Raw genomic sequence first — 56,013 nt, forward strand, 5'->3', positions numbered from 1 at the left:
CACCGGCCCGGGGTCCACCGGGGGCAGAATGCGCTCGCGGCAGGCCAGTCGCGGGCGTTCTTCGCGGAAATACGTCACGTTGGTAACCGGGGCACCTTCGACCAGACGGATGTGATCCAGTTCCAGGGTTTCCCCTTGAATGGTTTCCGCAAAATCGCGCTCCTGCTCAGTCAACTCACGACCGCAGGCGGCCAGCAACAAAAGTGAAGCAATGAATACACGCAGAACCATAAGTTGAATCTTATTCCGCTGCGGGTATTCCGCAAACCGTTTTCACAGACTCATGGCCAGAACCCGGCTGATTTCCGTAAGTGATCGCCCGGACTGACCCATCCATGTATTAAAGGCGTTCTGAACCGCCTCCATCGCTTTCTTCGAGGTGGCAGGCTTGTCGATCACACCTTCAGCAATCAGCCGGGCGGTGACATCCTGAGACAGAATGAAACTGTCCCGCCCGGCAAACCGCATTGCGTACTGCGCCGAAGCGCCGCCCAGTCGGGCCCCGCGTTTTGCCAGCATTGCCAGAAGGTTGACGTAGTCATCAGATGGCCAGCCGCCTAACACTTTACCCGCGCCGCCTTCCTCACGCAGTTCAAGCAAGAATGCAGCGTTATCCCGTACAGCCGCGATCTTGGTTCCATTCCTTACGATGCGCGTATCCTGCAAAAGGGTGTCAAACTTCTCATCATCCATGAACGCGCATCGCCCCACGTCGAACCCGTTAAAGGCTGTTTCGAACCCGTCCCATTTGTTTTCGATGACTTTCCAGTTGAAGCCAGCCTGAAAGATGCATTTCGTGATGACCGACAGCCAGCGATCCTCGGGCATCGCTGCCAGTTCCGCGGGGGTTTTCGGTTTGCTCAGTTTTGCGTCCAGTGCTTCTGGACCGCCGTGGCGCGCGGCTGCGATTTCAAAGATTTCGTCAAACGTTCGCATCTGTCTAACCTTGATGTTGCCCGACTATAAATGTTTATCTTTTGTTCTTGTTTGGCAATGAAAAATCTGACCGTGTCCAGATTTGAGGCAGCCCAACGAATAACTGGATTCGCAGAAAAATGCGGATTTTCGAAAGAAGTTCTCGACAAAAGGTGGCAAAATGTTTTCTGATTGACTCGTCAGTCAATGTCCCGTCTTAGCGAAATGAAACAAGGGCTAGCCGGGTTGGATGCGTAAAGGGAGCCGGGAGGGGGGAACAATCTGGCAGAAAGATCTTTTCCACAATTTGGAAACGGATCACTGTTCTTTTCCAGCCAAATTTGTGCATGCTGCGGCATGGCATTGTCATCAGACAGAAAGACCGGCGGGAAAATCCTTGCCGGGATGGGCAAAACAAATATGACAGGGAGTTAAGTCCATGAAAAAACTAAGTGTAAGCCTAATGGCTCTGAGCGTTGCAGGCGCAGCGCAGGCGGCGGATATGGGTGCCGTGGATGAACCGATCAAATTGGCGATCAACGAATGGACCGGCCAGCATGTCACCACGCATGTGGCGGGTGAGATGCTCAAGGCTGCCGGGTACAACGTCGAATATGTGACCGCGGGCATGATGAACCAGTTCCAGGCGCTGGCCGATGGCGACATCGACGCGACACTGGAAATCTGGTCTTCCAACGTTTCCGATGAATACGCCAAGAAAATCGGTGAAGGTACTGTGGTCGAAATCGGTGATCTGGGTCTGGATGCCAAGGAAGGCATCGCATACCCGGCGCATGTGGCCGATCTGTGCCCGGGCCTGCCCGCATGGGAAGCGCTGAAAGATTGTGCACAGGTCTTTGCGACGGCGGAAACTCTGCCCGGTGGTCGTCTTGTCGATTACCCGGCCGATTGGGGTACTCCGGGCGCGGATCGCATGACCGGTCTGGAATTGCCGTTCAAAGCCGTACCAGCAGGGTCCGAAGGGGCGCTGATCGCGGAATTGCGCGCTTCGACCGAACGCAAATCGCCACTGCTGATCACCTTCTGGCAGCCGCATTGGGCGATGTCGGCCTATGACGTTCAGTTCGTCGAACTGCCCGCCGGTGAAGAGGCGTGCTTCAGTGATCCGGCCTGGGGCCCGAACCCGAATGCTGTCAATGACTGCGACTTCTCGCCCTCGCGCATCTTCAAGGCCGGCTGGAGCGGTATGGAGGAGAAATGGCCAGCAGCCTTTGAAATCCTGACCAACTATCAGCTGGCGGTTGAAGACCAGCAGCCGATGATGGGCGCGATCGACGTTGACGGTGGAAAGGTCGAAGAAGTTGTCGCCGCATGGATGGCTGAAAACGAAGGCAAATGGCGTCCGGTTGTAGACGCGGCAACCCAGTGAGCCCGCGTAAGTGACGGACACGACCATGCCAGCCATCGCCTGCCGGAATCTCTGGCAGGTGTTTGGCCCCGGCGCTGACAAAGCCCTGACCGACGCGCTGTCTCGGTCAGGGAATGACGCAGACAAGGCTGCCGCCGCCCTTCGGGAACAGGGGCTGATTCCCGCAGTTCAGGATGCCAACTTCGAAGTTCAGGAGGGCGAGCTTTTCGTCATCATGGGCCTGTCAGGCTCGGGCAAATCCACGCTGATCCGCTGCATTTCGCAGCTGCTGCCCGGCACGGGCGGTGAGATTCGGGTGGACGGCGAAAACGTCATCGGAGCCTCGAAGAAGGCCCTGACCGAGTTGCGCCGCAAAAAACTGGGCATGGTGTTCCAGCATTTCGGCCTGTTCCCGCATATGACCGTTTCCGAAAACGTGGCCTATCCGCTGCGCGTGCAGGGTGTGGGCAAGAAGGAACGGCTGGCGCGCGCACAGGAGGTGATCTCACTGGTCGGTCTGGAAGGGCGCGAAAACAGCTTTCCGCGCCAGCTTTCAGGTGGCCAACGTCAGCGTGTGGGCATTGCCCGCAGCCTCGCCGTAAATCCCGATATCTGGTTTCTGGATGAACCGTTCTCGGCCCTCGACCCATTGATCCGCCGCCAGTTGCAGGATGAATTCCTGCGCATTCAGGCGACGCTGAAGAAATCCATCGTCTTTATCACCCATGACATTCAAGAGGCGCTGAAGCTGGCCGACCGCATTGCAATCATGCGCGACGGCAAGATTGTTCAGATCGGAACGCCCACAGATATCGTGTTGCGCCCGGTGGATGATTACGTGCGCGAATTCTCGAAGGATGTCGCCAAAGGTCAGCACGCCAAAGTCGCCTCGGTCATGCGGAGCGAGGCGGAATGTGGCCCGGATGATCCCGGCCTCACCACCTCGATGACGCTGGACGCAGCCCTTGCGCATTGCATGGAGCTGTATGAACCCGTGCCCGTGCGGGATGAGGCGGGCAATGTCGTCGGCACGGTGCATCCGTCCGATCTGGCCGCAGCTCTTCAGGTGGACGAGACATGACCGCCATAACCGACCTCCCGACACGGCCCAGTGCGCAGTTGACGGCAGGTGCGAAGGCCGCCCTGATAACTGTTATCGTCGGTGCAGTTTGCCTTGCGCTCGAGGGTATCGCCCCGTGGCTGGTCAAGTGGCCCGCCGCGTGGGAACTGCCTGCAACCCAATGGGTTGGCGCGTCTCTGGACTGGTTTCTGAACCTGATCAAACCGGCAATGCGGCTGTTTTCGGACCTGATGACCCACCCAATGAACTGGGCGAATTTCGTGCTGGGCAATACGCCATGGCCCATCCTGATCGGGATCGTGACCGCGCTGGGCTGGTATCTGGGCGGCTTGTCCATGGCCGCACTTGGCTTTCTGGGCCTCAGCTTTGTTTTGGCCTCGGGCTATTGGGCCGAAAGCATGAATACGCTGGCGCTTGTCGCCGTGTCTGTCCCTGTGGCGCTGGTCATTGGGGGCGGCATCGGCATCCTCGCCAACGAAGTGCCAAAGGTGAAATCCTTTGTGCAGGCCGTGCTGGACATCATGCAGACGGTGCCGACCTTTGCCTATCTGACACCGCTGCTGCTGCTGTTTGGATTTGGTCCTGTTGTTGGTCTGATTGCTTCGGCCATCTATGCCGCACCGCCCATGGCGCGCAATGTGATGCTGGGATTGGAACGGGTGGAGCCCGAGATCAAAGAGGCGGCCATCATGTCCGGCGGCACTCGGTTCCAGCAACTGTTCCAGGTCGAAATCCCTGCCGCCACCACTCAGATCATGGTCGGTGTGAACCAATGCCTGATGGCTGCTCTGTCGATGGTTATCATCGCCGCCGTCATCGGCGGGTTCAACGATATCGGCTGGGAGGTTCTGCTGACCATGCGTAAGGCGCAGTTCGGCGAGTCGCTGATGGCGGGTCTGGTTATCGTGGTCTTTGCCGTGGTGATCGACCGGATGAGCGGCACTTTGGCGACCGAGCGTAAACGCTATGACAGCCGTGTTGTCTGGGCGATGCTGGGTTTTGCTGTTGTCTTCACGGCGGCCTTCTGGGCGTGGTTGCCAAACCCTGCGGAGCTGACCCTGCTGGACCCGATGGCCGAAGCCGTGGACAGCGGCCTGACCGCATTCACGCAGGCCAATGGCCAGTGGCTGGACGCCCTCAAAAACAACTCGCTGTTCTATGTACTGCTGCCGCTGCGGATCGGGTTGGATCAGGCGGTGCTGCCCTTCACATGGGGTTTCCAGTGGACGTCGAGCATGAGCTTTGGCCTGTTTGCGGCCGGTGCCGGGATTGCGCTTTTGATGGCGTGGCGCGGACGGCTGACTGGTGGGCTGGTCGTTCTGATTCTGATTGGAATGCTGGAAACCGGTATCGCGAACCTGCCGTGGCCCTTTGTCCTGACTGGCGCTGCCGCGCTGGGCTGGGTTGCCGGGGGCTGGCGTCTGGCCGCGCTCTGCGTGGGGCTGCTCTGCACCATCCTCGTCTCGGGCCTGTGGGAAAGGGCGCTGCTGTCGCTTTATCTCAGCGGTGCAGCGGTGTTTACCTGCGCTTTGGCGGGTGGGCTGATCGGCCTTGCCAGCGCGGTATGGCAGCCTGTGTGGAACGTGGTTCGTCCGATCTGTGACATGTTGCAGACGATCCCCCTTTTCGTGTTCCTGATCCCGGTGCTGATGGTGTTCCAGATTGGCGAGTTCTCGGCCTTTCTGGCCATCTGTGCCTATGCGATTGTCCCGATGATCCGCTACACGCGGCACGGGCTGGTCAATACACCGGATGAGATGATGGAGGCCGCAATTTCAAGCGGTGCGACCGAGTGGCAGATCATGCGCGATGTGAGGGCGCCTTATGCGGCCCCGACCATCCTGCTTGGGCTGAACCAGACCATCCTTTATGCCTTTGCCATGCTGGTCATCGCGGCACTGATCGGGACCACCGGTCTGGGCCAGTCGATCTATCTGGCGCTGGGTCAGGCGGATGTGGGGCTTGGTATTTCGGCCGGAGCTGCGATGGCGATTCTGGCACTGATCGCAGACCGCATCGTGCAGGGCTTTGCCGAAGAACGCCGCGCGGCGCTTGGGCTGTAATACAGGGCAGGGGCGGTGCGTCCGCCCCTGCGGCCCAACTTGATTTCGGGCAAGGACGTCGCTGTCCTCCCAGTCTAGACCGACCCCAACACGTTTGGAGAATATCATGACCGGTTGGGGCCTGTTCCTTGCAGCACTCATCGTTTTCCTGCTCAGCCATGCAATTCCTGTACGGCCCACCGTGCGGGGTTGGCTGATCGGCACGCTCGGCCGCCGGGGGTATTTCGCGGCCTATTCACTTCTGTCTTTGGCCGTGCTGGCATGGCTGATTGTTGCCGCTGCAAACGCCCCCTATGTCGAGGTCATTCCGCCGTTCGCAGTCTTGCGCTGGGTGCCGATACTGATCATGCCCGTGGTGTGCTGGCTGGCTGTGACCGGGCTTGCGATCCAGAACCCGATTTCTTTCGGAGGGATGGGCAACAGGTCCTTTGACCCCGAACACCCCGGTATTCTGCGCACCACCCGCCACCCGATCCTTGCCGCGCTGCTGTTGTGGTCCTTGGCGCATCTTCTGGCCAATGGAAGCCTGTCACATGTGATTCTGTTCGGCCTGTTTGCCGGATTTTCTGTTATGGGCATGGACCTGATCGACAGGCGTAAATCGCGTGAGATGGGCTTTGAATGGGTCCGGTTGTCGCGAAATACGGCGCGGTTCTCACTGCGCTTACCGCGTCCATGGCCACGCCCTTGGATCTGGCTAACCGCACTGGCCGCTTACGCGGTTCTTCTTCACCTGCACGCACCTGTGATCGGTCTGTCGCCGCTGCCTTGACTGGGGGAGTGGTCGGGCAGCACCTTGCGTGCTATTTGAAACGTCACAATCGATTTACAAGAGGTCCAAGATGCATCTGGCCTATGTCACCACCACCGACCGCGGCGCGACGGATCGCCTGCTCAGCGCTGTTGCTGAACGTCTGCTGGCGTCTGGCGCGAAACTGGCCGGTGTCGTGCAAACGAACACGGAATGTACCGACAGCAGCAAGTGCGACATGGATGTCCGCGTGTTGCCGGATGGTGAAACCATCCGAATCTCACAATCACTGGGCACCCAGTCGCGCGGCTGCCGTCTGGACCCGGCAGCGCTGGAACAGGCGGTGGGATATGTGACCGCCTCTCTTGCGAACGCACCGGACCTGCTGATTATCAACAAATTCGGCAAACATGAATCCGATGGGCGCGGTTTTCGCCCCGTAATCGGCGAAGCACTGGCGCTGGATATTCCGGTGCTGGTCGGCGTGAACGGGCTGAACGCCGAAAAGTTCAACACCTTCGCCGAAGGTGCGGCCGAAGAGCTGCCTGCGGATTTGGACGACATCGTAGGCTGGTTCAACCGCATAGCGCAGATGCGCCCGGCTGCGGAATAGGCGCGCACTCGACCGACGCGTTGATCTGAACGTCATGACATGCGGTGGCGAAGGCCACGCGGCACCTTTCGTTCACAATCCGGTCGCGTTAGCGCCGGGTTAAGATGTGTAAAACGGATCAGATCTGTCGCATCTGAGAATGGCGGCAGACCAACAGCAATAACATAGCTGCCAGACAATAACGCAGTGCAGGACACGCGTCCTGACCATCTTCGAAATATGTTGGAAAGATGGTGGGCGACCCTGGAATCGAACCAGGCGTGCGTCTCCGCGAGGGAGTTACAGTCCCCTGCCACACCTTGCGGCCTGTCGCCCACTGTCAGGCGTTGCACCTGACGTGGAGGCGTGATTACTAGCGCACCAAAGGAGCGTCAACAGGAAAATTTCCCTTTGGCGCAGGAAACCGAATTCCCGGCCCGGAGGCCCTTGAAATGAAGAAACCCAAATGGGTCGTCGAAAAGGAACAGGCGCGCAAAGCTGCTGCTGCGGAAACAGTCTGGCTGTTTGGCCTGCACGCGGTTCGCGATGCGCTGATGAACCCAAAACGGCAAAAACTACGCCTGATGGTGACGCGGAATGCGTGTGACAAACTGGCGGAAGCTATTGAATTTGCGGGGATCGAGGCCGAGATGGTCGACCCGCGCAAGTTTTCTGCGCCCATCGATTCTGGATCCGTGCACCAGGGCGCGGCGCTGGAGGTCAAGCCGTTGGAATGGGGCAGTCTGGCAGATAACTGCATCGGTCGCGAAAACCCTCGCGTCATTCTGCTGGACCGGGTCACCGACCCGCACAATGTCGGGGCGATTCTGCGCTCGGCCGAAGTTCTGGGGGCCAGTGCTGTGATCGGCACACGCCACCATTCCGCGCCCGAGACCGGGGCACTGGCAAAAACCGCCAGCGGTGCGCTTGAGCGGCAGCCTTATCTGCGGGTGCGCAACCTTGCGGACGCGATTGTCGAGCTTCAGGGCATGGGCTTTCTGGTCCTTGGGCTGGACGGAGAAGCCGACATGACAATCGAAGGTGCGCTAAGCGATGGCCGTGACCGCCCTGTCGCGCTTGTGCTGGGCGCGGAAGGTCCGGGCTTGCGGCAGAAGACAAAGGAAACCGTGGATCAGTTGGTTAAAATTGACGCAGCCGGGGGATTTGGTTCGCTGAACGTCTCAAATGCTGCGGCAATCGCCTTATATGCGTCGCGACCCTGAGCAAAGGAGAGCGTCATTCCCGGTCCTGCCAAAATCGCGACCTGCTGCTATTGCGGCACCCGGGCTGCCTTGATCCTGAAAGGCAAGGAACGGCACGAGCTTAGCTGCTCCAGCTGTGGAGCGCCGCTGCACAACCTGAAGATGCTGCCCGCGCGGAAAGTACACAAACCCGAACCGCTGCGCGTAGCTGTGTCTCATGCTGCCGCTCGGAAAGCAAAGCGCAAAAAGAGGAAGAAGACCATGCTTGCGCGCGTGTTCGACGAAGCATGGGACGTGATCGAAGACATCTTTGACTAAGTTTCAACTGGCGAACACTCGTTCACATCCGCGTCAACAGGGGTTCCGAAAAACGCGAAAAGTTGCATGTTGATAGTCTTGAATATGCAGATTCCCAAATGACGATGCTGAACCGACGTACTCTTCTTTGCTCGCTGAGCACTGTATTGCTGGCTCCTGCCGTGTTTGCGCAGGACAACCCCGTGTACTACGCCACTGACGGTGTGGCGTTGGCGGGGTATGATCCCGTGTCCTATTTTGACAGCGACGCGCCTTCAAAAGGGGCACCCGAAAACGCGGTCATGTGGAAGGGCGCCCGGTGGCATTTCAAATCGCAGGCAAATCGCGAGCTCTTTGAAGGCAACCCGCGCGCCTTTGCGCCGCAGTTCGGTGGTTATTGCTCGTACGGGATGGCGATGGGTGTGTTGAAAAGCACGGATCCGAATACGTGGCAGGTGGTCGATGGGCGTCTTTATCTGACGCATTCACCCGCGGTCGAGGAAATCTGGCAGCAGAATCAAACAGGATACATTGCGATGGCAGAAGAAAACTGGCCCGCAATTCTCTATGGGGAGTAGGCAGGGTTCAGCTAATTGTGAAAAGTCATCACAAAAATGCGCCACCCCTCTTTTTTTTAACGGATCCATGCTTAAATGTCACAGTGACCGCGGAACGGAACTGCCGCGGGTCATTTCACTGTCCCTCGTTCCAACAACTGGCGCCCAAGCTTTCTTGGGCGCTTTTTTCTTTTTGGAACCCTGTTAAGGATAGGGCATGCCAGACTATTCCGATCAGTACCTTAAGGCTATTTTGCAACGCACCAAGACGGTGGCCGTTGTCGGCGTTTCCATGAACCCTGTGCGACCCAGCTATTACGTGGCGCGCTATTTGTCGCTGAAAGGGTTCAAGGTGATTCCCGTCAATCCGGGCCACGCGGGCAAAGACCTGTTTGGTCAGACGGTTCGCGGCAGCCTGTCAGAGATCTCCGAGCCTGTAGACATGGTGGACATTTTCCGGCGGTCCGAGGCCGTGCCACCCATTGTAGATGAGGCGCTGGAGGCTTTCCCGTCGCTCGGTACGATCTGGATGCAGATTGGCGTGGAACACCCTGAAGCGGCGGTAAAGGCTCAGGCCCGTGGCGTGGATGTGGTGATGAACCGTTGCCCAAAGATCGAATATCAGCGCCTGTTTGGCGAATTGCGCATGGGCGGATTTTCGACGGGGATCATCTCGTCCAAGCTTTAGGGTTTGGCGGGGACGTAAGGTTTCAGACGGGCGACCTGTTCCTTCCGCCGCTTTTCCAGCACCACGTCGCGCGGAACCCAGTCATACCGGGTATCCTCGACCAGCGGAGACCAGAACAACACGCCGCCATAACGCCACGGGTCCAATACGACACCGTCATACAGCGTCGCACCTTTACCGCTGATGATTGCGGTGCTGTGGTCGATCCGCGTCGGGTTGTCCGCGTTTGCAATGGCACGGTGCAGCTCCAGTGTCCGGAAGTTTTCCTGTTTCAGCCGCCGCTCGATATCCTCGGCCCAATGCCAGCACAGCCCACGCGGGCGCAGCCCCTTGTTGACCTTCATGTTATGGATCAGGGGCGGGTCTGTGATCTGGTATTCCTCGACCAGCTGAGCGGTATAGGCGTAAGCAATTCCCGCTGCGCGTCGGGCCTCCTCAGGGTCGATATCCGGGCCAAGGCCCTGAATCTCCGTGGCGAGCCGCTGCACCTCATCCCCGGTCGAGCGCGGCGGCGCGGCGCAGCCAGCGACGATGGCAAGGGTTGCCACAAGCATCAAAATTCGGATCATAACGCGCCTTCGCCCTGACAGTCTGGCATCCGAGTATAACGGCCCAGGAGCCAGTGCGGAACCCGGACGTTACCCTTTGGGGCGGGCAGCTTTTTCGGCGATACCGCTGGTGCCCTGACGGCGGTCCAGCTCGGCCAGAACATCATCCAGCGCCACGTCCCGCGCGGCCAGCATGACCAGAAGGTGATACAACACGTCCGCCGCTTCCGAGGTCAGCTTAACCTGATCCCCTTTTACGGCTTCGATGATGGCCTCTATGGCCTCTTCACCGAATTTCTCGGCGCATTTCTCAGGGCCTTTCGCAAGCAGCTTGGCCGTCCAGCTGCTTTCGGGATCAGCCCCCTTGCGTGCCTCGATCGTGGCGGCCAGATCGTGCAAGATGCTCATGTTAGCCTCATGGGGATGCCAGCTGCGGCCATATGTTCCTTGGCCTCGCGGATGGTGTATTCGCCGAAATGGAAAATCGATGCCGCCAACACGGCGCTTGCACCGCCCTTGGTGACGCCCTCGACCAGATGGTCCAAAGTACCAACACCGCCCGAGGCGATCACGGGCACATCCACCGCGTCGGAAATGGCGCGGGTCAGCGGCAGGTTGAACCCGGATTTGGTGCCGTCGCGGTCCATCGAGGTCAGCAGGATTTCACCGGCCCCCTTGGAGACCACGGTTCTTGCAAAGGCAACCGCGTCAATGCCGGTGGGTTTGCGCCCACCATGGGTAAAGATCTCCCACTTGCCGGGGCTGACGGTCTTGGCGTCGATGGCGCAGACAATGCACTGACTGCCGAACTGATCTGCCGCTTCGGCAATCACATCCGGATTGGCAACCGCGGCCGAGTTGAAGCTGACCTTGTCCGCCCCCGCCAGCAGCAAGGCGCGCACATCGTCTTTTGTTCGCACCCCACCGCCCACGGTCAGTGGCACGAAACACTGTTCCGCCGTACGCTGCACCACATCGAACATGGTGCCGCGATTCTCATGGGTCGCGTGAATGTCGAGAAAGCAGATCTCGTCCGCTCCGGCAGCATCATAGGCCTTGGCCGATTCCACCGGGTCGCCCGCATCGCGCAGGCCCACGAAATTTACGCCTTTGACCACTCGGCCATCGGCAACATCAAGGCAGGGAATGATCCGGGTTTTCAGCATAGGATATCCTTTATGGGCGCACCTCTAGCGGCAAAGCCCTGCCGATGCCAGACTTGTGATTGTGAGAGGTCTCAATTCTGTGAAAACTGGGGTGAATTTCACAGAAGGAATATCGATATGCGTAGACTGATACTGGCTTGTGTTTTTTCAATCGGAGGCGCGCTGACCGCAATGGCAGATGATCTGATCAAGGTTCAAACCGACAAATCCGTGGCCGAGGCGCTGGACGCGCTGGAAGCCGTCGTCGGAAATGCAGGCGCAACCGTGTTTGCCCGCATCGACCACGCGGCCGGGGCGGAAAAGATCGGTACGTCCATTCCTGCCAATCAGGTGCTGATCTTCGGCAACCCGGCGCTGGGTACGCCAGCCATGCAGATCGACCCGCGCGCCGGGCTGTTTCTGCCTCTCAAGGTGCAGGCGTACGAAGACTCCAATGGCCAGGTCTGGCTGATCTATGAAGACCCGAAAGAGACATTGGACGACCTGAACGATGTCGACAAATCACCGGTCATCGAAAAGATGCGCGGTGCACTGGCCAAGCTGACCGCCGCAGCCGCGCAATAACCGATCACGACAGGGCGCGGATGGCCTCGGCCAGGTCAATTGCGCCATCATAAAGCGCCCGGCCTGAAATCGCGCCGTTCAGCGCAACGCCGCAATCGCGAAGGGCGATCAGGTCGTCCAGCGAACTGACACCGCCCGAGGCGATCACAGGGATGGAAACGGCCTGTGCCAGGGCTGCGGTCGCTTCGATGTTCGGGCCCTGCATGGCACCGTCTCGGTTGATGTCAGTGTAGATGATTGCGGCCACGCCCGCGTCTTCGAAACTACGGGCCAGATCGGTGACCTGAACATTGGTCTCTTCGGCCCAGCCCTTGGTGGCCACCATGCCATTGCGTGCGTCTATGCCGACGGCGACCTTGCCGGGAAAGGCTTTGGCTGCTTCGCGCACCAGACCGGGGTTTTCGACAGCGACAGTGCCCAAGATGACCCGCGCAAGCCCCTTTTCGATCCATGTTTCGATCGTGGCCATGTCGCGGATGCCACCACCCAGTTGCGCAGGCACCTTGCACGCTTTCAGAATTGCCTCAACCGGTGCTGCGTTGACCGGCTCGCCTGCGAATGCACCGTTCAGGTCGACCAGATGCAGCCATTCGCACCCCGCCTCGACAAAGGCACGGGCCTGAGCGGCCGGGTCTTCGTTGAACACGGTGGCCTTGTCCATTTCACCACGCAGCAGGCGTACGGCCTGGCCGTCTTTGAGGTCGATGGCGGGGTAGAGGATCATGTCGGGCGGCCCTATATCACTGTTACACGCGCGGGATATCGCACAAGCAGGGCAGGGGATGCAACGCGACGCTGGGTCATTCTTGCCCGCCGCCCATTAGCGGGTCAGACTGCCCACAAAACAGGGAGAAAATCATGAAGACTTCTACTCTTTCAGCGGGCTTGATGCTGCTTGCTACAGCTGCTTTTGCAGACGATCCGGTTGACGGCCTGTGGAAAACCGCGCCGGGCGACACGGGTGGCTATCTGCATGTGACGATTTCCGAATGCGGTAGTGCGATCTGCGGCACCATCGACAGCGCGTTCGACGCGGATGGCAACCAGCAGCTGGAATATGAGAACCTTGGCAAAAAGATCATCTGGGACATGGTCCCCGAAGGGGGCGGCAGCTATGACAGCGGTAAGATCTGGGCCCCCGACCGGGACAAAACCTACAACTCGAAAATGTCTCTGGACGGCCAGAACAAGCTGACCGTCAAGGGCTGCGTGGCGGGCGGTCTGATCTGTCGCGGGCAAACCTGGACGCGGGTTCAGTAAGCCTCAGGGCTTCCAGGTCAGGAAGTTGCCCAGCATACGCAGGCCAACATCCTGGCTTTTTTCGGGGTGAAACTGCATCCCAACCATCGTGTCGCGGCCAATCACGGCCGTGACGTCCTGCCCGTATTCCACATAAGCCAATCGCTGCGCCGGGTCGGACACGCGAAAATGGTAGGAATGGACGAAATAGGTGTGATCGCCTGATTTCACCCCGGCAAAGATCGGGTGATCGCTTTCCAGAACCAGATCGTTCCAGCCCATATGCGGCACTTTCAAAGCGGCATCTGACGGTTCGATTCGAACAACATCGCCTGCCACCCAGCCCAGACCATCGGTCTCGGTGTATTCATGGCCTTTGGTTGCCATCAGTTGCATGCCAACGCAGATGCCCAGAAACGGGCGGCCCTTCTGTTCGACCGCTTCGACCATCGCGTCATAAATACCCTTGTGGCCGCGCAGCTCGGCGGCACAGGCCGGGAAAGCGCCATCTCCGGGCAGAACCAGTCGGTCCGCACGCGCAACCACATCCGCGTCAGAGGTGACGACAACGTCACCAGCGCCGACCTCTTGCGCCATGCGCTGAAACGCCTTTTCCGCTGAATGCAGATTGCCGCTTTCGTAATCAATTATGGCTGTGAGCATTTACAACGCGCCCTTGGTCGACGGAATCGCATCCGCTTTGCGCGGATCGGTCTCAACCGCATCCCTCAACGCGCGTGCAACGGCCTTGAACGCGGCCTCGGCGATGTGGTGACTGTTGAAGCCGTGCAACTGGTCGATATGCAGGGTGATGCCGCCATGGGTGCTGAGCGCCTGAAAAAACTCGCGCACCAGTTCTGTGTCGAACGTACCGATCTTTTGCGTCGGCAGATCGACATTCCAGATCAGGAACGGGCGGCCCGACAGGTCCAGCGCACAGCGCACTTGCGCGTCATCCATCGGCAGATGGCATTCGCCATAGCGCCGGATACCCTTCTTGTCGCCCAGGGCCTGTGTCAAAGCCTGACCCAGCGCGATGCCGGTATCCTCGACCGTGTGGTGATCGTCGATGTGATAGTCGCCCTTGGCGCGGATTGTCATATCGATCAACGAGTGGCGCGCCAGCTGGTCCAGCATATGGTCAAAGAACCCGACGCCGGTCTGATTGTCATATGTACCGGTGCCATCCAGATTGACCGAGACCGAAATTTCGGTTTCGGCAGTCTTGCGGCTGATCGAAGCGGTGCGCATGGGCAAATTCCTTTTGCTACAGGCGCGCTTATAGACGGGGTGGGGTGGGTTGATCCAGACCATGCGTTGCAATCGCTGCAAACTGTTGCAAGGGATTGCACCCGGCCCGGCACCATGTCAGCTTGCAGACAACATGAACCAACAGGGCCAAGCCATGTCCACCTGCGTATTCATCCAGATCCGCTGCAAACCCGGCACCACCTACAAGGTCGCCGAGGAAATCGCCCTGCGCGAAATACACTCAGAGCTTTATTCTACCAGCGGTGAGTTTGATCTGATGCTCAAGCTCTACATCCCCGAAACCGAGGATGTGGGCCATTTCATCAACGAACACCTGCTGGTGATTCCCAATATCGAACGCTCGCTGACGACGATGACGTTCAAGGCGTTTTAACCCAGTTCAAAGGTGGTCACGCCATAGATGCGGGACAGGTCGATATCCGGCTGATCGCCGGAATACATCCGGGCGGTTTCGAACACTTTCGTAAGACCCAGCGCATCCGCCAAAGCAAAAGCAGCCGCGTTGGGCTGTGGCATGTCGATGAAAACCGCTTGGTCGCTGGCTGTTGCTGATACGGCAGTCAAAAGACTGGCAAGCAGGCCCCGTGCGACACCGGCGTCATCTGCGAAAAGCGGCCCGATCTTGTACCCTGTCTTACACGGTCTCAAGGTGGCATATCCCCTGATCTGCTCCTCCACTGTACACACCCGTGAGATATGATTCGGCGCACTCAGCCAACCTGTTAGAAACGCGTCGCGCTGCGCAGGGAAGAGTTGCCGGTCATAGGCGAACAGCTCCGGCGATGGCTGACTGAGCGGGCTGATTGATGCGTCATCGCTCTGCCCTAGAGTGTCGAGAATGCCTCTGACAGTGCCGGTGAAGCGGTAATTGTTATAGGCAAAGGTGAAACCAGACTTGCGGTAATTGTGTTGCTGATCAACGACCCCGTCGAGCCCGATATTGCGCCCGGTTCGTTGCGCCAAAGCCTGATGCCAGATTTTCAGCCCGTAACCCGACCCCCGAAATTCCGGACGTACAATGTAAAATCCCAGAAACGAAAACGCATCACCATAGTCCACCACAGACACTGATGCGATCATCTCATCGTCCAGAAACCCGCCCAGAAACCCGTTGGGGTCGGTGCCGTAGAAACAGGCGGCGTCGTGGTGGCCGGGGTTCCAGCCCTCTTGGCCTGCCCAGTCGACAGCGGTCTGCATTTCATCCGCAGTCAGGGGGCGAATGACATAGTCGGACATAAGCATTTCCCGTGCGTGATTGAAACCATAGCCACAATGGCGCAATGCCAACGAAAGAACCATATGTTTGGGAAAACTTGGTATCTGGAGCGGGCGAGGCGATTCGAACGCCCGACCCTAACCTTGGCAAGGTTATGCTCTACCCCTGAGCTACGCCCGCATCAGATACATATGTGGTCCGAAGACCCCTCAATGGAGCGGGCGAGGCGATTCGAACGCCCGACCCTAACCTTGGCAAGGTTATGCTCTACCCCTGAGCTACGCCCGCGCCGTTGAGTGAGGAGGGATGTATAAATTCCCACGCGGGGCTGCAAGCGGAAAAACACAAAAAGCGGGAAAAATCTTTTCGACGGAATCCGGCCCGTGACCCGTTCAACCCGTAACTCAAATCAACAAAACACAGGCAGGAGGTGCCGTCATGATATCCGTTGCAGACCTGAAGATCGTGATGCTTGCCGCGATGATTCTGATCGGCGCTGCCATCCTGAAACCGGATCGGCATGAACATGACCGGTTCACACCGGTTCTGCTGGGCGCACCGCAGATCGAAACAACCGTTCTGGCAGGGTAACACCCGCCAGATTGCCTAAAGCGCCAGAATCAAGTTTGCAAAAGCCGCACCCAGAATGGCGAGGAAGGTCAGGCTCATGCCGGCCTGCCGCAGGATGACGATCTGTGGCGTCCGTCCAAATCCGTACGCATGCAAAAGACGCCCCGCCAGCAACATCAGCCCCAGCAGATGGACCAAAACCCCGGCCGCGCCCTGCAACTCGACCATAGCAATCAGCAGCAGGGAAATCGGGGCGTATTCGGCGCAGTTCGAGTGTGTCCGTATCGCCTTGATCATCAGCTTGCTGCCACCATCCCCGACCGAGATTCTGTCGCTGCGCCGTTGCAGGATCACTTTGACGCTGAGTGTGACGTAGAGAAGTGCGACCAAGGCCGCATAGATCGGGGTGATTGCAAGCATAATGGGTCTCCGCTCAATCATAGAAAAAGGCCGTGCGGTCTCCCACACGGCCTGATGAACATTAGGTTGTTTTCCGACTTATTCCAGTTCGATCAGAAGGTCCTTTGCGTCAATCTGGCCGCCGGGCTGGATATGCACCGCTTTGACGGTCGCGTCGCGTTCGGCGTGGATGCCGGTTTCCATCTTCATCGCCTCGATGGTCAGCAGCATATCGCCTTCCTTGACCTGCTGGCCCGCGGTCACAGTGACTGTGGCCACAACACCGGGCATCGGCGCACCGACATGATCGGGGTTGCCGACCTCGGCCTTGGGGCGCGCCTGAGTGGTTGATGTGACCATCCGGTTCGGCACCCGGATCACACGCGGCTGGCCGTTGAGCTCAAAGAACACTTTGACCTCGCCTTTTTCGTCCGTCTCGCCGATGGCCTGACACCGGATTTCCAGCGTCTTGCCGGGGTCGATTTCGGCCGTGATCTCTTCGCCGGGCTCCATACCGTAGAAGAAGGTGCGCGTGGGCAGGGTGCGGACCGGGCCGTAAATCCGGTGACGGCCCATGTAATCCAGAAACACCTTGGGATACATCAGGTACCCGTTCAGATCCTCGTCATCGACCTCTTTGCCTTCCAACTGCTTGGACAGCTCGGCGCGGGTGGCCTCAAGATCGACGGCAGGCACGTCCTTGCCGGGGCGCTGCGTGTTGGGGGCCTCGTCTTTCAGCACCTTCTTGATGATGGTGTTCGGGAAGCCGCCCGGAGGCTGACCCAGATTGCCGCGCATCATGTCGACGACCGAGTCGGGGAAGGCCACATCTGTCGCCGGATCCTCGACCTGCTCGCGGGTCAGGCCCTGACTGACCATCATCAGCGCCATGTCACCAACAACCTTCGACGAGGGCGTTACCTTTACGATATCACCGAACATCTGGTTCACATCGGCGTACATCTGCGCGACCTCGTGCCAGCGCTCTTCCAGACCCAGGCTGCGTGCCTGTGCCTTGAGGTTGGTGAACTGACCACCCGGCATTTCGTGCAGATACACTTCGGACGCCGGGGCCTGCAGGCTTGATTCGAAGGCCGCATATTGGCCACGCACAGCCTCGAAGTAATCGCTGATCTCGCGGATCGCCTTGATGTCCAACCCGGTGTCACGGTCGGTATGGCGCAGCGCCTCGACCACAGTGCCCAGCGTTGCCTGGGACGTGTTGCCACTGAAGCTGTCCATCGCGCAATCCACCGCGTCCACTCCCGCCTCAGAGGCGGCAAGGATGGTCGCGCTGGCGATACCGGCCGTGTCATGGGTGTGGAAGTGGATCGGCAGTCCAACCTCTTCCTTCAGCGCCCGGATCAGAATCTTGGCCGAGGCAGGTTTCAACAGGCCCGCCATATCCTTCAGACCCAGAACATGCGCGCCTGCGTCGCGCAACTCTTTGGCCATTCCGACATAGTATTTCAGGTTATATTTGGCGCGGTCAGGGTCCAGAATATCGCCAGTGTAACAAACGGTACCCTCGCAGATCTTGCCGCTGTTGATTACAGCATCCATCGCAACGCGCATGTTCTCTACCCAGTTCAGCGAGTCGAAGACGCGGAAGACGTCGATGTTCTTCGATGCCTGGCGCACGAACTCCTGCACCACGTTGTCGGGATAATTGGTGTAACCAACCCCGTTTGCGCCCCGCAGCAGCATCTGTGTCATCAGGTTCGGCATTGCCTCGCGCAGGTCGCGCAGACGCTGCCATGGGCATTCCTGCAGGAACCGGTAGGCCACGTCGAACGTCGCACCGCCCCAGCACTCGACCGAGAACAGCTGCGGCAGGTTCGCGGCATAGGTTGGCGCCACCTTGATCATGTCGATCGACCGCATCCGGGTCGCCAACAGCGACTGGTGCCCGTCGCGCATGGTGGTGTCGGTGATCAGCAGCTGCCGCTGCGCTTTCATCCAGTCCGCCACGGCCTGCGGGCCTTTCTGCTCCAGCAGGTTGCGCGTGCCCATCCGCGGCTCGGCCTTCTGCGCGGGGGGCTTGGCGACTTTCAGGTCGGCGCGCGGCTCGGGGCGGTCCTTGGTTTCGGGATGACCATTCACCGTGATATCGGCGATATAGGTCAGAACCTTGGTGCCCCGGTCGCGGCGGCGCTTGAAGGCAAACAGATCCGGCGTCGTGTCGATGAATTTGGTGGTGTATTCATTCGACAGGAAGGTCGGGTGCTTCAGCAGGTTGATGACGAAATCGATATTGGTGCTGACGCCGCGAATACGGAACTCGCGCAGGGCGCGGTCCATCCGGCTGATCGCCTTCTCGGGCGTCGGCGCCCAGGCGGTGACCTTTGTCAGCAGCGAGTCGTAGTACCGCGTAATGACACCGCCCGCATAGGCCGTGCCGCCATCCAGACGAATGCCCATGCCCGTGGCCGAGCGATAAGCGGTGATCCGGCCATAGTCGGGGATGAAATTGTTCTGCGGGTCTTCTGTGGTGATCCGAGTTTGCAGCGCGTGACCGTTCAGATGCACATCGGCTTGACTGGCGGCGCCGGTGGCCTCGGCCAGCGTTTTGCCCTCGGCAATCAGGATCTGCGCCTGAACGATGTCGATCCCGGTGACTTCTTCGGTGACCGTGTGTTCGACCTGGACCCGGGGATTCACCTCGATGAAGTAGAATTTGCCGGTCTCCATATCCATTAGGAACTCGACAGTGCCTGCGCATTCGTAATTCACATGGGCGCAGATCTTACGGCCCAGTTCGCAAATCTCGGCGCGCTGTTCTTCGCTCAGGTAAGGGGCAGGGGCGCGTTCGACGACCTTCTGGTTCCGGCGCTGGACCGAACAGTCGCGTTCATAAAGGTGATAGATCTCACCATGCTTGTCGCCCAGGATCTGCACCTCGACATGGCGGGCACGGGTGATCATCTTTTCCAGATAACCCTCGCCATTGCCAAAGGCGGCCTCAGCCTCGCGGCGGCCTTCCAGAACCTTTTCTTCCAGCTCATCCTCCGACTGGATCGGGCGCATCCCGCGTCCGCCGCCACCCCAGGACGCCTTGAGCATCAGCGGGTATCCGATCTCGGCGGCCTCCTTGCGGATCGCGTCCATGTCATCACCCAGGACCTCGGTGGCCGGAATGACAGGCACACCGGCCGCGATGGCCACGCGCCGCGCGCTGGCCTTGTCACCCAATGCGCGCATGGTCTCGGCCCGGGGGCCGATGAAGGTGATGCCGTTCTTGACACAGGCATCCACGAAATCGGGGTTTTCGGACAGCAGGCCATAGCCCGGATGGATCGCATCCGCGCCGCAATGCTTGGCCACGCGGATGATCTCGTCAATCGACAGATACGCCGCGACCGGACCCATGCCCTCGCCAATCTGATAGGCCTCATCCGCCTTGAACCGGTGCAGGCCCAGTTTGTCTTCTTCAGCGTAAACAGCGACGGTGCGTTTGCCCATCTCGTTTGCTGCGCGCATGACGCGGATGGCAATCTCGCCGCGATTGGCGATCAGGATCTTGTTGAAGTCTGTCATATCAGGTCCCGGTCTTTGGTGTTTGGGCGTCTTATTGGGCGGAGAATACGCACAGGTACATCCGTTCTTCTGGGTAGAACCGGCATGTTATCGCTCGCAAACGCCCTTTGGCCTCGGCACACTTATAGGGATGCCGCGTTGCAGCATCAATAATTTAGCGTTTCGTCTCAAACTGACACAGATCGGCCAGTCCCATCTGGCCCATATTTGCGAGCAGATCCTGCCTCAGGATATCGATCACATGCGCCGGGCCTTTAGCGCCAAGTGCCGCAAGACCGTACAGAAATGCACGCCCCAGCATGACAAAGTCCGCGCCCAGCGACAGCGCACGCAGGATATCCAGCCCGCCTTCGACACCGCTGTCGAAGATCAGCGGCAGGCGGGTTGTGCTCCGGATTGCGGGAAGAACCTCGATGCTGGCCGGGGCCGCGTCGAACTGTCGGCCCCCGTGATTCGACACCCACAGGGCGTCCACACCCACCTGTTCCAGCCTGTCCGTGTCCTCGGGGCGCAGGATGCCTTTCACGACGAACGTCCCATCCCAATGATCGCGCAGCCATTTGACGTAATCCAGATCCGGCGAGGTCCGCAGCAGGTATCCGACATGGGCCGTCGGCGGCAGATCACCAGGGTCATCGATATACTTGTCCAGTGTGCGCATGTGCGGAACGCCGCTGCGCAGCATACCCAGGGCCCATGCAGGTTTTTTGGCGATCTGTGCCAGCAGGCGCGGTGTCAGTTTCGGCGGCTGCCGCAGGCCCGAGCGCGTCTGCCGTTCCCTACGCGAGGCGACAGGGACGTCAGCGGTCAGAACCAGAGTTCGAAATCCCGCCCCGCGCGCCCGGTTCAGCATGTCCATGCGAATTTCTGGGTCCCTTGGCGGATACAGCTGGAACCACGCGGTCTCGCCCAGATAGGGGGCCAGGTCTTCGGGGCTCTGACTGGCCACCGTCGATAGCGAATAGGGAATGCCTGCCTTGGCGGCGGCCTGCGCCAGCAGTCGCTCTGCATCAGGCCAGACAAGCCCGGACATCCCGATCGGCGCAATACCGAAGGGCAAAGGACAGGTGCCGCCCAAGATTTTCACCGACGTATCGAATTCAAGGTCCCCATGCAGGATCGAGGGGCTCAGACGGACATCATCCAGCGCCTTTCGATTGCGATGCCGCGTCGTTTCAATCCCGGTGCCACTGTCGATATATTCCCACACGAAGTGCGGCAGCCGACGGCGTGCGCGGCGTTTCAGATCGGGAATGCCGGGATAGGTGCTGTGCAGGTCCATAAGGATTGATCCGGCCTGCGGGGCGATTCGGCAAGGTTTTCAAGCGGCTTCCGGCGATGGGCGTTTACCCGTTGCGGGAACGCGCCTGGCCTGCTCCAGCGCCCCGGCGGCGACGTGAACCTGATTGCGCCCCTTGTCCTTGGCGACATACAGCGCATCATCCGCGGCTCGCATCAGATCCTGCGGCATGGTGCCGTGGGCGGGGTAATGCGCGACCCCGACCGAGATTGTGATACGGGGCAGGGCCTTTTCGCCATAGCGGACAATGACCGCCTCGACCGACTGGCGCAACTGCTCGGCCCGGGTCATGGCATCTTCGGGGCTGTTGTCGGGCAGGATCAGCATGAATTCCTCACCGCCGATGCGGCAGGCGATCTCGTCCCGGTCGCAGCCCTGTTCCAGCGCCGCGCCGACCGCGCGCAACACCATGTCTCCGGCGTCATGACCATGCGTGTCGTTGAATTTCTTGAAGTGATCGACGTCCACGGCAATCAGGCTCAGCGCGGCGCCGGTCTGCTGGCTGCGGCTGATGGCCTTGCGCAATGTCTCAGTCATGTGGCGGCGGTTGAACAGCCCGGTCAGCGGGTCGCGCACCGATTGGTCATGCAGCTGATCGCGCATACGGACATTGGCGATTGCCATGCTGATCTGTTCGGCGCACAGCTGCGCCAGCTTGCGGCTTTTATGGAAACAGGCCTCTCGCCCCTCAGCCGCGCGGAGATGCAACAGACCAACGGTTTCCCCGTGGGCCAGAATGGGAAAACAGAAATAGGGCCGCCCGTCATGCGGTTCGGCATGTTCGCAGACAAAATCGATCTCAGAGGCACCGAACTCATAAGTCCGGCCGCGCCTCAAACCCCAGCATCCTTCCGGATGGATATGAGATTTATGCGTTCCCCCGTTCCAGCTGGCACACCCGTCCAGCACATCGCGCGAGTTGGAATAGACGTACACGCTCCCCTCGGCCTCGGGCAGGATATGGGTCATAAAGCGCGCGACCATGTCGAAAAGCTCATCCAGTGAGCGGCTTGATTGCAGCCACTCGTTCAACTCGCCCAGCAGGCGTACCTCACGCGCCAGGCGAAGCTGCTCTCCCATCAGTTCGCGTTCTTTCACGGCGCGCTTGTGTAGATCACGCATCTGACGGCGGTTGGTGCGGTGGACAATCAGGATGACCGTGGCCAGCGCCAGCAACGCGACGCTGCTCAGCAACGCCAGCGACAGACGCACGCGCGTGATGAACAGGGTTCTGAGATTGGTGATGTCCGAATAAAACTCGATAGCGCCAAGGAAAACGCCGTCTTTGATGATCGGTGTATAAACTTCGGCCACATGTCGGGTGATTGGGCCCGCATGTCCGGCGGGGTCATTGTCAATCGACTCAACCTCTGCCGCGGGTTTTTCCTCGTGGTTGTAAAAAACCCTTCCGGCGGCGACGACTGAATGGAAGTAATGTTTTGTGTTCACGGCCCCGACATCACTGGCCCGGGTCGACCAGAACACCCGACCGGACGCATCAAACAGCTTGAACCGGTAGATGTCCGAGGTTTCGGGCAGCAGCATCAGGAATTCCGCGTCATGCTCGTGCAGTTCATGGTGCCGAAACGTTGCATCCAGATCGTTCAGATGGCTTTCGACCTGACGGCTTAGCTGCATGGCGTTTTTTCGCAAATCCGATTCCAACATGCGGTCCACAACCGGGGCAGGGGCCGCGTAGATGCCCCATCCCGCTGCCGCTGTCAGCGCGATCAGAATTAGGGTAACGCCCACAAGTTTCAGCCGTGACGACCCGCCCGTCAGTTCCTTCGCTTCCATCTGTTCCACTCCCACAGCAATGGAACCAGCATCCGGGGCAGGACTTGACAGAGGGTTAACAGTCCCACAGGGCAGCGGCATCTTTGTTTAGAATTGAATGCAAAAAGACGTGAAAAATCCTTGCGAACAAGCCGTGAACAAACTCTTTCCCTCGGCGTTCATCCGGCGTAGTTTGGGGTCATGAGCAGTTTTGACGAAATGGACGCCTTCGAAGGCGCATCCCTGTCGGCGCGGGCTATGGCCGTGCGCCCTTCGCCCTATCTGGATGATCTGAACCCGGCGCAACGTGACGCAGTCGAACGTCTGGATGGCCCGGTTCTGATGCTGGCCGGGGCGGGGACCGGCAAGACCAAGGCGCTGACGGCCCGGATTGCGCATCTGCTCAACACGGCGCGCGCGTGCCCGAACGAGATTCTGTCGGTGACCTTCACCAACAAGGCCGCGCGCGAGATGAAAGAACGAGTAGGCCGCTTGCTGGGCCAGCCCGCCGAAGGAATGCCATGGCTGGGCACCTTCCATTCCATTTGCGTCAAACTGCTCCGCCGCCACGCGGAGCTGGTCGATCTGAAATCGAACTTCACAATTCTGGACAGCGACGACCAGCTGCGCCTGCTCAAGCAATTGGTTCGGGCCGCCAATATCGATGACAAACGCTGGCCGGCGCGGATGCTGGCGGGGATCATCGACGACTGGAAAAACCGTGCGCTGACGCCCGACAAGGTGCCTGTGGCGGATGCCGGGACCTATAACAACAAGGGCATTGAACTTTACGCCCAATACCAGACTCGCCTGCGCGAGCTGAATGCGGTGGATTTCGGCGACCTGCTGTTGCACATGGTCACGATTTTTCAGACCCATCCGGATGTTCTGGAACAATACCAGCGCTGGTTCCGCTACATCCTTGTGGATGAGTATCAGGATACCAACGTTGCCCAGTACCTGTGGTTGCGCCTGCTGGCCGGGGGGCACAAGAACATCTGCTGCGTGGGCGATGACGACCAGTCGATCTATGGCTGGCGCGGGGCCGAGGTCGGCAACATCCTGCGGTTCGAAAAGGACTTTCCCGGTGCCTACGTGGTGCGGCTGGAACAAAACTACCGCTCGACCCCACATATTCTGGCAGCAGCTTCCAACGTCATTCGGGGCAACGAAAGCCGTTTGGGTAAAGAGCTGTGGACCGATGCCAAAGACGGCCACAAGGTCAACCTGATCGGCCATTGGGATGGCGAGGAAGAGGCCCGCTGGATCGGTGAGGAAATCGACGCGATGCAGGGCGGGACGCGCGGTATCCGTCCGATGAATCTTGATGAGATGGCGATTCTCGTGCGCGCCTCGCACCAGATGCGCGCGTTCGAGGACCGGTTCCTGACCATCGGTCTGCCCTACAAGGTGATCGGCGGCCCGCGTTTCTACGAGCGGATGGAGATCCGCGATGCCATGGCCTATTTCCGGCTGGTGACCAGCCCCGAGGATGATCTGGCGTTCGAGCGGATCGTGAATACGCCTAAACGCGGATTGGGCGACAAGGCGCAGCAGGCCATTCAGATTGTGGCGCGCGAGAACGGCGTGTCTCTGGTCGAAGGTGCCCGGATCGCAGTCGACAATGGGCTGATCAAGGGCAAGGGCGGCAAAGCGCTGCGCGAATTGATCGACGGGTTGGCCCGGTGGAATGCGATGACACGCGGTCCCCGGATTGAGGTCGATGATGACACTGTTATCGATGATGGGGTTTCGCCGATCCGATATGGCGCGCCCGAGCATACCCATATCGAGCTGGCCCAGATCATCCTCGACGAATCCGGCTACACGGCCCATTGGCAGAACGACAAGACCCCCGAAGCGCCGGGGCGTCTGGAAAACCTCAAGGAACTGGTCAACCAACTGGACAATTTCGAAAACCTGCAAGGGTTTCTGGAACATGTCAGCCTAGTCATGGATAATGAACAGGACGGTGACGGGGCCAAGGTCTCGATCATGACCCTGCACGCGGCCAAGGGGCTGGAGTTTCCCGTCGTCTTCCTGCCGGGGTGGGAAGACGGGCTGTTCCCCTCGCAACGGTCGATGGACGAAACCGGCCTCAAGGGGCTCGAGGAAGAACGCCGTCTGGCCTATGTCGGCATCACCCGTGCCGAAGAGGTTTGTACGATTTCCTTCGCCGCCAACCGGCGGGTATTCGGGCAATGGCAGAACTCGATGCCCTCGCGCTTCATTGACGAGTTGCCGGAAGACCATGTCGAGGTGCTGACACCTCCGGGCCTTTATGGCGGCGGTCATCAGACGGCAGGCATAGAAACCCGCGCGGCCGAAGCCAACGTCTATAACTCGCCGGGTTGGAGACGGTTGCAGGCGCGGCAGGGCCAATATGGCATGTCGCAACCCCGCGAAAGCCGCAACACGGTGATCGACGCCACCGCACTGGCCAGTTTCACGCTGGGCGAACGGGTGTTTCACCAGAAATTCGGCTACGGCGCGGTGATCGGGATAGAAGGTGACAAGGTCGAGGTCGATTTCGACAAGGCGGGCATCAAGAAAGTGGTCTCGCGTTTTCTGACCAACAAGGATGACGTCCCGTTCTGAGGCGTCATATCCCGTCGACCAGAACCAGATTGGTGGTTGCGGTGGCCTTTCGGATCTTCGCCAGTTCGATGTAATCCGGGTCGTCCTTCCAGGATTTCGCTGCTGCAAGATCCGGAAACTCCATCAACACAATCCCGCCTTCGGGCCAATCGCCTTCAATCCGTTCGACCGGTTTGGATGAGACCGTCAGCAGGCGACCGCCGTGGCGGTCGAAGATCGGCATGAAACCTGCCAGATAGCCCTGATATCCGTCCGGGTCGTGAATGTTGATCTGCGCAATGAAATAGGCGGCCATGGCGTCCTCCGCATCAGATGTCAGGACGCCATCCTACACCAGTGTCCGAAAAACAGAAAACGGCGGTTCCCAGGGAGGAGGAGAGGGAACCGCCGTCTTGTCAACATCAGAGCAGGGAGGAGGAGAGCCCTGATGTATGCGAACCCGGGTTTGAATCCGGTATGAGGAAGACGCGGCGATGTCAGGGAGGAGGAAGACATCGCCGCGCGCTTTCAACATCAAGGCAGGGAGGAGGACGCCCCGATGTATTCGTGTCCGGCGGGTTGAGGCCGGTATTAGGTGCGGCAACGTCAGGGAGGAGGAAGACGCTGCCGCTGATTACAGACCCTAAGGGAGGAGGAAGGGCCTGATCTCAGTATGCGTGTCGCGCTTACCGCGCGGTTTGTTCGTTTGCCGCCTGCAGGGCAACGCGGCGGATCATCGAGCGGTGCAGGCCAAGATCGGCCAGCTCGTGGTTCGACAGGGCGGACAGTTCATTGACCGTCTGGCGATACATGCGATAGCGCACGAACCGGATCTTTGCGTTTTCCAGAACTGCGCCAAAACCGAACGCCGGTGCGTTCTTTACTGCTGTATGCGTGCTTGCGACTGCCATGCTCATCATCCGTATCTTTTTGTCTTGCCGGTATCGTCCGGCCCTTGCTTGAGACTGAAGATAGGCAAATGCTGCAATTGCACAATAGGTCGCGACATCAATGCTGCTATGCAGCAAATGCATAGATTGGCTCAGTTTTTTCATTTCGCAGCGATGCGCCTTGAAAATATGGGGTCGACCCTAGGTCAGCTTTGGCAGGGGCATCTGGCCCTTCCCGGTGGCCTGCCTTTGAATTGAGCGCACTCGGCGGGAAAATGGGCAAAACATATCCGTTCTGATGTTGACAAGGCTTGGGTAAATCGCTCGTGGGAAATCATGGGGCGATGTGGTCGCGTGGGGGAGATTGCTGGAAAACGACCCGAAATTCTGAACGATTCGAAGGGCGGATTGTGCATTTGAGGCCAATATTTCCAGTCCAAAAGAAAATCGGGCAAAATTCTTGGGAAATCGCGGGAAAAATTTCGACCGATGAATTTTCCAATATATAGGGGTGTGTTATTCGCCACCCGCTAAAACTGGTGTCACGAAGCTCGAATCCTTCAGTGACAATCCAGTCTGGCCGTGTTCCTCATGACACGTTGCGCAAAATTCCTATTGATTTCCATGAATTCCCATGTCATCCCTTATACATCCGATGAGGACGAGGCAGCAGGGGCACCAAACGACCCCGACCAAAAATATTCAGGTTTCATACAGGCATCTCGCTTTCATCAACCAAGAGATCCGGCGCGCGGGCGAGCAGACATCCCCCCAGGTGGCGCGCGCAGCTGGACATCCCGCAAAGCGGGTCAATGCGGCGGGTTGATCAGTGGCAGCAGATCAACCCGCCGTTTTTCATCCGGGGGGAACGTGAATTCAAGGTGGGGCGCAAGCGAAAGGGACAGTCGTCTTGGCGCGCAGGTTTAGAGGTGAAAGCCACCACAAGGTGGATACGAAGGGCAGGGTGTCGATCCCGGCCTCGTTTCGCCGTGTGCTTGAATCGTCCGATCCCAACTGGCAGCCCGGTGACAACCCCGAACTGGTGATTGTCTATGGTGACCACCGCCGCAAATACCTTGAATGTTATACCATGCAGGCGATTGACGAGGTTGATGCCAAGATCGATGCCCTGCCGCGCGGCTCGATGCAGCGGCGGATGTTGCAGCGCATGTTCCATGGTCAGTCCTTCCCGACCAACGTGGACGAAACCGGGCGTCTTGTGCTGCCCGCCAAGCTGCGCAGCAAGATCGGCCTCGAAGGCGAGGCGTTCTTTATCGCCGCAGGCGACACCTTTCAGATCTGGAAGCCCGAGACCTACGAGGTCGAGGAACTGGCCAAGACCGAAGAATGGATGGATGATCTGCCGGACGATTTTGACCCGATGCAGTTCCTAGACGGCACCGGGGATGCGTAACGGCATGGCCGGCGCTGCGTCCTCATCTGAAAAACCACATATCCCCGTTCTGCTGCGCCCCTTGCTGGCTGCGGTTGCGCCGGTCACGGGCATCTGGCTGGACGGCACGTTTGGCGCGGGCGGCTATACGCGCGGGCTGTTGGAGGCCGGGGCAGACAAGGTAATCGGTGTAGACCGTGACCCGCTGGCCTTTGAAATGGCGGCAGATTGGGCGCAGGATTACGGCGACCGGCTGGTGATGCAGCCCGGCGTATTCTCGCGCATGGACGAATACGCGCAGGATCTGGATGGCGTTGTGCTGGATCTTGGCGTGTCCTCGATGCAGCTGGATCAGGCCGAGCGCGGGTTTTCCTTCATGAAGGACGGTCCGCTGGATATGCGGATGAGCCAGCAAGGCGAAAGCGCCGCCGATCTGGTAAACACAGCGACCGAGGCGCAACTGGCCGATATCCTGTTCCACTATGGCGAAGAACGCGCCAGCCGCCGGATTGCCAAGGCGATTGTCCGGGCGCGAACCGAGGCGCCGATCACAACCACCCTGCGTCTGGCCGAGATTGTCGAATCCTGTCTGCCGCGCCCGAAACCGGGGCAATCGCATCCCGCAACGCGCAGTTTTCAGGGTCTGCGGATCGCGGTGAATGCCGAATATGAAGAGCTGTTTCAGGGCCTTATGGCCGCCGAACGTGCGCTGAAACCCGGTGGGCAGCTGGCCGTTGTCACCTTCCATTCCATCGAAGACCGGATGGTCAAACGGTTCTTTCAGTCGCGCGCGGGCAAAACAGGGCGTGCGAACCGCTATGCGCCCGAGATGGAACAGGACCAGCCGCAATTCACGCTGAAGACCCGCAAGGCCGTAGGACCCGACGAACAGGAATTGCAGGAAAACCCGCGCGCGCGCTCGGCCAAGCTGCGTGTCGTGATCCGCACCGATGCTCCGGCGGGGGAAATTGAGGCCCGCGCCATTGGAATGCCTCAACTTGGGGGAAGGGCAAGATGAAGAGTGTTTTGTATGTGTTGACTGCTCTGTCCGTGTTCGGATTGGCGCTTTGGGCCTATCAGGAGAATTATCGCACCCAACAGGTGGTGAAGGAAACGCAATCCCTGCAACGCGAGATCGGCATGGCGCAGGTGCGGCTGGCGGTCCTGAACGCAGAATGGGCTTATTTGAACCGCCCCGACCGGCTGCGAGAACTGGCGGACCTGAATTTTGAACGCCTTGGTCTGCTGCCTCTGCGGGCCGAACAGTTCGGGCGCGCCGATCAGATTGCCTTTGCCGAAGACCCGGACCTGCCCATCGTTGACCCGATTGAATTGCAGGCCATCACCGACATTCAGGCATTGGGCGAGGTGCAGATCCCATGACACGCACGCCCCTTCGTCCACTGGCCCGTATCCTTGACGCCCGCGCCCGGGGCGAAAACCCAAAGGCGATCGAGCGTGAAAACATTCGCAAGCGCCACGAAGACATGAAAGACCGCGCCCGCGCCCGCGCCGAAGGGCGTCTGCTGGTGCTGGGGCTGTTCTTCTTCTGCGCATTCTCGGTGGTTGGCGTCCGCATGGGCATGTTGGCAACGTCCGAGGTGCAGGAACCACTGGCCAATGCGCCGGGGGCCGCGATTGCCATGCAACGCGCCAATATCGTCGACCGCGAAGGGCGCATTCTGGCCACCAATCTGGATACCTATTCCGTCTACGCGCAGCCGCCACTGATGATCGATCCGATTGCGGCAGCAGATCAGCTGGTCGCGATCTTCCCCGATCTGGATAAAGAGCGTCTGGTCAAGGATTTCACTGGCAAGCGCAAGTTCCTGTGGATCAAGAAACGCATTTCGCCCGAACAGAAACAGGCCGTGCACGACATCGGTGATCCCGGCATCCTGTTTGGCCCGCGCGAGATGCGCCTCTATCCCAACGGCAAGTTGGCCGCGCACATCCTGGGCGGCTCCGGTTTTGGCCGCGAGGGCGTCAGCGCCGCCGAGGTGATCGGTGTGGCCGGGGTGGAAAAGCAGTTTGACGACTATCTGCGCGACCCAGCCAATGGCAACAAGCCGCTGCAACTGTCGCTGGACCTGACCATTCAGGCCGCGGTCGAACAGGTGCTCTACGGCGGTATGAAGATCATGAACGCCAAGGGCGCATCGGCGGTTCTGATGAATGCGCATACGGGCGAGGTTGTGTCCGCCGCCTCGCTACCCTCATTCGATCCTAATGATCGCCCACGCCCGCCGACCTCGGGGTTTGATCCCTCGGACAGCCCGCTGTTCAACCGCTATGTGCAGGGCGTGTACGAACTGGGTTCGGTCTTCAAGATTTTCACCGCCGCGCAGGCGGTTGAACTTGGGCTGGTAAACTCGAACACCATCATCGATACATCCGGCCCGATGAAGATCGGGCGCTTCCCGATCGGAGAGTTCAACGGCAAGAATTACGGCAAGATCAGCGTGGCGGATGTGATCGTCCACAGCTCGAACCGTGGCACCGGGCGTCTGGCGTTGCAGATCGGCGCGCAGCGCCAACAGGATTTTCTGAATGCGCTCGGCATGTTCGACCCGACCCCGTTCGAGATTGTCGAGGCCACGGGCGGTGTGCCGCTGAAGCCAAAGAAATGGGGCGAGTTGAGCACTGTGACCATTTCCTACGGCCATGGCCTGTCAACCAGCCCGATGCATCTGGCGGCGGGATATGCGGCGATTGCCAATGGCGGGCACTATGTCAGCCCGACCATCCTGCGCCAGAACGGTCCACAATATGGCCCCCGCGTGATGTCGCAGGGAACCGCGCGTCAGGCGCAGAAGATGCTGCGCAAAGTGGTGACGGATGGCACCGCCAGCTTTGGCGAGGTGAAAGGGTATGACGTGGCTGGCAAGACCGGCACGGCAGACAAGCCCAAGCCACGCGGCGGGTATTACGAAGACAAGGTCATCGCCACTTTCGCAACGCTCTTCCCGGCCTACGATCCGAAATATGTTCTGATCGTCACGCTGGATGAACCTTCAATCGTGGCTTACGGCGAAAAACGCCGCACCGCAGGCTGGACAGCAGTGCCTGTTGCTGCCGAACTTATCGGTCGCGTGGCACCTCTGCTGGGCTTGCGTCCCCGGCTTGAGCCTGAGGCGGGCGCTGCTATAACGCTGACCTCAAACTAGGCTGTCCGGCAAGAGGTGGGTCATGGGCACAAGGACAAAGAAACTCAGCCAGCTGGCCCTGACCGCGCGAGGCGGGGTTAACCCCGAGATCACCGGTCTGGCCGTTGACAGCCGCGAGGTGAAAGACGGTTTCCTGTTTGCAGCCCTTCCCGGCACGCGGGTTCATGGCGGCACGTTCATTCAATACGCCCTGCGCATGGGGGCCGCCGCCATCCTGACAGATGCCGAAGGGGCGAAAATCGCAGCAGCTGATCTTGCGGCGTCGGACGCGGCGCTGGTGGTTGTCGAAGACCCGCGTCAGGCACTGGCCGGGGCCGCCGCCCTATGGTTCGGTGCGATGCCGCAGACGATTGTCGCGGTCACGGGAACCAACGGAAAAACCTCAGTTGCCACCTTTGTGCGCCAGATCTGGACCGAACTGGGCCATGCCGCCGTCAACCTTGGGACAACCGGTGTCGAAGGGGCATGGACCGCACCGCTGGCCCATACCACGCCCGAGCCAATCACCCTGCATCGCTGTCTGGCGGAAGCCGCCGAAAACGGTGTGACCCACGCCGCGATGGAGGCCTCGTCCCACGGCCTCGAACAGCGCCGCCTGGATGGCGTGCACCTGACCGCTGCCGGGTTTTCGAACTTCACGCAGGACCATCTGGATTACCACGAGACTTTTGAAGCGTATTTCGCAGCCAAGGCTGGGTTGTTCGACCGGGTTCTGCCGCAGGATGGCACCGCGGTCATCAATCTGAGCGATCCCAAGGGGTCTCGGGTCCGCCGGATCGCCCAGGCGCGCGGTCAATCGGTGCTGACCGTCGGGTTGGGCGACGCCGATCTGTGCCTGATCAACCAGCGGTTCGATGCCACCGGGCAGGATCTGCGATTTGCGTGGCAGGGCCGGACCTTCCAGACACGCCTGAACCTGATCGGAGGGTTCCAGGCCGAAAACATCCTGCTGGCTTGCGGGCTGGTGATTGCCGCGGGCGACAGCCCCGAACGGGTTTTTGAAACGCTGCCGCATCTGACCACCGTGCGCGGGCGTATGCAGCTGGCCGCAACCCGCGAAAACGGCGCGACGGTTTTTGTGGATTACGCGCACACCCCCGACGCCGTGGCCACCGCTCTCAAGGCGCTGCGTCCGCATGTGATGGGTCGTTTGATCGCCATTGTCGGCGCGGGCGGCGACCGCGATGCCACGAAACGCCCGCTGATGGGAAAGGCAGCTGCCAACCACGCAGATATGGTTTTCGTCACCGACGACAACCCACGCAGCGAAGACCCCGCCGCCATACGCGCCGCTGTCATGGCAGGTGCGCTCGAGGCAGCGGGCGACGTCAGCGTGACCGAGGTCGGCGACCGCGCCGAAGCCATTCTGCGCGGCATCGATGCCCTGCAACCCGGCGACGCACTGCTGATTGCGGGCAAGGGCCACGAAACCGGGCAGGTCGTCGGCGATCAGGTGCTGCCCTTCGATGATGCCGAACAGGCCAGCATTTCCGTCGCCGCGCTGGACGGGAGGGTCGCATGACGCTCTGGACAGCATCCGAGGCTGCTCAGGCAACGGGTGGACGGGTCACAACGGACTGGACCGCTGATGGTGTCTCCATCGACACGCGCACCCTTCAACCCGGTGATCTGTTTGTTGCGCTGAAAGCGGCGCGGGACGGGCATGAGTTCGTGGCCCAAGCGCTTGAGAAAGGCGCGGGCGCGGCTTTGGTCTCGCATATTCCCGACAACGTATCGCCAGACGCACCACTGCTGATCGTTGATGATGTGCAGGCGGCGCTCGAGGCTTTGGGGCAGGCAGCACGCGCCAGAACGAATGCACGTGTGGTAGGGGTGACCGGCAGTGTCGGTAAGACGTCGACCAAGGAGATGCTGGCCGTGATCCTTGAAACACAAGGCAAAACCCATGCCAGCGTGTCCAGCTATAACAACCACTGGGGCGTTCCGCTGACCCTTGCACGGATGCCGCGCGACACTGAATTCGCGGTAATCGAGATTGGCATGAACCATCCGGGCGAGATTGCCCCGCTGGCCCGGCAGGCCCGCCCGCATGTGGCGCTGGTCACGACCGTGGCGGCGGTGCATCTGGAAGCCTTCGAGAATGTGGCTGGCATCGCCCATGAAAAAGCTGCGATCTTTGAAGGGCTCGAACCCGGTGGCGCGGCAATCGTCAACGCAGATGTCGAGCACGCGGACATCCTGCGCCAAACGGCGCTTGAGCAGGGGGCCTGGATTGTTGATTTCGGCCAAGGCGCAACGGATTACCGGCTGACCGACGTTCAGCAGGGGGCGAACACTGTGACTGCCGAAGCTGCCGTTGGTGATCAGGTATTCCGTTTTGAGGTGAACTCTGCCGGTACGCATTTCGCCATGAACGCGCTGGGGGCTTTGGCTGCCTGCGTTGAACTGGGTGTCGATCTGGATGACGCTATCGCGGGTCTGCGCGCATGGTCCCCGGTCAAGGGGCGTGGCGTTCGGGAAAGCATTCCTCTGCCCGGCGGCGGGCAGATCGAACTGCTGGATGACAGCTATAACGCCAACCCGACCTCGATGGAGGCCGCGCTGGATGTGCTCGCCGCCTCACAAGGTAAACGCCGCATCGCCTTTCTGGGCGATATGAAAGAGCTGGGCGCGCAGGAAGAGGCGATGCACGCTGCCATGGCCGATGCCAAAGCGATGGCACATGTTGATCAGGTGCATTGTATAGGCCCGTTGATGCGGGCACTGCACCACGCGCTGCCCTCGGCGAAACGCGGTCTCTGGTCCGAAACCAGCGCCGAGATGGCCGAACAGTTGCCTTCGCTGGTCAGGGATGGCGATACTGTGCTGGCCAAGGGCTCTCTCAGCATGGGATTGGCCTCGATTGTTGACGGTCTGCGCAAAATGGGGCAAGGGGGCGCGCTTGATGGGTGATCACGCCCGTGCGCCTCGTGTGAGAAAGGTATTGTCATGCTGTACTGGTTGACCGCCCTGTCGGATGGTGGGGATTTCTGGAACCTCTTCCGGTATATCACCTTCCGCGCAGGCGGTGCCTTCATGACGGCACTGATCTTTGGGTTCATCTTCGGAAAACCCCTGATCAACGTGCTGCGCAGAAAGCAGGGCAAGGGCCAGCCGATCCGTAATGATGGCCCCGAGGGGCATTTTTCCAAGGCAGGCACGCCAACAATGGGCGGTTTGCTGATTGTCGGGGCTCTTGTGACCTCGACCCTTGTCTGGGCGCGTCTGGATAACCCTTATGTCTGGATGGTGCTTTTCGTGACCCTGTCTTATGCGGCCATCGGATTCGCGGATGACTACGCGAAGGTCTCAAAACAGAACACGCAGGGGGTTTCAGGCAGGATGCGCCTCGCATTGGGCGTGATTATTGCCGTGCTGGCATCGCTTTGGGCGACTTTGCACCACCCCGAAGCGTTGCAGAACCAGCTGGCTGTACCCGTATTCAAGGACACGCTGGTCAATCTGGGCATCTTCTATATTCCGTTTGCGATTGTCGTGATCGTAGGGGCCGCCAACGCAGTAAACCTGACCGACGGTCTGGACGGGCTGGCCATCATGCCAGCGATGATCGCCGCCTCGACGCTGGGCGTGATCGCCTATGCGGTGGGCCGCGTCGACTTTACCGAATATCTCGATGTGCATTACGTGCCCGGCACGGGTGAGATCTTTATCTTCACCTCAGCGCTTTTTGGCGCGGGTCTCGGGTTCCTATGGTATAACGCCCCCCCGGCGGCGGTATTCATGGGCGACACCGGATCGCTGGCGCTGGGCGGCGCGCTAGGCGCTATTGCCGTGGCCACCAAGCACGAGCTTGTTCTGGCTGTTGTCGGCGGCCTGTTCGTGGTCGAGGCGCTGAGCGTGATCATTCAGGTCCTCTACTTCAAACGCACCGGCAAACGGGTCTTCCTGATGGCCCCGATCCATCACCATTATGAGAAAAAAGGCTGGGCCGAGCCGACCATCGTCATCCGCTTCTGGATCATCTCGCTGATCCTGGCGATGATCGGTCTTGCAACGCTGAAGGTGCGGTGACCAACCGCCGAATTGTTTTGTCAGGATGTTCCAGCGGAGGTAAGTCAACCCTGCTGCAGGAAATGGCGAAACGTGGCTACGCAACGGTTCCTGAACCTGGTCGACGTGTGGTCAGGGCCGAGCAGGATAGCGGTGGGAACGCGTTACCGTGGAATGACCCCGAGGCGTTTTGCAGAAAGGTGATCGGCACGGCTTTTGACGACATGGCCCATGCTCCAGCTGGTCTGGTTCTGTTTGACAGGTCGGCGCTGGATGCTCTGATCTGGTTCGAGCGCACGGGCACAAATCTTGAAAATGCACTGCGTGATAAGATTCTGCGGCTTGACTATGATTGCCGGGTGTTCCTGTTTCCACCATGGCCTGAAATCTATGTTCAGGACAGCGAGCGACAGCATGATCTGTCTGACGCTCTTGCGGAATATGAAGCTTTGTGCGACCGCTTACCGAAACTTGGTTTCCAGACAGTCCTTGTCCCGAAACGGCCCGTGGTCGAGCGGGCAGACTGGCTTGAAGCGCAGCTAGGCAAAGGACACATGAAATGATCCCGGTCAAAGGCTTTTCAGGGCAGAAAGTTGCGGTTCTGGGATTGGGCCGGTCCGGTCTTGCAACCGCACGCGCCTTGCGCGCAGGCGGGGCGGAACCGGTCTGCTGGGATGACAACCCCACAGCCCGCGCCAACGCCGAGGGCGAAGGGTTCTCCTGTGCCGACCTGCGCAAACAGGGGGCGTTTGACACGATTGCCACGCTCATCGTTTCACCGGGCATTCCGCATCTTTATCCCGAACCCAACCCCGTGGTTGCCGCAGCTCTGGACGCAGGCGTGCCGGTCGACAATGACATCGGGCTGTTCTTCCGCTCTTTTGCGGGGCCGGAATGGAGCAATTATGACACTCCGCCACGTGTCATCGCGGTCACCGGCTCGAACGGGAAATCCACCACTGCGGCGCTGATCCATCACATCCTGACCGAAGCCGGGCGCGAGGCGCAGCTGGCCGGAAATATCGGGCGCGGTGTTCTGGATATCGATCCGGGTGGCGATGGCTCGGTCGTGGTGCTGGAGCTTTCCAGCTATCAGACGGAACTGGCCCGCGCGCTGACCCCGGATGTGGCGGTGTTCACCAATCTCTCGCCCGATCATCTGGACCGCCACGGCGGCATGGGGGGATATTTCGCGGCTAAACGAAGGCTGTTTGCCGAAGGCGGCCCGGACCGCGCGATTGTCGGCATCGACGAAACCGAAGGTGCGTTTCTGGCCGGGCAACTGGCCGAAGGGCCGGCGGATGACCGTGTAATCCGTATCTCGGTAGCGCGGAAGCTGACCGGGCCGGGATGGCAGGTCTTTGCGCGCAAGGGGTTTTTGTCGGAATACCGCAAGGGGCGGCAGGCCGGGTCTATCGACCTGCGCGCGATCAAGGGCCTTCCCGGTGCCCATAACCACCAGAACGCCTGTGCGGCTTATGCGGCTTGCCGGTCGCTGGGCCTTGCGCCGCGCGTGATCGAAGACGCGCTGCACTCGTTCCCGGGCCTGCCCCACCGCAGCCAGATCATCGCTGAGGCGGGCGGAGTAACCTATGTCAACGACTCCAAGGCGACCAATGTCGACAGCGCCCTGAAAGCGCTTATGGCGTTCAAAAAGATCCGCTGGATCTGTGGCGGGCTTGAGAAAGAAGGCGGCGTCGCAGCCCTGAACGCAGCAGCGGATCAAGTGATAAAAGCCTATGTCATCGGTCGTGAGGCGGCGGGCTTTGCGATGCAGCTGACGGTCGACGCGCAGGTCTGTACCACGATGGAGGCAGCAGTGGCGCATGCCATGGCGGAAGCCCAGGCGGGGGAGACCGTTCTGCTCGCTCCGGCGGCGGCAAGTTTCGATCAATATGACAATTTCGAACAGCGTGGCGACGACTTCACGGCGCAGGTGCAAAAACGGCTGTGCTAAGGCCGCACCTGCAACAGCCCGCCGGTAGATGTGGACATTTTTCAATCAGATTGACACTTTGTGGGAATTGAGGTTGCGTCACCTTAAGTTCAATAAAGAGGAAGCGGAAAATGTCTGCACGCAAAATTCTCTCCATCCTTCCCGTTGTTGCGCTGGCCGGGGCCTGCGCCAATAGCGGGGCGAATTATGTTCCTATCATCGACGGGCCTGTGGGGCCGAACTACCAGTCCGATCTGGCCAATTGTCAGGCGCTGGCGCGGTCCCGCCCGACGCTGGACAGCAACACCGCGGGCGCTGCCGCCATCGGCGCGGCTGGTGCGGCGGCAACCACAGCGATTATCGACAACAGCGCCAGCGATCTGGGCCGTGCTGCGGCCGCTGGTGCTCTGGTCGGTGTGGGTGCCAGCGCGATCAGCAACACCCAGAACCAGGAAGTGATCGTGCGCAACTGCATGCGCGGTCGCGGGTATAACGTCGTCGGCTAATGCCGCGCAAAACGGAAGTGTAGGTTAAATCTTGGCGGCAATGGCAACACCTGCGGCATGGCCTGATGACCACGCCCATTGAAAGTTGTAGCCGCCCAGCCACCCGGTGACATCCACCGCTTCGCCAATCGCATAGAGGCCAGGGACATCCTTGGCCTCCATCGTTTTCGACGACAGATCATCGGTATCTATTCCGCCCAACGTCACCTCGGCGGTGCGGTACCCTTCGGTTCCCGACGGTACCAGCCGCCAGTCAGACAGGGCCGCGACCAGTTCAGACAGCTTCGCGTCCGATTGATCGGCCAGATTGCCGGACATCGGGATGATTTGGCTTAAATACTCGACCAGCCGGGACGGCAGATGCCGCGCCAGTTCCGTTGTCAGCGCCTTGCGCCCTGCATTTTGCCGTTGTGCGCGCAGCAGATCGAACAGGGGCAGTTCGGGGATCAGGTTCACGCCGATCTCCTCGCCTTCGCGCCAATAGGAGGACAGCTGTAAAACGGACGGTCCGCTGAGGCCGCGATGCGTGAACAGCAGCGCTTCGTCAAAACTTGTGCGGTCATTCGACAGCCGCACGGGCAGGGAAACACCGGACAGGTCCTTGAACCGGCCATCCGAAAAGGTGAACGGCACCAGCGCCGCTCGGGTGTCGGTCACCCGCAGGCCAAACTGCCGGGCAATGTCATAGGCCAGCCCGGTCGCGCCCATCTTGGGGATGGATTTGCCCCCCGTGGCCAGCACCAGATTGGCGCAGGTCAGATGCAGGCGCTGCCCCTCACGCTCGACCTCCAGCGCGAATCCGGTGTCCTCCTTGCGCAGATCACGCAGCGCGGTCTGCACCCAAAACTCGGCGCCGGTGCGGCTCATCTTGTCCAGCAACATCTGGATGATCTGCTTCGAGGAGCCGTCGCAGAACAACTGCCCCAGCGTTTTCTCATGCCATTTGATGCCGTGCCGGTTCACCAGGTCAACAAAATCCCACTGCGTAAACCGGGCCAGCGCGGATTTGCAGAAATGCGGGTTTTGCGACAGGAAGTTGCCCGGCCCCGCATACATGTTGGTAAAATTGCACCGCCCTCCGCCCGAGATGCGGATTTTCTCGCCCGGCGCCTTGGCGTGGTCGATTACCAGCACCCGCCCACAGCAACGGGCCGCACACATCATGCCTGCCGCTCCGGCGCCCAATATGATCGTATCGAACTTCATGCACCGCCCTTGGCGTGGATTTTCGGCGATGACAAGGGTGAAACCCGGCGCACCGGGCCTGAGGCAAAGGATTTAGTTGTCAGGTGAATGATTCCCGGAAAATCGGGGCCTGCGGGCGGTGACACCCTTGCACGGGGGCCGGTTTGGGCTGGTTGTCGGGATTTTGCGCGCGCGTCGCGGGGCGGGGTTGGAAGGGTGCAGATCACAGAAAACTACGCTCGGGTCCGGTCAAATTGCGGCACCGTTCAGGTTGTGCAGGGCACCTGGTCCCGCCACATGTTGGGCCACCGAACAGTGTGGTGACTGGCTTGACCGGCTGAAACGGCGAGGGCCGGGCAACGTTCAGATACTTTTTGGAGAATCGATTTCCGGTACCAGTCAGCCGCTGTCGTGTCATGCCGTCCGCCCGGTTTAGCGGCAACAGGAAGCTCCAATGCCAAGGGCTTGACCGGGGTCAGCCCTCGCGCACTCCTAACGGGAAGTCTTGCCGCGTCAGCCCGTCTTTCCCGCCAAGCACAAAGCGCCACAGATGCCGGGTAAATTCGCCAAATTGCACCGAAAAATATGTGCAAAAATAAAAATATGTCGACGGAAGTTCACTAAAACAATACAATAACCCTTATTATTTTGAACTTAACGCATTTTAGAAACCAAATCTCATCAGCGGGCCGATTAATGCCTCGTGATTTCCATTCAGGCCCGTGGCCCGTCCCGCGCAATGCAGCGCCATTCACACCCGTCGGCTGCATTTGCAATCACAACACGCCTCTGATGCGTGCCAGCCCGCCTGTTTTCGGGGTGGCACATTTCAACAAGTTAAAGAGTTCCGAGACACGATCATGGGTATTACTCTGAATTTGAACAATCCAAGCGACCTTCCCAAGGCGCGGCTCAGGGCGATCCTGTTCCTTGATGCATGTGATTACTCTGCCGCCGTCCGCGAGGCCGAGCTTGAAACACTGGCCAGAATCCGCCGCGATCTGAATTGCGTCAGCGATCTGGTTAACAGCTTTCGAGGCCGGGTGACCGGCCTGACCGGTGACGGGCTGTGCGCCGTTTTTCCAAGCGCGCGTGCCGCTGTCGAAACTGCGCTGGGGGTGCAGGATGTCCTGACCCATGCCCCCGACCGCTACGCCAAAGGGTATCGAATTGGGATACATCTGGGCGACACGTTCGAGGTTGACCAGCAGATCATCGGTGACGCTGTGAATACGGCGGCCCGGATCGAAAGCGTCGGCTCATCCGGCGAGGTTCTGGTCTCAAGCGTTGTGCGCAATGCGCTGCGCGGGCGGCAGGATTTCCTGTTCAACTCGATCGGGCGGCCCAATCTCAAGAATATCGGTGCCTCGCTTGAGCTGTTCAAAGTGGCCCGCGCAACAATCGACGTTCCATATGAGAAGGACGGAAAAGAACAGCCGGTTCCTGTTCCCGCCAACCCAACGGCCTTCCGGTCCGAACGGCTGTCGTTTACCTTACCGCGCCCGAATTTCGTGATCGGTCTGTTGTCTCCGGATGTAGGGGGTGGTTCCGAAACCGCGGCATTCGTGTCCAACATCGTTGCGGAACAGCTGTCCAAATCCCTTACCGAAACCGAAGCGCTCGAGGTTCAGGATTACCGGGTGCCGCAGGTTGCGCTTCCAAAGGAACCACTGTCGGCTGGGCCTGATCTTTTCCTTCAGTGTCGCGCTTCGACCTGTGGCAGCATGTTGCAAGTGTCCGCCACCGCAATGCGGTCGGAAGACAGAAAAGTGATCTGGAGCCAGAATGTGGTGGCCGATCAGGGTGACTTTCTGGGGCAAACCTGCTCGGGCCTGACATCGTTCATCAGCTTTGCCACTGACGCCTTGCTGACGGCCTTGCTGAACGGGCGTCACATGCGCGATCCGGCCTCCCATCACGCGGCGAAAACCGCCGTTGCCGCCGTGCATCACCTGCTGACCATGACCGGGCCGGGGCTGGACCAGCTCGAGGCGGACATTCTGGCGGCTTACGAGCTTGATCCCAAGCCGGTCTACCTTGCGTGGCTGGCTTATGTCACGACCTTCAAGGTCGGTGAACGGTACGGAACCTGGGATGCCACACTGGAAGCGCAGGCGCGCGATCTGGCCCGGCGCGCTGTCGAGGCTGACCCGGATAACGGTACTGTTCTGGGCCTTGTCGCCCACGTGCATTCCTACGTGTTCCGAGAGTTTTCGGTGGCGCAGGATCTGGTCGACCGCGCGCTCGAGCTCAGCCCTTATCGGGCGATGAGCTGGGATTCTGCCGCCATGCTCTATTGCTACACGGATCGTCCGGGGCTGGCAGTGGAAGCCGCGCAGAAGGCACGGCTTATCGGACGGCACAGCCCGTACCGGCATCTGTTTGACGGGGCAGGATGTGTCGCCGCGCTGGTCAATGGCGAGTTCGAGAAATCCATCAGGTTCGGCGAATCCGTGATGGAGGTTCAACCGCAGTTCAAAACCGTCATGCGCTATCTGGCTGCGGCTTACGGGCACGCAGGTGACCGGCAGCGAGGCGAGTTCGCCTTGCAGCGGCTGACCAATCTGGAACCGGACATGTCGCTGGCCTGCATCCAGCAGGACCGGTTCCCGGTGCCAACGCGGTTCAGCGCGCAACTGATGGAAAGCGGCCTGTCCCGGATCGGGTTGCCGCAACACGCTTGAAGTAGGGGTAAAAGTAGGGGGTTTACTTATGTCTTACGTGTCCACGCTCAATGATTTTGGCATGATGGCCCGACGTGGAGAGCTGATTTCCTGCAAAGTGGTGAAATTGATGAACCTTGCCGGAACCGGTGGTCTCGGTGCCTCACCGGGGGACAATCGAAAGGCGTTGGACAATTTCATTTACGACGCGCAGAGGGAAAGCTTCATCAAATATCTCAATGCCATTCATGATCTGGACCCCGAGTTGCTGGATGATGGAAAACTGCGCGAGCTTACCGCGTTCATGCAGAACGAAGAATTCATCGACCCCTTCAGGTCTGACAGCCGTGTAAAAGGTGCGAAAGACGAAGAGATCGGGAAACGCTCTGCCCTCGGCGCGGCGTCCGTCGCGATGAGCGCATCTTCGGCATTCGCACTGAACCGGAACCGCAACAGAAACCGCAATCGGAACAGAAACCGGAACCGAAACAGAAATCGCAATCGTAACCGGAACCGCAGCGATTTTGACGTCGGCGGCAGCGATGCTTCCTTCGGCTGGCGCGAGATGCGCGATCTGTGCCGGATCGGTATGCTGCCCGCATCCGGACTGCTGGGCAAAATCTGGGAAAACATCGATCTTCTGCCGCCGCCGGGCCCTGACGAAAGCATGAAGGAAACCGAATACCTGCTGATCCTGCAAGGGCGGCTCAAGTGGTCAAATCAGGCGACGCGGCGCGAGGAAATCGTGACGCAGGCAGGCTTTGGCATTGATGAATATCTCAGTCCGCTGGGCATTGACGAGAAGGGCGGCTTTGATGCGACCCGCGCGCTGATGACGATCCTGCTGGAATTGACGAATGAAATCGGCCTGACCTACAAGAACCGCTTCAGCCGGCCCAGACCCAATATCATCCAGCCGCTGATCCGGCCCTTCCTTCCGGTGCCTTTTCATGCGGCTTACCCCTCGAACCACTCCTACCAATCTTTCGCGATTGCCGAACTGTTCTCGCGTCTGATCCCTGAACATCCAGGCACTGTCGCTTTGTTCCACCGCGCCCAGCGGATTGCTGAAAACCGCGAATGGGCTGGTCTGCACTACCCAAGCGACACAGCCGCCGGGCGAAGTCTGGCCAGAAAAACCGTGGCTTACCTGACCGAGGTTCTGGACGAACTGATGGACGAAGCACAAGACGAATGGCTGGGTTAAGGATCAACGCGAGGTGACGAAATGACCGCAGGAAACGAAGACTACGCACGATATTACTATCTCTGGCACCTGGTCGCGATCAAAGCCTTGACCGTCAAGGCGCCCCCGCCCGCTGACGGAGAGACCTGCCCGGAAATCGACAGCGCGATCTGGGATTTCACAGGTCCTGCTCTGGACGAGGCGAAAATCGCCCTGATCGACATGGGCGTGGCCCCGCATCACCCAAACCTGAAAGCGCCGGATACCGGACCGGTTCCGGCGGACAGGGTCATTCGGGACGAAGCCCTTGATCTGGCCAGCCATCCGTTCGGCGTCAAATATATTGATCGGTCGGCCGTTGGGGCAGGGGCAGAACATATCGAAGAACATGTGCAACATCTGTCGGGCATTCAGAACCCCTTGGGCATTCCGGGCCTGACGTCGCAGGAACAGCGGGTGATTGCCGGATTGAGATCGGGGTTCGGTGTCAAGCGTTACATCGATGCCTATGACGATCGCTATGCCGGGCACGGCACCAGCTGTGCCGGGCTGGCCTGCGGAACCAGCTTTGCAGCGGATCAATTCGGCAATACCGGCAATATCGCGGCGTACTACGGGATTGATCCCAAAAGCAGGGTTATTCCGATCACGACGTCGATCTCACCCAGCCCGGAAGAGTTGATTGCGGCGTTTCTTTATGCTCATGAAAAGGATGTTCATGTCATCCTGTTTCCGCGCGACATAGCGAACCCGGACCATTGGCCCGGGTATGATGACCGTCCTGCCACGGTTACCGAACCGTTCTATCCGGGTCTGGACAGGCACGAAAAGACACGCCTGCACGAGACGATGCGCGATGAACCCGACGGTGACGCGCGCGATATTTCAGTGGCGTGGTCGACGCTCCACAAGGTCGTCGAATGGGTCAGCACGAAAATTCCGGTGGTCTGCGCGGCTGGCAATGACGGTCGAAGTGAATTGATTTACCCCGCCAGCCTGTCCGGTGATCCAACCAACGGGATCATCTCGGTGGGGGCCGTCAACTATAATGGCTACCGGTCCGGGTATTCGAACCACTCTGCTGATCTGACCGTGTCCGCCCCCTCGGATGACGGTGAGATCTACAACCGCTATCAAATTCGTCTGGACCGTGATGCAGCCTCGGCCACTGACTTCCATATGGAAAACCCGAAACATCACCTGAAACGCGACGGCAGTGGTGACGCGATCCCGATTGTCGAATTCGCGCCTCAACGGTTGGTGACCTTGGATGTGCCGGGCCCGCGGGGCTATGTCGAAGGCAGCCTTGCCGCGGCGGTCAAAACCCGAAAAAAGGCGGTGGACGATCCTGCCGGGCTGTATACTGAATTCGGCGGCACTTCGGGGGCTTCGGCCCTTGTTGCCGGGGCAATAGCGATGATGCAGCGAAAGTCGCCCAATGTTCTCAATGGGGTGCAGATCAAAGCCATCTTCAAGAACCTCGAAACATCTGCAACGCGTTTCGACAACACCCACTGGTATTGGTCCTCTGCCGCAGGAACCCTGCAAGCTGACGCGATCAACGGTTACACGCCGCCCCCCAGGGCCGAACTGTTCGGTGTGGCGGGGTTGCTGGATGTGCCGCTGCTGCTAAGCAAGGTCTGATGCCCACCTCCTCCCGTCCGGTGGCCGTCGTAAAACGGCTGACCGGCGATCCGGGCGTGCGGCGCGGGTCTTGGGCGGGAAATCCCGATTTGCTCCTGAACAGGCTGGCCTGATCGCCAAATTGCATGTAGACTCTCAGCCAGATCCCGAAAACGGGGCGTTAACGAGGCAGAGAGTGGCGGTATCTCATGACTGAGATGGTGTATGGCGCGGTCCAGGACCAGCGCGGAGAACCGATTCTACCGAAATGGTGGCGTACTATCGATCGCTGGACGATGTCCTGCGTTCTGATCCTGTTTACCATCGGGTTGTTGCTGGGGCTGGCCTCTTCACCGCCACTGGCCGGTCGCAACGGGTTCGATCCCTTCCATTATGTCGAGCGTCAGGCCGTGTTCGGCGGATTGGCGCTGATCGCGATGCTGCTGACCTCGATGATGTCTCCAACCTTGGTGCGGCGTCTGGCCGTTCTGGGTTTTCTGGGGGCCTTCGTCGCTCTGGTCTTCCTGCCGGTGTTTGGAACGGATTTCGGCAAGGGTGCGGTGCGTTGGTATTCGCTGGGCTTTGCCTCGCTGCAACCGTCCGAGTTTCTGAAACCCGGCTTTGTCGTCGTGGCCGCTTGGCTGCTGGCCGCCTCACAGGAAATCAATGGCCCTCCGGGGCGGTTGTGGTCCTTTGCGCTCTGCATGGCCATCGTGGCCATGTTGGTGATGCAACCCGATTTCGGTCAGGCCTGCCTGATCCTGTTCGGCTGGGGCGTCATGTATTTCGTGGCCGGGGCCCCGATGCTGCTGTTGCTGGGCATGGCCGGTGTTGTCGTTCTGGGCGGGATGTTGGCCTATTCGAATTCCGAACACTTTGCCCGCCGCATCGACGGCTTTCTGAATCAAGAGGTCGATCCGACCACCCAGCTTGGCTATGCAACCAACGCCATCCGCGAAGGCGGGTTGTTCGGCGTCGGCGTAGGGGAGGGGCAGGTGAAATGGTCGCTGCCCGATGCCCATACCGACTTCATCATCGCCGTCGCGGCCGAGGAATACGGCCTGATCCTTGTCATGATCATCATTGCGCTATACGCGCTGATCGTCGTGCGCTCGCTGCTGCGGCTGATGCGCGAACGCGACATGTTCATTCGTCTGGCCGGTACCGGTCTGGCCTGCATGTTTGGCGTTCAGGCGATGATCAACATGGGTGTTGCGGTACGTCTGCTGCCGGCCAAGGGCATGACTTTGCCGTTCGTCAGCTACGGCGGCTCATCCCTGATTGCAGGCGGTATTGCCGTTGGCATGCTGCTGGCCTTCACCCGAACCCGCCCACAGGGCGAACTAGGCGATATTCTGCGCGGACGAGGATAATGGGGAACCCTTACCTGTTGATTGCGGCTGGCGGCACCGGGGGCCATATGTTTCCCGCTCAGGCGCTGGCCGAGGCGATGCTGCACAAGGGCTGGCGCGTGCGCCTGTCCACCGACCCGCGCGGTGCGCGCTATACCGGTGGCTTTCCCCATTCGACTGAAATTGTCGAGGCGTCCTCGGCCACCTTCGCCCGTGGCGGCCTGGCGGCAAAGGCGATGGTTGGCCCGATTATCGCTGGTGGTGTCACCAGCATGATCTTCCAGATGATGCGCGACAAACCCGATGTTGTCGTGGGCTTTGGCGGTTATCCGTCGATCCCGGCGCTGGGCGCCGCGACCCTGCTGAAAATACCGCGGATGATCCATGAACAGAACGGGGTACTGGGCCGCGTGAACCAGCTGTTTGCAACCCGCGTTGCGCAGGTGGCCTGCGGCGTCTGGCCGACGGATCTGCCCGAAGGCGCGCATGGCATTCACACCGGCAACCCGGTGCGTGCCGCGGTCCTGGACCGTGCCGCCGCCGGGTATATCCCGCCGGGTGACTATCCGATGTCGGTTCTGGTGATGGGTGGCTCGCAGGGCGCGCGCATCCTCAGCGATATAGTGCCCGGTGCGATTGCCGCGCTGCCCGAAGACCTTCGCGCGCATATCCGTGTCTCGCATCAGGCGCGGGATGAAGATGGCGAACGGGTCAGCGCATTCTACCAAGACCATGGTATCCGCGCCGACGTTCAGCCCTTCTTCGATGACATTCCCCGCCGCATGTCGGATGCGCAGCTGGTGATCTCGCGCTCGGGCGCGTCCAGCGTGGCCGATATCTCGGTCATCGGTCGCCCTTCGATCCTGATTCCGTTTGCTGCTGCCGCCGGGGATCATCAGACCGCCAACGCGCGCGGGCTGGTGCAGGCCGGCGGGGCCATCATGATCCCGGAAAATGCGCTTGACGTTCCCACGCTGACACAGCAAATCACCACGGTTCTTACGAACCCCGAAGCCGCACAGAAAATGGCCCATGGCGCTCTGTCGGTCGGGGCGCCCGATGCCACCCAGCGTCTGGTCGCTCTGGTCGAGCAGCTGGCGCAGAAGGAGACCACATGAACCCAGCAACCAAACTGCCGCAGGACGTAGGGCCGATCCACTTCGTGGGCATCGGCGGGATTGGTATGTCGGGCATCGCCGAGGTGCTGCTGAACCTGGGGTATCAGGTGCAGGGCTCCGATCTGAAAGCCTCGAAGATCACTGACCGTCTGGCCAGTTTGGGGGCCGAGATTTTCGTCGGCCAGCGCGCCGAAAACCTTGAAAACGCGGCCGTCGTGGTCGTCTCGACTGCGATCAAACCGGGCAACCCGGAGCTGGACCAAGCCCGCGCCCAAGGTCTGCCGGTTGTCCGCCGCGCCGACATGCTGGCCGAACTGATGCGCCTGCGCTCGAACATTGCCATTGCCGGAACGCACGGCAAGACCACCACGACGACCATGATGGCCGAACTGATGGTGGCAGGCGATTTCGATCCGACCGTGATCAATGGCGGCATCATCCACGCCTATGGATCGAACGCTCGGATGGGGCAGGGCGAATGGATGGTGGTCGAAGCCGACGAAAGCGACGGTTCCTTTAACCGGCTGCCCGCAACCATCGCCATTGTTACCAATATCGACCCCGAGCATATGGAGCATTGGGGTGATTTCGACAGGCTGCGCGACGGCTTTTACGAATTCGTCTCGAACCTGCCATTCTACGGTCTGGCCGTCTGCTGCACCGATCATGCCGAGGTTCAGGCCCTTGTCGGCCGCATCACCGACCGCCGTGTGCGAACCTATGGGTTCAACGCGCAGGCGGATGTGCGGGCTGTGAACCTGACCTACAAAGGTGGCGTGGCGCATTTCGACATCCATCTGCAATACGAAGACAAGATGATCGAAGGCTGCACCCTGCCGATGCCCGGCGATCACAACGTCTCAAACGCGCTGTCCGCCGCTGCCGTCGCCCGTCATCTGGGTATGAAAGCTGCGGAAATCCGCGACGCGCTGGCCAATTTCGGCGGCGTCAACCGTCGCTTTACAAAGGTCGGAGAAATCGACGGTGTCACCATCATCGACGATTACGGCCACCACCCGGTCGAAATCGCCGCCGTTCTCAAGGCCGCCCGTCAGGCGACCGAAGGCCGCGTGATCGCCGTGCATCAGCCGCACCGCTATTCGCGCCTGTCCAACCTGTTTGACGATTTCTGCACCTGTTTCAACGACGCCGATGTCGTGGCCATTGCCGAGGTTTTTGCCGCTGGCGAAGACCCGGTCGAAGGCGCGTCACGCGACGATCTGGTGCAGGGCCTGATCCGTCACGGCCACCGCCACGCCCGCGCGCTGCTGGATGAAGACGACCTTGAACGCCTCGTCCGCGAACAGGCCCGTCCCGGCGATATGGTCGTCTGCCTCGGCGCCGGTACGATCAGCGCCTGGGCCAATGGCCTGCCCGAGAGATTGCAAAGAAAACAAGCTGTTTGACGCGTCATTTGTTTGTCGCACAACTTAAAAGTGTGATATTCTGACCGCAACAGTCGCGTGTCCTCGGAGGGGCGAATGGACTATTCGATGATCTTTGCAGCGCTTTGGGTGATCTGCGCCACCATCGTGGCAATGCTGCCGATGCGGCTGCAATTCCCGCCGGGGTTTGTCCTGTTGGTCTGCGCACCAGTGCTGGTCGTATGGCTTGGATATGTCCACGGCTGGTTCTGGTCGGTCGCGGCATTTGCCGGGTTCGTGTCGATGTTCCGCAACCCCATCCGGTATTACTGGCGCAAATGGACAGGGTGCGAGGTCGCAGAATGACGTGGTCTATTGCTCTGGCAGCTCTGTGGGGCATTGCCGCCAACGTTCTTGCGCTGATCCCCAGCACCGACAACCACTGGACGCGCGCCTATATCCTGATCATCGTGGGCATTCCCATCGTCGGCTATGTCACCTATGAAAACGGCCCCTGGATCGGGCTGCTGGTGCTGGCAATGGGCATGTCCGTGCTGCGCTGGCCGGTGATTTATCTGACCCGTTGGACAAAGGCGAAAATGCAGGGCATGAAGGCGGCCAAAGAATAACCGGCCAACTTCAGGAGGTCTGTCATGGCGACAATCGCCACATTTGCCTATCTGCCGCTTGTTTCCTTCGTTCTGGGTGCCGCTGCCGGGTTTACGGCGGGCCGCTGGCTTGGCCTGCGCAGCCTTCTGTGGCTGATCGGACTGACATCCGCGGTTGGTCTGGGGCTGATCGTCGTGCTGGCCGGTGTCGGAACGGGTGAAGAAGACAAGGCGTTCGGCCCGCTGGTCTGGTTGACTGCCGGTGTTCTTCCCTTCCTTTTCGCCGCAATCATGGGCGGGGTCGGTGGGCGCAGCCTGGCGGTGCGCGCGACTACATGACTCTGCTTCCCCCTGTACTTCCTGACGTCCGGGGCCGCCTGTCCAAAGCGCGCAACCTGTCTGACCTCACATGGCTCCGCGTCGGTGGGCCGGCGGATTACCTGTTCCAGCCTGCCGATGTCGAAGACTTGCAGGTCTTCCTGCGCGATCTGCCGGATGATGTGCCGGTCTTTCCGATGGGGGTCGGCTCGAACCTCATCGTGCGCGATGGTGGCTTGCGGGCTGTTGTGATCCGGCTGGGGCGCGGGTTCAACGCCATCTCGGTTGAGGGCAACGCCGTCACCGCGGGCGCTGCCGCGCTGGACGCGCATGTTGCGCGCAAGGCGGCGGATGCGGGCGTGGACCTGACCTTCCTGCGCACCATCCCCGGCTCGGTCGGGGGCGCGGTGCGGATGAATGCGGGCTGTTATGGCAGCTACACGGCGGATGTGCTGCGCAAGGCCACCATTGTCACCCGGCAGGGCGACCTGCGGGACCTGACGCCCGAGGATCTGAACTTTCGCTATCGCCAGTCCGACCTGCCCGAAGGTGCCGTTCTGATTTCGGCCACGTTCGAAGGCCCGTCCGGCGATCCCGATGACCTTCATGCCCGAATGGAAGCGCAACTGAAAAAGCGTGACGAAACCCAACCCACCAAAGACCGCAGTGCCGGATCGACCTTCCGCAACCCGGCCGGTTTTTCCTCGACCGGGCAGGCTGATGACGTGCATGACCTCAAGGCGTGGAAAGTGATAGACGATGCCGGAATGCGCGGCGCGACACGCGGCGGGGCACAGATGAGCCCGAAACACTCGAACTTCCTGATCAATACCGGCACCGCCACCGCTGACGACCTCGAAGGTCTGGGCGAAGAGGTGCGAAAAAAGGTTTACGAAACAAGCGGCATCACGCTAGAGTGGGAAATCATGCGGGTCGGTGATCCGCTAAAAGAATAAAGCCCCGACCGTCAGACCAAAACAGGCAAATTCAGGCGACGGATCAAAGGCATAAACGCAGTACGGACCACCACATAAGGTCCGGGGACATTGAGGCGCACATTGGGTATGTCGAGCAGGACAAACCCCAAAGTGGCGGTATTGATGGGCGGCCCCTCGGCGGAACGCGAGGTGTCTCTCAGCTCTGGGCGCGAATGCGCGGCCGCCCTTGTGGGAGAAGGTATTGAAGTGGTCGAACTGGACGCAGGTCCCGACCTCTATGCGCGCCTGTTGGATATTCAGCCGGATGTGGTTTTCAACGCCTTGCATGGCCGCTGGGGCGAGGATGGCTGCGTGCAGGGGATGCTGGAATGGATGCGGATTCCCTATACCCATTCGGGCGTTCTGGCCTCGGCCCTTGCCATGGACAAGCAACGCAGCAAGGACGTCTATCAGGCCGAGGGTCTGCCCGTTGTCCCCAGCGTGATCGTTCCACGGGCCGCGGTGACCCGCGCCCATGTGATGGAACCGCCCTATGTGGCCAAACCCAATAACGAAGGGTCCAGCGTCGGCATCTACATCGTCCACGAAAACGCCAATGGCCCGCCGCAGCTGTCCGAAGACATGCCCGACCAGATCATGGTCGAGAAATACGTGGCCGGGCGCGAACTGACCGTGACCGTGATGGGCGACCGCGCCCTGACCGTGACCGAGATCATGACCGATGGCGGCTGGTACGACTACGACGCCAAGTACAAACCCGGCGGATCATGGCACGTGATCCCCGCCGATATCCCGCAGGACATCTTTGATCGCTGCATGGATTATGCCCTGCGCGCGCATGATGCTTTGGGCTGCAGGGGCGTCAGCCGCACCGATTTTCGCTGGGATGACAGCGCGGGTGCTGATGGGCTGTTTCTGTTGGAAACCAATACCCAGCCGGGCATGACGCCCACTTCACTGGCCCCGGAACAAGCCGCGCATCTGGGCATGACATTTGGCCAGCTCTGCGCCTGGATGGTTGAGGACGCCTCATGCAACCGTTAATCGCCAGCCGCTCTCTGGAAATCCATCGCACCAAACCCCTTGCCGGGCCGGATGCCGATTTTGCCTCGGCCGATACGGAACCGCATGACACCCAGCCTATTCTGCGTCTGCGCGGGGCGCGGGTGTTTTCTCGCACCGCACGCCGCAGTGATCCGGCCCCGTCGCGCCTCAGCTATCGTCTTCAGCGCTGGATGCTGACACCGGGCATCCGCCTGGGCGTCAAGCTTGGCCTGCCGATCTGCGCCATTGCCGCGGCAGTTGGTGTCTATTTTGCCTCTCAGGACCGGCGCGAGGCGCTTGGTACCTATATCGCCGATATTCGCACCTCGATTCAGGAACGCCCCGAGTTCATGGTCAACCTGATGGCCATCGACGGGGCAGGCACCAGCCTGTCCGATGATATTCGCGAGGTCGTGCCTCTGGATTTCCCGATCAGTTCATGGGATCTGGACGTCGAACAGATGCGCGACACGATCACAGGGCTTGATCCGGTGAAATCGGCAACCGTCCGCATCCGTCCGGGCGGCATCCTTCAGGTCAACGTGGTCGAGCGTCAGCCCGTGATTGTCTGGCGGACGCATGACGGGCTCGAACTGCTCGACGAGACCGGCGCGCATGTCAAGGAAACCACCTCTCGCAAGGACCATGCCGACCTGCCGCTGATCGCGGGCGCGGGTGCGGATGCCCATGTGGCGCAGGCGCTCGAGATCTTTCAGACCGCCCGCAGCCTGGGCAACCGTGTGCGCGGGCTGGTGCGCGTGGGTGAACGGCGCTGGGATCTGGTCCTGGACCGTGGCCAGCGCATCATGCTGCCGACCGAACGCCCGGTGCGCGCGCTGGAACGCGTGCTTGCGGTGAACGAAGTGCAGGACCTTCTGGAACGCGACGTGGCCGTGGTCGACATGCGCCTTGGCCAGCGTCCCACCATCCGAATGACCAAAGCCGCCAGCGAAGACTGGTGGAATACTAAAGTGACAATGAGTAACGGGCAGTAACGAGCATGATGACCGATCTTTATCAGTCCCAACGTGCCATGCGTCAGATGCGGCGCCAGGCATTGCAACGCGGTGTGATCGCGATTCTGGATGTGGGCAGTTCCAAGATTGCCTGCCTCGTTCTGCGTTTTGACGGATCGGGTCGGCTGAGTGAAGATAACACCATCGGCTCAATGGCGGGGCAGACGGGGTTTCGGGTGATCGGCGCCGCAACGACACGTTCGCGCGGCGTACAGTTTGGCGAAGTCACCGCCATGCAGGAAACCGAACGCGCCATCCGCACCGCCCTGCAAGCGGCGCAGAAGATGGCCGATATCCGTGTCGATCACGTCATCGCCTGTTTCTCGGGGGCCAACCCGCGCTCTTACGGGCTGGACGCGCAGGTCGATCTGGATGGCCAACTGGTGTCCGAGGCCGAAGTGGGCCGTGTTCTGAACGCCTGCGACGTGCCGGATTACGGCGACGGGCGCGAGGTGCTGCACGCACAGCCGGTCAACTTTGCGCTCGACAACCGCTCGGGCCTGATCGACCCGCGCGGGCAGATGGGCCAAAGCCTTGCGGTCGATATGCACATGCTGACCGTCGATGCGATGGCGATCCAGAACATCGTGCGCTGTATTAAGCGCTGCGATCTGGAACTCGCCGGGATTGCAAACTCGGCCTATGTCTCGGGAATTTCCGCGCTGGTCGAGGATGAGCAGGAACTGGGCGCGGCCTGTATCGACATGGGCGGCGGCACCACCAGCGTTTCGATCTTCATGAAGAAACACATGATCTATGCCGATTGCGTGCGTATGGGCGGCGATCACGTGACCGCCGATATCTCGATGGGGCTGGGCGTGCCCGCGGCAGTGGCGGAACGGATCAAGACGTTCAATGGCGGCGTTCATGCGACCGGCGCTGATGACCGCGACATGATCGATATCGGCGGCGATACCGGTGACTGGGAACACGACCGCCGCACGGTCAGTCGGGCCGAACTGATCGGCATCATGCGTCCGCGCGTCGAGGAAATCCTTGAAGAGGTCCGCGTGCGTCTGGATGCGGCCGGGTTTGAACACATGCCAAGCCAGCAGATCGTTCTGACCGGTGGCGGCAGTCAGATCATGGGGCTGGACGGTCTGGCGACCCGCATCCTTGGTCAACGCGTGCGTCTGGGTCGCCCGCTGCGGGTGCACGGCCTGCCGCAATCGGCGACAGGTCCGGCGTTCTCGTCCTCCGTGGGGCTCAGCCTGTTTGCGGCGCACCCGCAGGACGAATGGTGGGATTTCGAAATCCCGGTCGACACCTACGCCGCGCGCCCGTTCAAGCGGGCCGTTCGGTGGTTCCGTGACAACTGGTAGCCCCCTGTGCCGGGCCGCTTTGTGTGCGGCCCTGTTGCCGGGATGGGTTTCGGCCCAGACCATCATCACGCCCGAGGCATTTCTGGATGCCGCCGTCGGCAAAACGCTCACCTTCCATGAGATTCGCAGCAACGATCTGGTCGGGACCGAGCAATTTCTGAACCGTCACATCTCGGTCTGGCGGCAAGAGGGGCAGGGCTGTGTCTATGGGCAGATCACCACGCCAAACGGTCAGATCTGCTTTCTCTATGACAACGATCCGGATGGTATTCCCGTCTGCTGGTGGCCCTTCCTGCACGAAGGCCGTCTGATGGTGCGTCTGGCCTCGTTTGCAGATGGCGAAATCCAGGAGGTGCGCAGCATCACCGAAACCAGCCTCAACTGTCCAAGTGCACCGCTCAGTTGAAAAATCCGGTTGCAGCGCGTCGATTTATCCCTCAAGATATCCACAAGGCCCGGCAGAGGCCTCGCGGCAGGACCTGAGCAGTTTTCCGCAGTGTAAATGATGGTCGACCAAAGCGTGACGAACGGCTGAGTCCTCGCGCCGGGGTCGTCTGCCTTGTGATGGTCGCCGGCGTTTCCGCTATATCTGGCAGTACCTGCGAAATGCCGCCGGTTTCTGCCTTATTTCCTCCATATTTTGTGGTGAATCGCGATTTTTGACGTGACCTTTTCGCATCAGCCCGCTAGAATCGAGCAAGGATAGGTAAGAAAAACACCGCTTTGGCGGAACATAAATACAGGCGGACAGAGCATGACATTGAATCTTTCGATGCCCGGGCAAGACGAACTGAAGCCTCGGATTACAGTATTTGGCGTTGGCGGTGCGGGCGGTAACGCTGTCAACAACATGATTGAAAAACAGCTGGACGGCGTCGATTTTGTCGTCGCCAACACCGACGCGCAGGCGCTGCAGCAAAGCCAGTCCTCGGCGCGGGTTCAACTGGGTGTGAAGGTCACCGAAGGTCTGGGGGCAGGGGCCCGTCCGGCCGTGGGTGCCGCAGCTGCCGAAGAAAGCATCGAACAGATCGTCGACCATCTGGCAGGCGCGCATATGTGCTTTATCACCGCAGGCATGGGCGGCGGCACAGGCACCGGCGCTGCTCCGATCATCGCGCAGGCCGCGCGTGAGCTGGGCGTTCTGACCGTGGGTGTCGTGACCAAGCCCTTCCAGTTCGAAGGTGCCAAGCGGATGCGTCAGGCCGAAGACGGCGTTGAGGCGCTGCAACGGGTCGTTGACACGCTGATCATCATTCCGAACCAGAACCTGTTCCGCCTCGCCAACGAAAAAACCACCTTTACCGAGGCGTTCTCGATGGCTGACGATGTCCTGTATCAGGGCGTCAAAGGCGTAACCGACCTGATGGTGCGTCCGGGACTGATCAACCTCGACTTTGCGGATGTGCGCGCCGTAATGGACGAGATGGGCAAAGCCATGATGGGCACCGGCGAGGCAACCGGCGAAGATCGCGCCATTCAGGCGGCGGAGAAAGCCATTGCGAACCCGCTGCTGGACGAAATCAGCCTCAAAGGCGCCAAAGGCGTGCTGATCAACATCACCGGTTCGCACGACCTGACCCTGTTCGAACTGGACGAAGCCGCCAACCGCATCCGCGAGGAAGTGGACCCCGAAGCGAACATCATCGTCGGCTCGACGCTGGATACCGCCATGGAAGGCGGTATGCGCGTGTCGGTTGTTGCAACCGGCATCGACGCCACCGAAAAAACGGCTGACATTCCGGTCGCGCGCCGCTCGATGTCCGAGCCGCTGACCCGCACCGTTTCGGCCGAAGAATATGGTCGCGAAGAAGCACCCGCAGCCGCCGAAATGGCAGAGCCCGCGCCGCAGATGGAAGAAAACCGCGAACCTTCGCTGTTTGAAGCCGCGGAAGAGCCCGCCCAGCCGCAGTTCCAGCCGCTTGACGAGCGGGATGAGGACGATCTGCCGCCCCCAGCCTATCAGCCGCGCGTCGCCGAATTCGAGCCGCAGCCCGAGCATGTCGAACCGGCGCCCGAGGCATTTGTTGCCCCGCGCGCGCCTGTCGCAGGCACCCCGTCGCCCGAAGCGCTCCAGCGTTTGCAGGCTGCGGTTCAGAAGGTTCCCTCGGCAGCTCAGCGCGCCGCAGCACCCCGCCCGCAAGCGGCGGTTTCGCATCACGAACCCGAAGAACGCTCGCGGTTTGGCTTCAATCGGCTGATCGACCGGATGACCGGGCACGCCTCTGACACACCGGCTCAACCGCCGCGTCAGCAGCCCGTTCTGCGCCAGTCCGAGGCCACGGCACCGATTCACGATGAGGCCGACCCGGATCAGGATCGTATCGAAATTCCGGCCTTCCTGCGCCGTCAGGCCAACTGATCGCGGTAACAAAATCCACTCATGGGGTCGCCATCTGGCGGCCCTAATTCTTTTTAAAACAGTGGCTTACGAACGTGTAAGCAGGGTTTTGCCGATCTGTTACATACATGTTTCATTCGGTTACAAAGAGTGAGTTGAGCCTTGACGCGGGCTTCCTTAACTGAGTGTCCAACACAGCCCCAGAAGGCTGGACACCACTCGCCGAGGCCCATTTTGCAACATACGCTCAAATCTCCGGTCACGTTTAAAGGCGTCGGGCTGCACAGCGGCAAGCCTGCGACCATGGTCCTGAAACCAGCGGCAGTTGGTCATGGCATCTGGTTCAAACGGACGGA

At 60.1% G+C, this 56,013-nt stretch carries 56 protein-coding genes and 3 tRNA genes (2 of these 59 running past the window's edge); 40 read left to right on the forward strand and 19 right to left on the reverse strand.

Annotation, left to right across the window (positions count from 1 at the left end; genetic code table 11):
- Together ACR0J7_RS04765 and ACR0J7_RS04770 are read right to left on the reverse strand one after the other, a co-directional pair.
- A protein-coding gene (locus ACR0J7_RS04765) for a hypothetical protein (RefSeq protein ID WP_480773173.1) crosses the window boundary here: on the reverse strand, nt 1-231 show its beginning. The gene continues 456 nt to the left of window position 1, outside the view; 231 of the gene's 687 nt are visible here — the first part of the coding sequence; the start codon lies at nt 229-231; the stop codon falls past the left edge of the window.
- Between the two features lie 42 nt (nt 232-273).
- A complete protein-coding gene (locus tag ACR0J7_RS04770) occupies nt 274-936 on the reverse strand; it encodes a DNA-3-methyladenine glycosylase I (protein WP_480773174.1) in 663 nt (220 codons plus the stop codon).
- Nucleotides 937-1,354: 418 nt separating this feature from the next.
- Between ACR0J7_RS04770 and ACR0J7_RS04775 the strand changes: the two genes are divergently transcribed.
- The 5 genes from ACR0J7_RS04775 (at nt 1,355) to ACR0J7_RS04795 (ending at nt 6,792) form a co-directional block, all read left to right on the forward strand.
- Nucleotides 1,355-2,305: an ABC transporter substrate-binding protein gene (locus tag ACR0J7_RS04775; protein ID WP_209504562.1), complete on the forward strand. Its 951-nt coding sequence runs from the start codon at nt 1,355-1,357 to the stop codon at nt 2,303-2,305.
- Between the two features lie 10 nt (nt 2,306-2,315).
- Nucleotides 2,316-3,365 carry a quaternary amine ABC transporter ATP-binding protein gene (locus tag ACR0J7_RS04780; protein ID WP_480913438.1) on the forward strand — a complete coding sequence of 350 codons (1,050 nt, stop codon included), beginning with the start codon at nt 2,316-2,318 and terminating at the stop codon, nt 3,363-3,365.
- Complete coding sequence (locus ACR0J7_RS04785; RefSeq protein WP_480913440.1) at nt 3,362-5,428, forward strand: ABC transporter permease; 2,067 nt, start codon at nt 3,362-3,364, stop codon at nt 5,426-5,428. The genes ACR0J7_RS04780 and ACR0J7_RS04785 overlap by 4 nt, the downstream gene beginning before the upstream one ends.
- Before the next feature lie 106 nt (nt 5,429-5,534).
- A complete protein-coding gene (locus tag ACR0J7_RS04790) occupies nt 5,535-6,200 on the forward strand; it encodes an NnrU family protein (RefSeq protein ID WP_480913442.1) in 666 nt (221 codons plus the stop codon).
- A 70-nt stretch (nt 6,201-6,270) separates the two neighbouring features.
- On the forward strand, nt 6,271-6,792 hold the full coding sequence (locus ACR0J7_RS04795; protein ID WP_480582967.1) for a DUF2478 domain-containing protein: 522 nt from the start codon (nt 6,271-6,273) through the stop codon (nt 6,790-6,792).
- A gap of 231 nt (nt 6,793-7,023) precedes the next feature.
- On the opposite strand, the gene ACR0J7_RS04800 is transcribed toward ACR0J7_RS04795, so the two are convergent.
- Nucleotides 7,024-7,107: transfer RNA gene (locus ACR0J7_RS04800), tRNA-Tyr, on the reverse strand.
- Nucleotides 7,108-7,223: 116 nt separating this feature from the next.
- Here ACR0J7_RS04800 and rlmB point away from each other — a divergent pair.
- The 4 genes from rlmB (at nt 7,224) to ACR0J7_RS04820 (ending at nt 9,515) form a co-directional block, all read left to right on the forward strand.
- Nucleotides 7,224-7,994: a 23S rRNA (guanosine(2251)-2'-O)-methyltransferase RlmB gene (rlmB, locus tag ACR0J7_RS04805; protein WP_480582970.1), complete on the forward strand. Its 771-nt coding sequence runs from the start codon at nt 7,224-7,226 to the stop codon at nt 7,992-7,994.
- Between the two features lie 69 nt (nt 7,995-8,063).
- Nucleotides 8,064-8,291, forward strand: coding sequence for a hypothetical protein (locus tag ACR0J7_RS04810; RefSeq protein WP_480899085.1), 228 nt, complete (start codon nt 8,064-8,066; stop codon nt 8,289-8,291).
- 98 nt (nt 8,292-8,389) lie between these two features.
- Entirely contained in the window at nt 8,390-8,848 is a 459-nt protein-coding gene (locus tag ACR0J7_RS04815; protein WP_480913444.1) for a YHS domain-containing (seleno)protein, read from the forward strand.
- A gap of 196 nt (nt 8,849-9,044) precedes the next feature.
- Nucleotides 9,045-9,515: a CoA-binding protein gene (locus ACR0J7_RS04820; protein WP_480481910.1), complete on the forward strand. Its 471-nt coding sequence runs from the start codon at nt 9,045-9,047 to the stop codon at nt 9,513-9,515.
- On the opposite strand, the gene ACR0J7_RS04825 is transcribed toward ACR0J7_RS04820, so the two are convergent.
- The 3 genes from ACR0J7_RS04825 to hisF form a co-directional block, all read right to left on the reverse strand.
- Complete coding sequence (locus ACR0J7_RS04825) at nt 9,512-10,084, reverse strand: hypothetical protein (RefSeq protein WP_480481908.1); 573 nt, start codon at nt 10,082-10,084, stop codon at nt 9,512-9,514. The two genes, ACR0J7_RS04820 and ACR0J7_RS04825, sit on opposite strands and share 4 nt — an antisense overlap.
- 69 nt (nt 10,085-10,153) lie before the next feature.
- The gene (locus tag ACR0J7_RS04830) at nt 10,154-10,471 is read right to left on the reverse strand and encodes a phosphoribosyl-ATP diphosphatase (protein WP_480481906.1); all 318 of its coding nucleotides are present in this window, start codon (nt 10,469-10,471) and stop codon (nt 10,154-10,156) included.
- Complete coding sequence (gene hisF, locus ACR0J7_RS04835; protein ID WP_209504552.1) at nt 10,468-11,229, reverse strand: imidazole glycerol phosphate synthase subunit HisF; 762 nt, start codon at nt 11,227-11,229, stop codon at nt 10,468-10,470. The genes ACR0J7_RS04830 and hisF overlap by 4 nt, the downstream gene beginning before the upstream one ends.
- A 117-nt stretch (nt 11,230-11,346) precedes the next feature.
- Here hisF and ACR0J7_RS04840 point away from each other — a divergent pair, with 117 nt between their 5' ends.
- Nucleotides 11,347-11,793, forward strand: coding sequence for a DUF302 domain-containing protein (locus ACR0J7_RS04840; RefSeq protein WP_480537404.1), 447 nt, complete (start codon nt 11,347-11,349; stop codon nt 11,791-11,793).
- Between the two features lie 4 nt (nt 11,794-11,797).
- Here ACR0J7_RS04840 and hisA read toward each other — a convergent pair whose 3' ends face one another.
- Entirely contained in the window at nt 11,798-12,517 is a 720-nt protein-coding gene (hisA, locus tag ACR0J7_RS04845; RefSeq protein WP_480486320.1) for a 1-(5-phosphoribosyl)-5-[(5-phosphoribosylamino)methylideneamino]imidazole-4-carboxamide isomerase, read from the reverse strand.
- A 134-nt stretch (nt 12,518-12,651) separates the two neighbouring features.
- Here hisA and ACR0J7_RS04850 point away from each other — a divergent pair, with 134 nt between their 5' ends.
- Nucleotides 12,652-13,053, forward strand: coding sequence for a DUF2147 domain-containing protein (locus ACR0J7_RS04850; protein WP_480773178.1), 402 nt, complete (start codon nt 12,652-12,654; stop codon nt 13,051-13,053).
- Nucleotides 13,054-13,056: 3 nt separating this feature from the next.
- Here ACR0J7_RS04850 and hisH read toward each other — a convergent pair whose 3' ends face one another.
- Both hisH and hisB read right to left on the reverse strand, forming a co-directional pair.
- Nucleotides 13,057-13,695, reverse strand: coding sequence for an imidazole glycerol phosphate synthase subunit HisH (hisH, locus tag ACR0J7_RS04855; RefSeq protein WP_480537406.1), 639 nt, complete (start codon nt 13,693-13,695; stop codon nt 13,057-13,059).
- A complete protein-coding gene (gene hisB / locus ACR0J7_RS04860) occupies nt 13,696-14,283 on the reverse strand; it encodes an imidazoleglycerol-phosphate dehydratase HisB (protein WP_480481897.1) in 588 nt (195 codons plus the stop codon). It abuts the gene before it with no gap.
- Nucleotides 14,284-14,437: 154 nt separating this feature from the next.
- Between hisB and ACR0J7_RS04865 the strand changes: the two genes are divergently transcribed.
- On the forward strand, nt 14,438-14,677 hold the full coding sequence (locus ACR0J7_RS04865; RefSeq protein WP_480482339.1) for an Lrp/AsnC family transcriptional regulator: 240 nt from the start codon (nt 14,438-14,440) through the stop codon (nt 14,675-14,677).
- On the opposite strand, the gene ACR0J7_RS04870 is transcribed toward ACR0J7_RS04865, so the two are convergent.
- From ACR0J7_RS04870 to ACR0J7_RS04880, 3 genes are all read right to left on the reverse strand, one after another.
- Nucleotides 14,674-15,603, reverse strand: a complete 930-nt coding sequence (locus tag ACR0J7_RS04870; protein WP_480528528.1) for a GNAT family N-acetyltransferase — start codon at nt 15,601-15,603, stop codon at nt 14,674-14,676. The two genes, ACR0J7_RS04865 and ACR0J7_RS04870, sit on opposite strands and share 4 nt — an antisense overlap.
- A gap of 22 nt (nt 15,604-15,625) precedes the next feature.
- Nucleotides 15,626-15,700 (reverse strand) — tRNA-Gly (locus ACR0J7_RS04875).
- Between the two features lie 33 nt (nt 15,701-15,733).
- Nucleotides 15,734-15,808 (reverse strand) — tRNA-Gly (locus ACR0J7_RS04880).
- 150 nt (nt 15,809-15,958) lie between these two features.
- Here ACR0J7_RS04880 and ACR0J7_RS04885 point away from each other — a divergent pair.
- The gene (locus tag ACR0J7_RS04885; protein WP_209597812.1) at nt 15,959-16,111 is read left to right on the forward strand and encodes a hypothetical protein; all 153 of its coding nucleotides are present in this window, start codon (nt 15,959-15,961) and stop codon (nt 16,109-16,111) included.
- A 15-nt stretch (nt 16,112-16,126) separates the two neighbouring features.
- On the opposite strand, the gene ACR0J7_RS04890 is transcribed toward ACR0J7_RS04885, so the two are convergent.
- From ACR0J7_RS04890 to ACR0J7_RS04905, 4 genes are all read right to left on the reverse strand, one after another.
- Nucleotides 16,127-16,510, reverse strand: a complete 384-nt coding sequence (locus tag ACR0J7_RS04890) for an MAPEG family protein (RefSeq protein WP_480773180.1) — start codon at nt 16,508-16,510, stop codon at nt 16,127-16,129.
- 78 nt (nt 16,511-16,588) lie between these two features.
- Nucleotides 16,589-20,026, reverse strand: coding sequence for a pyruvate carboxylase (locus ACR0J7_RS04895; RefSeq protein ID WP_480913447.1), 3,438 nt, complete (start codon nt 20,024-20,026; stop codon nt 16,589-16,591).
- Nucleotides 20,027-20,180: 154 nt separating this feature from the next.
- Nucleotides 20,181-21,308, reverse strand: coding sequence for an alpha-hydroxy acid oxidase (locus ACR0J7_RS04900; protein WP_480913448.1), 1,128 nt, complete (start codon nt 21,306-21,308; stop codon nt 20,181-20,183).
- A 39-nt stretch (nt 21,309-21,347) separates the two neighbouring features.
- Nucleotides 21,348-23,123, reverse strand: coding sequence for a sensor domain-containing diguanylate cyclase (locus ACR0J7_RS04905; protein ID WP_480910029.1), 1,776 nt, complete (start codon nt 23,121-23,123; stop codon nt 21,348-21,350).
- A 180-nt stretch (nt 23,124-23,303) separates the two neighbouring features.
- Here ACR0J7_RS04905 and ACR0J7_RS04910 point away from each other — a divergent pair, with 180 nt between their 5' ends.
- Complete coding sequence (locus tag ACR0J7_RS04910) at nt 23,304-25,700, forward strand: ATP-dependent helicase (protein ID WP_480913450.1); 2,397 nt, start codon at nt 23,304-23,306, stop codon at nt 25,698-25,700.
- 4 nt (nt 25,701-25,704) lie between these two features.
- Here ACR0J7_RS04910 and ACR0J7_RS04915 read toward each other — a convergent pair whose 3' ends face one another.
- On the reverse strand, nt 25,705-25,995 hold the full coding sequence (locus ACR0J7_RS04915) for a DUF1330 domain-containing protein (protein WP_267363318.1): 291 nt from the start codon (nt 25,993-25,995) through the stop codon (nt 25,705-25,707).
- Nucleotides 25,996-26,365: 370 nt separating this feature from the next.
- Nucleotides 26,366-26,590 carry a DUF1127 domain-containing protein gene (locus tag ACR0J7_RS04920; protein WP_480773185.1) on the reverse strand — a complete coding sequence of 75 codons (225 nt, stop codon included), beginning with the start codon at nt 26,588-26,590 and terminating at the stop codon, nt 26,366-26,368.
- A gap of 925 nt (nt 26,591-27,515) precedes the next feature.
- On the opposite strand from ACR0J7_RS04920, the gene mraZ reads away from it, so the two are divergent.
- The 10 genes from mraZ (at nt 27,516) to ACR0J7_RS04970 (ending at nt 37,582) form a co-directional block, all read left to right on the forward strand.
- Entirely contained in the window at nt 27,516-27,983 is a 468-nt protein-coding gene (gene mraZ, locus ACR0J7_RS04925; protein WP_480773186.1) for a division/cell wall cluster transcriptional repressor MraZ, read from the forward strand.
- Between the two features lie 4 nt (nt 27,984-27,987).
- The gene (rsmH, locus tag ACR0J7_RS04930) at nt 27,988-28,980 is read left to right on the forward strand and encodes a 16S rRNA (cytosine(1402)-N(4))-methyltransferase RsmH (protein WP_480913536.1); all 993 of its coding nucleotides are present in this window, start codon (nt 27,988-27,990) and stop codon (nt 28,978-28,980) included.
- Nucleotides 28,977-29,345 carry a cell division protein FtsL gene (ftsL, locus tag ACR0J7_RS04935; protein WP_209504535.1) on the forward strand — a complete coding sequence of 123 codons (369 nt, stop codon included), beginning with the start codon at nt 28,977-28,979 and terminating at the stop codon, nt 29,343-29,345. The genes rsmH and ftsL overlap by 4 nt, the downstream gene beginning before the upstream one ends.
- Nucleotides 29,342-31,129 (forward strand): peptidoglycan D,D-transpeptidase FtsI family protein, encoded by a 1,788-nt coding sequence (locus ACR0J7_RS04940; protein ID WP_480537414.1) that lies wholly within the window; start codon nt 29,342-29,344, stop codon nt 31,127-31,129. The genes ftsL and ACR0J7_RS04940 overlap by 4 nt, the downstream gene beginning before the upstream one ends.
- 22 nt (nt 31,130-31,151) lie before the next feature.
- Nucleotides 31,152-32,651: a UDP-N-acetylmuramoyl-L-alanyl-D-glutamate--2,6-diaminopimelate ligase gene (locus ACR0J7_RS04945; protein ID WP_480481877.1), complete on the forward strand. Its 1,500-nt coding sequence runs from the start codon at nt 31,152-31,154 to the stop codon at nt 32,649-32,651.
- Complete coding sequence (locus ACR0J7_RS04950; protein ID WP_480913453.1) at nt 32,648-34,042, forward strand: UDP-N-acetylmuramoyl-tripeptide--D-alanyl-D-alanine ligase; 1,395 nt, start codon at nt 32,648-32,650, stop codon at nt 34,040-34,042. The genes ACR0J7_RS04945 and ACR0J7_RS04950 overlap by 4 nt, the downstream gene beginning before the upstream one ends.
- A 36-nt stretch (nt 34,043-34,078) precedes the next feature.
- Complete coding sequence (gene mraY, locus ACR0J7_RS04955; protein ID WP_480506250.1) at nt 34,079-35,161, forward strand: phospho-N-acetylmuramoyl-pentapeptide-transferase; 1,083 nt, start codon at nt 34,079-34,081, stop codon at nt 35,159-35,161.
- A complete protein-coding gene (locus tag ACR0J7_RS04960; protein WP_480481873.1) occupies nt 35,158-35,703 on the forward strand; it encodes an AAA family ATPase in 546 nt (181 codons plus the stop codon). The genes mraY and ACR0J7_RS04960 overlap by 4 nt, the downstream gene beginning before the upstream one ends.
- Nucleotides 35,700-37,097 carry a UDP-N-acetylmuramoyl-L-alanine--D-glutamate ligase gene (gene murD / locus ACR0J7_RS04965; protein WP_480913455.1) on the forward strand — a complete coding sequence of 466 codons (1,398 nt, stop codon included), beginning with the start codon at nt 35,700-35,702 and terminating at the stop codon, nt 37,095-37,097. Before ACR0J7_RS04960 ends, murD begins: the two co-directional genes overlap by 4 nt.
- A 110-nt stretch (nt 37,098-37,207) precedes the next feature.
- On the forward strand, nt 37,208-37,582 hold the full coding sequence (locus ACR0J7_RS04970) for a glycine zipper family protein (RefSeq protein WP_480475937.1): 375 nt from the start codon (nt 37,208-37,210) through the stop codon (nt 37,580-37,582).
- Nucleotides 37,583-37,606: 24 nt separating this feature from the next.
- Here the strand turns inward: ACR0J7_RS04970 and ACR0J7_RS04975 are convergent, their stop codons facing one another.
- Nucleotides 37,607-38,788 carry a BaiN/RdsA family NAD(P)/FAD-dependent oxidoreductase gene (locus ACR0J7_RS04975; protein ID WP_480913457.1) on the reverse strand — a complete coding sequence of 394 codons (1,182 nt, stop codon included), beginning with the start codon at nt 38,786-38,788 and terminating at the stop codon, nt 37,607-37,609.
- A gap of 839 nt (nt 38,789-39,627) precedes the next feature.
- On the opposite strand from ACR0J7_RS04975, the gene ACR0J7_RS04980 reads away from it, so the two are divergent.
- The 16 genes from ACR0J7_RS04980 to lpxC form a co-directional block, all read left to right on the forward strand.
- Nucleotides 39,628-41,451, forward strand: coding sequence for an adenylate/guanylate cyclase domain-containing protein (locus ACR0J7_RS04980; RefSeq protein WP_480910036.1), 1,824 nt, complete (start codon nt 39,628-39,630; stop codon nt 41,449-41,451).
- A 28-nt stretch (nt 41,452-41,479) separates the two neighbouring features.
- Nucleotides 41,480-42,637: a phosphatase PAP2 family protein gene (locus tag ACR0J7_RS04985; protein ID WP_480910037.1), complete on the forward strand. Its 1,158-nt coding sequence runs from the start codon at nt 41,480-41,482 to the stop codon at nt 42,635-42,637.
- A gap of 21 nt (nt 42,638-42,658) precedes the next feature.
- Nucleotides 42,659-44,260 (forward strand): S8 family serine peptidase, encoded by a 1,602-nt coding sequence (locus ACR0J7_RS04990; RefSeq protein WP_480913459.1) that lies wholly within the window; start codon nt 42,659-42,661, stop codon nt 44,258-44,260.
- 188 nt (nt 44,261-44,448) lie between these two features.
- The gene (gene ftsW, locus ACR0J7_RS04995) at nt 44,449-45,612 is read left to right on the forward strand and encodes a putative lipid II flippase FtsW (protein WP_480899060.1); all 1,164 of its coding nucleotides are present in this window, start codon (nt 44,449-44,451) and stop codon (nt 45,610-45,612) included.
- Nucleotides 45,612-46,709: a UDP-N-acetylglucosamine--N-acetylmuramyl-(pentapeptide) pyrophosphoryl-undecaprenol N-acetylglucosamine transferase gene (locus ACR0J7_RS05000; RefSeq protein ID WP_480899058.1), complete on the forward strand. Its 1,098-nt coding sequence runs from the start codon at nt 45,612-45,614 to the stop codon at nt 46,707-46,709. The genes ftsW and ACR0J7_RS05000 overlap by 1 nt, the downstream gene beginning before the upstream one ends.
- Nucleotides 46,706-48,115 carry a UDP-N-acetylmuramate--L-alanine ligase gene (gene murC / locus ACR0J7_RS05005; RefSeq protein ID WP_480506258.1) on the forward strand — a complete coding sequence of 470 codons (1,410 nt, stop codon included), beginning with the start codon at nt 46,706-46,708 and terminating at the stop codon, nt 48,113-48,115. Before ACR0J7_RS05000 ends, murC begins: the two co-directional genes overlap by 4 nt.
- Nucleotides 48,116-48,190: 75 nt before the next feature.
- Nucleotides 48,191-48,439 carry a DUF2484 family protein gene (locus ACR0J7_RS05010; RefSeq protein ID WP_480899056.1) on the forward strand — a complete coding sequence of 83 codons (249 nt, stop codon included), beginning with the start codon at nt 48,191-48,193 and terminating at the stop codon, nt 48,437-48,439.
- Nucleotides 48,436-48,702 carry a DUF2484 family protein gene (locus ACR0J7_RS05015; RefSeq protein WP_209597784.1) on the forward strand — a complete coding sequence of 89 codons (267 nt, stop codon included), beginning with the start codon at nt 48,436-48,438 and terminating at the stop codon, nt 48,700-48,702. The genes ACR0J7_RS05010 and ACR0J7_RS05015 overlap by 4 nt, the downstream gene beginning before the upstream one ends.
- 24 nt (nt 48,703-48,726) lie before the next feature.
- The gene (locus ACR0J7_RS05020; protein ID WP_209504519.1) at nt 48,727-49,020 is read left to right on the forward strand and encodes a hypothetical protein; all 294 of its coding nucleotides are present in this window, start codon (nt 48,727-48,729) and stop codon (nt 49,018-49,020) included.
- The gene (gene murB / locus ACR0J7_RS05025) at nt 49,017-49,955 is read left to right on the forward strand and encodes a UDP-N-acetylmuramate dehydrogenase (protein WP_480913461.1); all 939 of its coding nucleotides are present in this window, start codon (nt 49,017-49,019) and stop codon (nt 49,953-49,955) included. Before ACR0J7_RS05020 ends, murB begins: the two co-directional genes overlap by 4 nt.
- A gap of 102 nt (nt 49,956-50,057) precedes the next feature.
- On the forward strand, nt 50,058-50,981 hold the full coding sequence (locus ACR0J7_RS05030) for a D-alanine--D-alanine ligase (RefSeq protein ID WP_480913538.1): 924 nt from the start codon (nt 50,058-50,060) through the stop codon (nt 50,979-50,981).
- Nucleotides 50,969-51,976 (forward strand): cell division protein FtsQ/DivIB, encoded by a 1,008-nt coding sequence (locus ACR0J7_RS05035; RefSeq protein WP_267363880.1) that lies wholly within the window; start codon nt 50,969-50,971, stop codon nt 51,974-51,976. The genes ACR0J7_RS05030 and ACR0J7_RS05035 overlap by 13 nt, the downstream gene beginning before the upstream one ends.
- A gap of 8 nt (nt 51,977-51,984) precedes the next feature.
- Nucleotides 51,985-53,319, forward strand: coding sequence for a cell division protein FtsA (ftsA, locus tag ACR0J7_RS05040; RefSeq protein ID WP_209504922.1), 1,335 nt, complete (start codon nt 51,985-51,987; stop codon nt 53,317-53,319).
- Nucleotides 53,306-53,725, forward strand: a complete 420-nt coding sequence (locus ACR0J7_RS05045) for a hypothetical protein (RefSeq protein ID WP_480481847.1) — start codon at nt 53,306-53,308, stop codon at nt 53,723-53,725. Before ftsA ends, ACR0J7_RS05045 begins: the two co-directional genes overlap by 14 nt.
- Nucleotides 53,726-54,073: 348 nt before the next feature.
- Nucleotides 54,074-55,678 carry a cell division protein FtsZ gene (gene ftsZ / locus ACR0J7_RS05050; protein ID WP_480481845.1) on the forward strand — a complete coding sequence of 535 codons (1,605 nt, stop codon included), beginning with the start codon at nt 54,074-54,076 and terminating at the stop codon, nt 55,676-55,678.
- A gap of 213 nt (nt 55,679-55,891) precedes the next feature.
- Nucleotides 55,892-56,013, forward strand: partial view of a UDP-3-O-acyl-N-acetylglucosamine deacetylase gene (lpxC, locus tag ACR0J7_RS05055; RefSeq protein ID WP_480481843.1) — the 5' portion only. Its footprint extends 799 nt past the window's final position; 122 of the gene's 921 nt are visible here — the first part of the coding sequence; its start codon is at nt 55,892-55,894; its stop codon lies beyond the right edge, outside the window.

Source organism: Ruegeria sp. O4 (assembly GCF_056535125.1).

Coding starts and splice junctions, on each gene's coding strand:
- ACR0J7_RS04770 (WP_480773174.1), bottom strand. CDS start 936: ATGCGAACGTTTGACGAAATCTTTGAAATCGCAGCCGCGCGCCACGGC.
- ACR0J7_RS04775 (WP_209504562.1), top strand. CDS start 1,355: ATGAAAAAACTAAGTGTAAGCCTAATGGCTCTGAGCGTTGCAGGCGCA.
- ACR0J7_RS04785 (WP_480913440.1), top strand. CDS start 3,362: ATGACCGCCATAACCGACCTCCCGACACGGCCCAGTGCGCAGTTGACG.
- ACR0J7_RS04790 (WP_480913442.1), top strand. CDS start 5,535: ATGACCGGTTGGGGCCTGTTCCTTGCAGCACTCATCGTTTTCCTGCTC.
- ACR0J7_RS04795 (WP_480582967.1), top strand. CDS start 6,271: ATGCATCTGGCCTATGTCACCACCACCGACCGCGGCGCGACGGATCGC.
- rlmB (WP_480582970.1), top strand. CDS start 7,224: ATGAAGAAACCCAAATGGGTCGTCGAAAAGGAACAGGCGCGCAAAGCT.
- ACR0J7_RS04815 (WP_480913444.1), top strand. CDS start 8,390: ATGACGATGCTGAACCGACGTACTCTTCTTTGCTCGCTGAGCACTGTA.
- ACR0J7_RS04820 (WP_480481910.1), top strand. CDS start 9,045: ATGCCAGACTATTCCGATCAGTACCTTAAGGCTATTTTGCAACGCACC.
- ACR0J7_RS04825 (WP_480481908.1), bottom strand. CDS start 10,084: ATGATCCGAATTTTGATGCTTGTGGCAACCCTTGCCATCGTCGCTGGC.
- ACR0J7_RS04830 (WP_480481906.1), bottom strand. CDS start 10,471: ATGAGCATCTTGCACGATCTGGCCGCCACGATCGAGGCACGCAAGGGG.
- hisF (WP_209504552.1), bottom strand. CDS start 11,229: ATGCTGAAAACCCGGATCATTCCCTGCCTTGATGTTGCCGATGGCCGA.
- ACR0J7_RS04840 (WP_480537404.1), top strand. CDS start 11,347: ATGCGTAGACTGATACTGGCTTGTGTTTTTTCAATCGGAGGCGCGCTG.
- hisA (WP_480486320.1), bottom strand. CDS start 12,517: ATGATCCTCTACCCCGCCATCGACCTCAAAGACGGCCAGGCCGTACGC.
- ACR0J7_RS04850 (WP_480773178.1), top strand. CDS start 12,652: ATGAAGACTTCTACTCTTTCAGCGGGCTTGATGCTGCTTGCTACAGCT.
- hisH (WP_480537406.1), bottom strand. CDS start 13,695: ATGCTCACAGCCATAATTGATTACGAAAGCGGCAATCTGCATTCAGCG.
- hisB (WP_480481897.1), bottom strand. CDS start 14,283: ATGCGCACCGCTTCGATCAGCCGCAAGACTGCCGAAACCGAAATTTCG.
- ACR0J7_RS04865 (WP_480482339.1), top strand. CDS start 14,438: ATGTCCACCTGCGTATTCATCCAGATCCGCTGCAAACCCGGCACCACC.
- ACR0J7_RS04870 (WP_480528528.1), bottom strand. CDS start 15,603: ATGGTTCTTTCGTTGGCATTGCGCCATTGTGGCTATGGTTTCAATCAC.
- ACR0J7_RS04885 (WP_209597812.1), top strand. CDS start 15,959: ATGATATCCGTTGCAGACCTGAAGATCGTGATGCTTGCCGCGATGATT.
- ACR0J7_RS04890 (WP_480773180.1), bottom strand. CDS start 16,510: ATGCTTGCAATCACCCCGATCTATGCGGCCTTGGTCGCACTTCTCTAC.
- ACR0J7_RS04895 (WP_480913447.1), bottom strand. CDS start 20,026: ATGACAGACTTCAACAAGATCCTGATCGCCAATCGCGGCGAGATTGCC.
- ACR0J7_RS04900 (WP_480913448.1), bottom strand. CDS start 21,308: ATGGACCTGCACAGCACCTATCCCGGCATTCCCGATCTGAAACGCCGC.
- ACR0J7_RS04905 (WP_480910029.1), bottom strand. CDS start 23,123: ATGGAAGCGAAGGAACTGACGGGCGGGTCGTCACGGCTGAAACTTGTG.
- ACR0J7_RS04910 (WP_480913450.1), top strand. CDS start 23,304: ATGAGCAGTTTTGACGAAATGGACGCCTTCGAAGGCGCATCCCTGTCG.
- ACR0J7_RS04915 (WP_267363318.1), bottom strand. CDS start 25,995: ATGGCCGCCTATTTCATTGCGCAGATCAACATTCACGACCCGGACGGA.
- ACR0J7_RS04920 (WP_480773185.1), bottom strand. CDS start 26,590: ATGGCAGTCGCAAGCACGCATACAGCAGTAAAGAACGCACCGGCGTTC.
- rsmH (WP_480913536.1), top strand. CDS start 27,988: ATGGCCGGCGCTGCGTCCTCATCTGAAAAACCACATATCCCCGTTCTG.
- ftsL (WP_209504535.1), top strand. CDS start 28,977: ATGAAGAGTGTTTTGTATGTGTTGACTGCTCTGTCCGTGTTCGGATTG.
- ACR0J7_RS04940 (WP_480537414.1), top strand. CDS start 29,342: ATGACACGCACGCCCCTTCGTCCACTGGCCCGTATCCTTGACGCCCGC.
- ACR0J7_RS04945 (WP_480481877.1), top strand. CDS start 31,152: ATGGGCACAAGGACAAAGAAACTCAGCCAGCTGGCCCTGACCGCGCGA.
- ACR0J7_RS04950 (WP_480913453.1), top strand. CDS start 32,648: ATGACGCTCTGGACAGCATCCGAGGCTGCTCAGGCAACGGGTGGACGG.
- mraY (WP_480506250.1), top strand. CDS start 34,079: ATGCTGTACTGGTTGACCGCCCTGTCGGATGGTGGGGATTTCTGGAAC.
- murD (WP_480913455.1), top strand. CDS start 35,700: ATGATCCCGGTCAAAGGCTTTTCAGGGCAGAAAGTTGCGGTTCTGGGA.
- ACR0J7_RS04970 (WP_480475937.1), top strand. CDS start 37,208: ATGTCTGCACGCAAAATTCTCTCCATCCTTCCCGTTGTTGCGCTGGCC.
- ACR0J7_RS04975 (WP_480913457.1), bottom strand. CDS start 38,788: ATGAAGTTCGATACGATCATATTGGGCGCCGGAGCGGCAGGCATGATG.
- ACR0J7_RS04980 (WP_480910036.1), top strand. CDS start 39,628: ATGGGTATTACTCTGAATTTGAACAATCCAAGCGACCTTCCCAAGGCG.
- ACR0J7_RS04985 (WP_480910037.1), top strand. CDS start 41,480: ATGTCTTACGTGTCCACGCTCAATGATTTTGGCATGATGGCCCGACGT.
- ACR0J7_RS04990 (WP_480913459.1), top strand. CDS start 42,659: ATGACCGCAGGAAACGAAGACTACGCACGATATTACTATCTCTGGCAC.
- ftsW (WP_480899060.1), top strand. CDS start 44,449: ATGACTGAGATGGTGTATGGCGCGGTCCAGGACCAGCGCGGAGAACCG.
- ACR0J7_RS05000 (WP_480899058.1), top strand. CDS start 45,612: ATGGGGAACCCTTACCTGTTGATTGCGGCTGGCGGCACCGGGGGCCAT.
- murC (WP_480506258.1), top strand. CDS start 46,706: ATGAACCCAGCAACCAAACTGCCGCAGGACGTAGGGCCGATCCACTTC.
- ACR0J7_RS05010 (WP_480899056.1), top strand. CDS start 48,191: ATGGACTATTCGATGATCTTTGCAGCGCTTTGGGTGATCTGCGCCACC.
- ACR0J7_RS05015 (WP_209597784.1), top strand. CDS start 48,436: ATGACGTGGTCTATTGCTCTGGCAGCTCTGTGGGGCATTGCCGCCAAC.
- ACR0J7_RS05020 (WP_209504519.1), top strand. CDS start 48,727: ATGGCGACAATCGCCACATTTGCCTATCTGCCGCTTGTTTCCTTCGTT.
- murB (WP_480913461.1), top strand. CDS start 49,017: ATGACTCTGCTTCCCCCTGTACTTCCTGACGTCCGGGGCCGCCTGTCC.
- ACR0J7_RS05035 (WP_267363880.1), top strand. CDS start 50,969: ATGCAACCGTTAATCGCCAGCCGCTCTCTGGAAATCCATCGCACCAAA.
- ftsA (WP_209504922.1), top strand. CDS start 51,985: ATGACCGATCTTTATCAGTCCCAACGTGCCATGCGTCAGATGCGGCGC.
- ftsZ (WP_480481845.1), top strand. CDS start 54,074: ATGACATTGAATCTTTCGATGCCCGGGCAAGACGAACTGAAGCCTCGG.